Origin of the sequence: Glutamicibacter sp. NPDC087831, from assembly GCF_044742845.1 — a bacterium.
In the GTDB taxonomy this organism is placed as follows: Bacteria; Actinomycetota; Actinomycetes; order Actinomycetales; family Micrococcaceae; genus Glutamicibacter.
The window spans coordinates 55,264-112,934 of sequence record NZ_JBIUVH010000002.1; the positions used below are offsets into that span (position 1 = coordinate 55,264).

A 57,671-nucleotide genomic window follows, 5' to 3' on the forward strand; every position below is an offset into this window, starting at 1 on the left:
CGAACTGCCCGCCTACTGCCAGGAGATAATGCAATGACCGAAGTGCAAACCGCACCGGTGCCTCGGCGCAATCTCGAGCTGCTGCTGGTGCTGCTGGCCCTCTGCGTGGGCGGTGCCGCGTTCTATCTGGTGGGCAGCTCCACCGAGGATGTCGACAACACCGACTTCTACGTGCAGATGGGCATCCTGGCGGCACTATCCCTGACGGTTCATGTGCTGCTGCGCATCTTCGCCAAATATGCCGATCCAGTAATACTTCCGATTACGATTGCGTTGAACTCCCTTGGCTTAGCCATGATTCACCGCATTGACCTGGCTAAAGGAACGTCCCAGTCGGCGCGCCAGCTGCTCTGGACTGCCATTGCCATCGTCATTGCTTCGGTCGTTCTCTGGGCAATCAAGGACCACCGCCTGCTGCGTCGGTTTACCTATATCGCCCTGCTGCTATCGGTCGTATTGCTCCTGCTTCCGTTGATTCCCAAACTGGGTGTCACGATCAACGGTGCCCGCATTTGGATCCGCATGGGCATGTTCTCGCTGCAGCCAGGCGAACTCGCGAAGATCACCTTGTCGATCTTCTTCGCCGGTTATCTCTCGTCGAACCGCGACTTGATCCTGATGGCTGGCCGCAAGTTCGGACCGCTGCAGCTGCCCCGCCTGCGGGATATGGCTCCGATGGTTATCGCTTGGCTGCTCTCCATCGGCGTGCTCGTGGTGCAGCGAGACCTCGGTTCCGCGATCCTCTTCTTCGGCCTGTTCATCGTGATGATCTACGTGGCAACCGCGCGTATTTCCTGGGTGCTCATCGGTGCCTTGATGGTTGTCGCCGGAGGCATCGTCGCGGGCCTGACCATGGGCCACGTGACCCGCCGCCTGGACGTCTGGCTCAACGCCTTTGACCCTGCGATCTACCAGGCCAAGGGTGGCAGCATGCAGATCGTAGAAGGCTTATTCGGCATGGCTGACGGTGGCTTGTTCGGCACCGGCCTGGGCGCGGGTTCCCCCTACCGTGTTCCGCTGGCCAACTCCGACATGATCATTGCCTCCTTCGGCGAAGAAATTGGCCTGATCGGCGTGGCCGCGATCATCCTGCTCTACATGCTGCTGGTCTCCCGTGGCTTGCGGGCCGCCTTGGGCTCGGCCGATACCTTCGGCAAGCTACTGGCTGCAGGCCTGTCCTTCACCCTGGGCCTGCAATGCATCGTGATCATCGGAGGCGTCACCCGGCTGATCCCGCTGACCGGCCTGGCAACGCCATTTATGGCCGCCGGCGGCTCATCGCTGCTGGCGAACTGGATCATCATCGCGTTGCTGCTCCTGATCTCCCACAACTCGCGCCGCCCGAAGACTGGCGGCGTAGGACCAACCGATGAATTTGCAAGTGCCAGCACGGCCCTTACCTCCAGCACCAAGGCGGTGACGAAAAAGTGAATCATGCAATCAAGCGCGTTTGGGTTGCGCTAACAGTCCTGTTCGTCATCTGCCTGGGTGGACTGAGCTACATCCAGTTCTTCGACGCCAAGCCGCTCTCGGAGAATGCGCTGAACAAGCGCGAACTCTACCGCGAGTTCGACCTGCCCCGCGGCGCGATCCTGGTCGACGGCAAGCCGATTGCCGAATCCGTTCCGACCGATGATGGCCAGTTCGAATTCCAGCGTGTTTACCACGACGCGAAAACCTACGCCCACCTGACTGGCTACTATTCGCTCGCGAATGGCACCACCCAGCTCGAATCGCAGCTGAACGACTGGCTGACCGGCACGAGCTCGGATCTGCTCTTCGACCGCTTGTCGGCCATGTTCACCGGTACCCGTTCCGAAGGCGCCTCGGTTGAGTTGACCATTGACGGGCAGTTGCAGAAGACTGCCTTCGAAGCGATTCCTGACGACTTGAAGGCCACGATCATCGTGACCAATCCGAAGACCGGTGACATCCTGGCGATGGCTTCCAAGCCAAGCTACAACACCAACCTGCTGGCGGTGCACTCGACCTCCCAGGCGGCCCAGAACCTGAAGGACATCAGCAACACCGACGGCTTGAGCCCCTACCGGAACCCGGCCATCAGCAACCCGGTGACCCCAGGTTCCTCGTTCAAGATCCTCAGCACCGTTGCGGCCCTGGAATCAGGCAAGTTCGATATGGAAACCCCCATCGACAATCCGGTGTCGGTGAATTATCCGCATTCGACCGCTAAGATGAACAACTTCAATGAGGGCATCTGCGCGCGGGATACCCGGGCAAGGCTCGAGTTCATCTTTGCCCAGAGCTGCAACACCCCGTTCATGGAAATCAGCCAGACCGTCGGCAAGGATGCCTTCACCGAGGTTGCCGAGCGCTTCGGCTACGGGCAGCAGCTGAGCATCCCGCAGAATGTTGTTCCAAGCGAGTTCCCTTCTGCTGAGGCCAATGAAGCGCAGATGGCGCAGATGGCAATCGGCGAATGGGAAAACAAGGCTACTCCGCTGCAGATGAACATGGCCGCCATGGCCATCGCCAATGACGGCGTGATCATGAAGCCGAATTTGATCGGCAAGGTCATCGCGCCGGATCTTCGAGTTATCGAGGACCCGAAGCCGGAGAAGTTCTCCACGGCCACCACCCCGGAAGTTGCCGAACAGCTCACCGAGCTGATGGAAGGCCCGGTTGTGAGCGGTACGGCCATGAATGCCCGCGTTCCCGGCGTGGATTTCCGAGCCAAGACCGGCACCTCGCAGCGACCGTCAGAGAACGGAGTCCGCATGGTGAACTCCTGGATGACCGGTTTCGCACCGGCCGATGATCCGCAGGTTGCCATCACGGTCAATATTCAAGACGTAGATTACAACACCGGCCACAACACGGCAGGTGCACTTATGAAGACGATGTTAGAGGCGGTGTTCAACAAGTGAGGCCAGTAACCGGCACCACCTTGGGCGGTCGTTACAAGCTGACCGACCGCATTGCGATCGGTGGCATGGGCGAAGTTTGGAAGGCACGAGACCAGGTCCTAGGACGTCTGGTAGCGATCAAGATCCTCAAAGAGGAATACACCGATAATGAGAGCTTCCTGACGCGTTTCCGCGTGGAAGCACGCCACACCGCGCTGCTGAACCACCCTGGCATCGCTGGCGTCTTCGACTACGGCGAGGAACAGGGCTCCGCCTATCTGGTGATGGAACTGGTTCCCGGCCCGCCGCTGTCCACCATTATCGAGCGCGAGCGCAAGCTCGACGTGGACCGTACGCTCTCGCTGATCGCGCAGACCGCCCGCGCGCTGGCAGCAGCCCACGAGCACGGCCTGGTGCACCGCGATGTGAAGCCGGGTAACATCCTGGTGATGCCTTCGGGCGTCGTGAAGATCACCGACTTCGGCATTGCCCGGCTTGCTGACCAGGTTCCGCTGACCGCCACCGGGCAGGTAATGGGAACCGCCCAGTACTTGGCCCCGGAACAGGCCACCGGGCAGATCGCCACCGGCAGCTCTGACATCTACGCCTTGGGCGTGATCGGCTACGAGTGCCTGGCAGGACGCCGCCCGTTCACCGGCGAATCGCAGATCGCCATCGCCCTGGCACAGGTCAACGATGCTCCCCCGGCGCTGCCGGACACCATCCCGGCACCGGTACGCCAGCTGATCATGTCGATGCTGGCCAAGAACCCGTCGGATCGCCCGAAGGACGCAACGGCGCTGGCGAAGGCCGCCGATGCGCTGCGCTCCGGTGATACCAATACCGCGACCTTGGCCGTTCCCGGCATGCTGGCCACCGGTATCGCCACCGACGCAACCCAAGTGGTCAACATGGGTAACGACGCCACCCAGGTGGTGCCGCGTGCTGATTCCGCGCCGACAATGACCAATGCGATGCCAACCGTGGTGGAACCTGCCGGCGCTACCAGCGGTTTCTCCGGGTCCAGTGCCGCAGCCGGCGGATTCGATGACGAGGACGTGGATACCCAGGATCCGGCTGGCGAGGCCGGGGCCAAACGCAGCCCTTGGCTGGTCCCGCTGATCGTGATCATCGCGCTGGCCGCCGTGATTGCCTTGCTGGCGTGGCTGATCCCTGCCATGAGCAGCGACAAGGACAATCAGCCGACGGCTTCGGTCACGCAGAGCACCGATGTTTCCCAATCCCCTTCTCCGACCGAGGAATCCACCGATCCTTCGGAAGAAACCACCGAAGCATCGGAGACCTCCGAGTCCTCTTCCCCGACCCCGAGTGAAACCGTGACCTACGTAGAGGTTCCGGCCTCGCTGGTGGGCCAGGATATCGACACCGTGACGGCAGAGCTTGAGGGCAAGGGCCTCGTCGTTGACGCGACCCCGCAGGAAACCAATGAGTACGACCCACGCGAAGTCATTTCGCTGAACCCGACCGGCAGCGTCGAAAAGGGCGAAACCATTTCGATTACCTACGCCATGGCTCCCGAAACCGTTGGCGTTCCTTCGGTAACCGGCATGGGCTACGAAGCTGCGCAGAAGCGCATCCAGGACGCTGGGCTGGCCGTGGCCAAGGGCGAGGAACGCCATGACTCTTCGGTCGCTGGCACGGTGCTTGCGCAGGACGTTCCAGCCGGCAGCGAAGTAGAGCCGGGCACCACGGTGACCCTGGATATTTCCATGGGCCCAGAAGAACCCGAAGCATCCGAGTCCGCTACCCCGTCGGCATCTGAATCCCCAGAAGCTGCAGAGCCGGACCAAAGCGAAGCGCCATGAGTGAAGTCGAAGCCTTGCCCCCCGGCTTGCCACGGTTGATCAACGATCGCTACGAGATCGAATCGCTGGTAGGCCGCGGCGGCATGGCGGATGTCTATCTTGCCACCGACCATGTGCTTTCGCGCAAGGTCGCGGTCAAGGTGCTGCGCCCGGATACCGCAAGCAACCCCATGGTGGTCAATCGATTCCGCCGTGAAGCCAAGGCCGTCGCGGGCCTGAGCCATCCGAATATCGTTGCCGTCTACGACACCGGCGAGCTGCCTGCTACCGATCATAGCCGTGAGCGCTTGCCCTTCATGGTCATGGAATACGTGACCGGCCGGACTCTGAAGCAGGTGATCGCTTCGGGCGATGTCGACGCTTCCTTCGCTGTGCACGTCACCCGCGGCGTATGCAATGCCCTGGATCATTCGCACAATAACAATGTCGTCCACCGCGACATCAAGCCGGCCAACGTGATGGTGACCGATGCCGGCCACGTGAAGCTGATGGACTTCGGCATAGCCCGTGCCTTGGACACATCGGCGACAATGACGCAGACCGCCGCTGTGGTGGGAACCGCCCAGTACTTCTCTCCTGAGCAGGCACGCGGCGAACAGGTCGATTTCCGTTCGGATATCTACTCTGTTGGCTGCCTGTTCTACGAGCTGATGACCCAGCGCCCCCCGTTCACCGGTGATTCGCCGGTTTCGGTCGCGTACCAGCACGTTGGCGAGATTCCGTCAGCGCCCAGCGAGGTCAAGCACGACGTTGACCCGATCTTCGACCCGATCGTTTCCAAGGTTCTGTCCAAGGAACGCGATGACCGTTTCCAGAGCGCAGGCGCTTTCGCGGCTGCGTTGGAAGATGCACTGAACGGCATTGAATTCCATGATGACGAACCGGCACCATCAACCTACACCTTGCCGATATACGGCATGCACGGCGAGACTGAAACCGGGTTCATCGCGCAGTCAGCGCCAGGCACCAGCCAGCACCCGGTCTTCGTCGAAGATGAGGCTCCCGAGGCCCCTGCACGGCACAAGTCCAACCGCGGCCTGATCATCCTGCTGACCATCATTGCCCTGATCGCTGTGGGTATCGCCAGTTTCCTGGTGATCCGCTCGATCCAGGCCGAGGCTGAAAAGCGTGCCCCAGTTGCTGTGCCCAAGGTCCTGGAGATGTCCGAAGACGACGCACGTGAATTGCTGCGCGATTCCACCTTCCAGGTGCGTGTAGAGCGGGAATTCAGTGATGAAGTAGAGCAGGGCAAGGCGACCCGAACCGACCCGGCAGAAGGGTCCATGGTTTCCAAGGAATCCACGGTTGCGCTGTTCATTTCCGATGGTTCGGAACAGCGCACGATTCCCAAGGATCTGGCGAACCAGTCCGAGACGGCTGCCCGCGATGCCCTGCGTGAAGCTGGCCTCGAAGTGGGTGAAGTCAGCCGGGAGAACTCTGCAACCATTCCAACCGACTGGGTTATTGGCACCAGCCCGGAGCTGGGCTCCAAGGTGAAGGCCGGCAGCGAAGTCGACCTGATCCTTTCTACCGGCATGGTGACCGTTCCGGTCGTTACCGAGATGAGCCGTGAGGAAGCTGAAGAGAAGCTCTCTGCGGACGACATCGGGTTGGAAGTTCAGTTCGATGAGGTGGCAACCGACGACTACCCTGAGGGAACCTTGTTCAAGCAGTCCCCCGAGGCCTCCGAGGACGTGGCTCAGGGAAGCCTGGTGAAGATTTCTGTGGCCAAGGCTCCGCCGGCACCAGAACCAAGTGAAGAACCATCGCCCAGCGAGACCGAATCTCCAGATTCAGAAGAATCCGATGATCCGTCCGACAGTGCTTCGCCTACCAGTGACGCTCCGGCTCCTTCCAATGGGAACGGCCCGCCAGATCGGACTAACCCGCCACGGGAAAACGGGCGCGACCGATAGGCTGCTAGGCTACTCTCCGCTGAAGAGCGGGCTCAGGGTCGTGGCCTTCTTGGCTGCCCCCTGAAGTCCTACGAATTCCAGCCAATTGCCCAGCATCTGGTATCCCTGCTCGGTCAGCACCGACTCTGGGTGGTACTGCAGGCCCCATAGTGGTGCTTCCCGGTGCGCCAGCCCCATGATGACTCCCCCGGCGGTAGCAGCGATGATTTCAAGCTCAGCAGGGATGCTCTCGCGTACGGCTGCCAGGGAGTGGTAGCGCGTTGCGGTGAAGGGGTTGGCTACCTGGTTGAAGACCGGGTGGTTTTCGTGGCTCACCAGCGAGGTCTTGCCGTGCATTAGTTCTTCGGCGTGCGTGACCGTGCCGCCATAGGCTTCAGCGAGCGCCTGATGCCCAAGGCAGACACCGAGCATTGGCTTGCGCTGCTGCCCGCACCACTTGATCAGATCGATGCTGACACCCGCTCCTGCAGGCTCGCCCGGGCCCGGGGAGATCAGCACACCGTCGTATTCCGCAGCCAACTTAGTTGCTTCCCCAACGCTCAAATCGTCGTTGCGGTATACGGTGGTTTCCGCGCCCAGCTCCTGCAGGTAACCCACGAGGGTGTACACAAAGCTGTCGTAGTTATCGATCACGAGGATCCTGGTGCTGCTCACGGGGTGCTCTGGCCAATCGTTGAATCGGTGAATGGGCTGATGTACTGGTTCAGCCATGGGAAAACGTACATCATCAGTAATAGCACGATCGCGGCAATGAGAATCAATGCTTCAAAAATACGAAGCCACAAAGGGCCGGGCAGATTTCTAAATATCCAGGCGTACATCTCTTCTCCTAGCTCGTTGCGTCGATGACCATGTCACGGATTTCCTTCGGCGGACCTGCATCCAGTGGACGCCAATCGGTGAGTTCCGAATACGCGATCATGCGTTGCTGGGTCGAGTACTTCGGATGGCAGGTGGTCATGGTCAAGATGGACTTCGTTGGTTCCACTCCCCACTGGTGCGGGGTAGGCAACAGGACATCGCCATTGGATGGAGCCACAATCTCGGTGGCGTACCAGGTGTAGGTGTAATACCCCTGTGCAGTCTGCAGATAGATCTTGTCGCCGTCTTGCAGCTTGTCAATATCCCAGAAGACCTGGCCATGGGTCTGGCGGTGGGCCGCTACGGCGAAGTTGCCCAGCTCCCCCGGTTGCTGCGTGGTCGGGTAATAGCCAATGCCGAGGTTATCGATCACGTGGTCTTCCACTCCGTAGGTCACCGGGTGGTGCGATCCGCTAGCGCCAAAGCGCGGGAAATACATGATCCCGAAAGTTTCTCCGGGAGCCAATTCCGTGACCGGAGCCGGACCGTAGTCCTTCTCCTCTTCCTCCTCGTTGCCTTCCGGCACCACGACCTCGCCAAGTTCTTGCACGAGGTTTGCGGTGACTTCCTTCTGGGCCTGGGCCGAGTCGATATTCGTCCACCACAGTTCCCACACCACGTAGAGCATCAGCAAGATGCCAAGGGTGATCAGCAGTTCGCCAAAGAATCCGGCAATACGGTTTCCTGCCGACGGTCGTCGGTGCTGCATGCGACGTCCCTGCGCAGTGGCTGATCGGTTCACGGCGGTCTGGCTCCTTAAGGGAAAGAAATGCGCGAAATAGGTCAACTAAGATGGGTCGATACTGGCCAAAACCCAGAGTTCCAGCGGGTAACGGCTAGTATGGAAGCTACGTAGGAATGCACTAAGCAGTTCTCAGCATTCTTGCACCCAAGCCTACCGGGAAGACCTGAAGGTCACCCACATTTACTACATTAAGCAGATGAAGCCGAGGGAGCATTCGAGTGCCGGAGTCAAAGCCACGACGCAAGAAGAATTCACAGCCGCAGGAGACGCGCCAGAGCGCCCATGCCATCGATAAGCCGATGCCGGGCTGGTACAAGCCAGTCATGTTCGGACTGATGCTTCTGGGCTTGCTGTGGATCATCGTTTATTACGTTTCGCAGACCCTGTACCCGATTCCGAATATCGGCGGTTGGAACATCGTTGTCGGCTTCGGTATTGCGATGGTCGGCTTTTTCATGACAACGGGCTGGAAATAGCCGTATCGCCGGCCCCCTGCTGAGGGGGCCGGCGAAGTTGTTTAATGGCGGCTTTTGATATTAGTGGCTGACGGCTTTCAAGCCGATGATGCAACCAACCAATCCGAGAATGAAGACCATCTTCAGTACGCTGAAGGCTTCCTGTCCGGTGGCCATCGAGTAAATGACGGCAAGCGAGGCTCCGATGCCTACCCAGATGGCATATGCAGTGCCGACGGGAATTTCCTTCATGGCGTAGGCCAGTCCACCCATGGACACAACCAGCGCCGCGAAGAAGACGATGGTCGGAACGAGTTTGGAGAACCCCTCGCTCATGCCAAGAGCGATGGCCCATACCGCTTCGAATAGTCCGGAAACGATCAAAATTACCCAATGCATGCCAGATACTTTCTGGCCGTCTTGTCGCGCTCCGGGTACGGCTCCCTCGTCCGGGTCCAAGCAATGATTGCTGGTGACCACCTCAGGCTAGCAAATGCAGGCCTTGCTGTCTCGCGGCTGTGACCAAAATGCCACCTATCCTCGCGAGGATCTGCGAGTCCACAGCCCAGCGCTGAAAATACAGTGGCACATCGATAAACCATTGCTCGTTGAGTACCTGCAGCCCGCTGGCTTTCTGCAGCTGCGTTTCTGGAATCATCCCCCACCCCATCCCCGCTTCTATGGCCGCAACGAACTGCATGGAATCTGGAACATGGTGGACTTGGCCTTCCGGTCGCGCTTTAGCCCCGGCAACCCGCTGGAGCATCTCATGCTGCAAGGGATCCTCACGATCGAAGACCACCATCGGAGTGCGAATGAGCTCTTCCACGGCCCCAGTAGGTACATGGCGTTGGACCACCGAAGCTTGCGCGGCTGCGCGATAGCGCAGTGCACCCAGTTTGTCACTGATGCAACCCTGGATATTCTCCTCCGCATTGGTGACCACGGCGCTGACGCGACCGGTTCGAAGTAGCTCCAGTCCCCTGTTTTCATCGGTACGCACTATTTCACAGGAGAGGTCTTCGAACTTCGCGAGCTCGTAGAATACCGGACCGAACCAAGTGGAGAGCGAATCCGCGTTGACTCCAATGGCGATCGGGATCGGATTTTCGGAGGCTATCTCTTTGGAGAACTCTGCACTGAGCAGCGTCATCTGTCGCGCATAGCGCAGAACTTTCAGTCCATGCTCGGTAGGCCTAACCGGGCGACTGCGGACGAGCAGGACTGCGCCCAGGCGGTTCTCCAAGGCCTTGATGCGCTGGCTGACGGCCGAAGCGGTCACTCCCAGATCAATCGAGGCATCATCGAAGCTTCCCGCATCAACTACCGCAAGCAGGGTTTCGAGGTGTTCCACATCCATGTTCACATTAGGAACTCTAATCTAGAATCAGAAACTTAAGTTCGACGCAGATCAGCTAATCTCTTACAGTTTCTACATGCTCTCTGGATCCTTGTTCTTCGGCTTTACCACTGGCCTGTCCCTCATCGTCGCCATCGGTGCGCAAAATGCGTTTGTGCTGCGCCAGGGAATCAGGAAAGAGCATGTTTTCATCACCGCTTTGGTGTGCTCATTATCAGATGCGATCCTGATTGCCGCCGGAGCCAGCGGCATGGGAGCGCTTGTCGACCGAGCGCCCTGGATATTGGTGATTGCGCGAATAGGCGGTTTCATCTTCCTGGCAAGCTACGCGATTTTCGCTTTCCGCCGAGCACTGAAGCCCGAGGCGCTGAAAGTCTCAGGGCTCCCCGGTGCAACAACAGCCGTCTCGATCATCGGAACGACGTTGGCCCTCACCTGGCTGAATCCACATGTCTATATCGACACGGTACTGCTTCTTGGTTCAATTGCTACTTCCCAAGCCGCAGGCCCACCCTATTTCGCCACTGGTGCGATCATTGCCAGCTTCACTTGGTTCTTCGCACTTGCCTACGCCGCACGTTTCCTTGCCCCGCTCTTTGCCAACCCCAAGGCGTGGCAGGTACTTGATGTACTTATCGGAATCGTCATGCTCATCTTTGCCAGCATGCTGATCCTGCCAGTTCTCACCAAGTAATCCACAGGCAAACACGCTTATCCACAGTGACTGTGAACAACTTTTATAAACAGTTGTTCACAAAGTTATCCACAGCTGGGGAGAACTTGGGTAGAGTTCACGATTTTTCGGATAAAGTACAGGTCAACGTGGATATTGGAAACTGAAATGACATGCTTGTAAGTTATTAACACTGTGGATTCCGGCTGTGGATAAGGCGTGATTCCGCTTATTGAACCGTGATTCTCATGATTCGTTTAAACTTTCGAACCCGAAGTTATTAACAGTCGGTGGATTCGTATATGCACTATCTACAGGGGTTGTTAAAAAGTTATCCACAACTGGGGACGAGGTTGTGAGTATTGGGTACTCCAAGGCGAATATCCCTGATATCACGGGGTCTTGGGGCTGTTAATAACCACTAGGCCTCGAGAGTTACACGCTTGTAAGTTATTAACAGTGTGGATAAGCAGTGTGGATAACTGCATTGCTTCTTTTCGAACTATCCCAAGGGCCACTTCACTGCTTCCGTGGAGAGGTAAAGGGCTGCCAGCAACGCAATCGACAAGGCCGTGAGTAAAAGTATCTGGTTACGCGCACGCTGTGGATTACTTCGCGGGATCAGCACAATGCAGCAGGCTGCGAGGATACCCAATATCGCTCCGCCCAGATGCCCCTGCCACGAAATACTGGGAATAACGAAGCCGAGAACGACATTCAGCGCCAGGATGATTCCCATGGAGCGAAGTGCCTGCTTGTTGGAACGGAACACTACGAAAGTTGCGAGGAACAAGCCTGCCAGTGCGCCCGAAGCGCCGAGCGTGGCGCTGATCGGGTTGCTCAGCAGGAGAACGCCTAGTGAACCGCCAAAAGCGCTGAGCAGGTATAGCCAGGTGAAGCGCAGCCGTCCCATCCTTGGTTCGAGCATGGTGCCGAAGATGTAGACGCCGTACATGTTCATGGCAAGGTGCAAGAAGGAGCTCGTGGAGTGGGCAAAGGCGCTGGTGATCAGGCGCCATGGCTCATAGGCGGCCAGAGCCGGCGCAAGTACAAGCTGATTGGTGAATCCAGGGATGATCCACTGCAGCAGATACACCAGCACGTTCAGGCCGATGAAAGTGTAGGTGATAACAGGAGCACCGGATCGAGCCCGGCCACCGAATTGGGTCTTCTGCCGCGGCAGGTTCTTATTGGCTTGCGCGACGCAGTCTACGCATTGCACACCTACAGGCGCAGAGACCTGGCACTGCGGGCAGACCGGACGTCCGCACCGGTGGCATGAAACATAGGACACCGTCTGCGAGTGTCGATAGCACGTCGGAGTTGCTTGGCCCTCTGGGAAAACCTGTCCAAAGGACATCAGTACCTGCCTTGAGTTGGGGGAGAAGGATTAAATACTCGAGGCCCCGACAATGCCGCTAGGGAATCGTCAGAGCCTCGGGTTGGTGCGCCTGTGTTGTTACAGGGTCTCGATGTCGACCGAGTTGATAACGACGTCTTCCAGTGGCTTGTCACGGCCATCGGTAGCAACGGCGTTCAGCGCGTCAACGATCTTGCGCGAGTCAGCGTCAAGGACTTCACCGAAGATGGTGTGCTTGCCCTGCAGCCAGGTGGTAGGAACGGTGGTGATGAAGAACTGCGAACCGTTGGTTCCACGGCCCATGCGGATGCCCGCGTTGGCCATGGCCAGCTTGTAAGGCTCGTTGAAGTTCAGTTCTGGGTGGATCTCATCATCGAACTGGTAGCCTGGGCCGCCGAAGCCCTGGCCCAGTGGGTCGCCACCCTGAATCATGAAATCAGAAATGATGCGGTGGAAGATGGTTCCGCTGTACAGCGGGGTGTTGGTCTTCTTGTCACCGGATTCTGGGTGTACCCACTCCTGCTCACCGGTCGAGAGGCCAACGAAGTTCTTTACGGTCTTTGGTGCGTGGTTGCCGAAGAGATCGACAACGATATCGCCCAAAGTAGTGTGAATCGTGGCTTTATGAGTTGCGTTTGCGGTCATGCCTTCATTCTTCCATGATCTATGCTCGACCCGCTAAATACTGACGTACGCGTTGAGAGAAAATTTGGACCATTCTTAGGTTGCATGTCCGATACTGCTGGCCACTGGGCATAGAACTGCCTAGTCTTGAACTGTCGGTTAGCGTGAATTTTTTCGGATCGGGAGCAATGCATGAGCAAGAAGAGCAAAGCAGGAAAAGTACTAGCCGTTGGCTTGATTGCGGGACTTGTCGCAGTGCTGGTAGCTGTGTGGAAGGCCTCGAAACCAATTGAGGATCCATGGGAAAACGAACCACTTCCTGCACAACCGCACGAGCCTGTTGAATCGCGTGAAGCCAGCGTGGAAGAAATCCGCGAAATCCTCGAAGATGACAAATAAAGCCGTCTAGGCTGCTTTTGGTTGGGCTTGCCCTCGAATCACGAGGGCAAGCCCAACAAGTATCACGGCCAACCCGGCATAGGTAGCGATAGGAACTACCTGCCCCAAGAACATTGCCGCCAGGATTGCCGCGCCAGGAATCTCGAGCAGAATCAGCGTCGAGACCGTGAGCGGACCGAGCACGCTGAGCAAATGATTCATGGCGGTATGGCCAAAGATCTGCGCGCAAAGCGTCAGCAGAATGATCGCCATCCATCCTCGGGCGTCGAAACCCCAAATCGGCGTTCCAGTCAGGAAACACAGGATTAGCAGCACTGCGGCGGTAATGGCATAGCAGCTCGAGGCATACGTTGTAGTTCCCAAGGTCCTGCGAGCCACGGATCCGGCCAGCGTGTACACAGCGGCCAAGACGCCACCGGCTAGTGCCAAGAGGTCGCCAATGATGGCATCACGTCCCAGCCCCATGTCGAATCCCGTGATGATGATTGCACCAAGCAGCGCAATGCCCATGCCAAGGAAAACCTGCGTTCGATATTTGGTTCCGCGAAGAACCTGGTAAATCGCGATCCAGACACCTTGAATGCACACCAGTGCCGTTCCAGCAGCCACGCTGGTTAGTCGCATCGAATACATGAAGCACACGAAATGCAGTGCGAGAGCTACACCTGCTACCCCGGTGAAGAACCATTCTCGCCCGGTCATCTGCAGATAAGCTTTGGAGTTCTTTCGCAGTGCCGGTGCGCTGAGCGCGGCCGCCGCAGCTCCATTGCGCCAAAAGGCCATGGAGAGAACCGGGACACCAGGGAAGGCGGCAATAATGGGGCCGGATGCCGAAATCCCGAGAATTCCGACCAAGGCAAGCAAGATGGTCACCAACCAAGATTACAGTTTCCCAGCGCATGGGCTTCATTCGAACTCGGAACGTGCCGGATCCGGCGAATACTTGGACAGATCAAGATATTCTTATGATGGAATACTTTTATCCGTGCCCGCACTCTCGAGCTATTTAGCGTCTTTTCTCCGCCAATAAGCTGCGATCAATGCGCCGGACAAGTTATGCCAAACAGAGAATACGGCACCTGGCAGAGCGGCTTCAGGCGAGAAGTATTGCTTCGCTAGCCCACCGGCGAGGCCTGAATTCTGCATGCCGACTTCGATGGCGATTGTGCGCCGGGAAGCTTCGGGAACGCGCAACAGGACACCCATGGCATACCCCAAAGCCAGGCCCAGGGCATTATGCAAAATGACCGCAACCAGGACCAGCAGGCCAGCAGTCAAAATCGTCTGTGCACTGCCCGCGACGATGACCGTCACCACGAAGGTGATGGCTAGCACCGACAGCCATGGCAGCACACCACCGATCTTCGCCACGAACCGGTTGAACAGCATGCGCAGGACGATGCCTAGGACCACAGGGATCAGTACGATCTTGATGACGCTGACGGCCATGGATCCAGCATCGACCGGCATGTACTGGCCAGCCAGCCACAAGGCCAGCGCCGGGGTCAGCAGCGGTGCGAGCAAGGTCGACACGGACGTCATGGCAACGGACAAGGCGACATTGCCTCGAGCCAGGTAGGAAACCACATTCGATGCCGTGCCACCTGGTGCGCAGCCAACCAGGATCAGGCCGGCGGCCAAGGCAGGTTCAAGCTGCAGCAGCGTGGCGACCAGCCAGCCCATGGATGGCATCACGATGAACTGCGCTGCGACACCGCCGAGCACCGGCAACGGGTTCTTGAACACCAGGGCGAAGTCTGGCAAGGTCAGCGTCAGCCCCATGCAGAACATGATCACCATCAGCAGGGGATTTATCCATCCGGAAAACCCCACGAACGCTTGGGGAACGAGCATTCCGCACAGTCCGCCCAGCAAAATCAGCACAGGGAATAGCAACACCGCGATGCGGGAGTCTTTTTCGTTCTTATTGGCATTTACCGCCACGGCGGAAGGGCTGGACTGTTCATAGGGCACCTAGGTATTTTGCCACTAAAGAGTTGCGGCCACAACGAGACAGCTGAAGTTAATCCACTACCCTTGTCATATTCACTTGCGTGTAATTGACGAAAAGCATGCTGAAGATGTGAAGGTAGCAATCGTCGCTGAATCGTTCCTTCCCCATTTCAATGGGGTCACCAACTCAATCCTCAAGACGCTGGATCACCTCAGGCAGACTGGCCAGGAGGCCGTGGTCATTACCCCTGCAGGCTCGCTGGCAGGGGAGCTGTCGGGCCATGGCGTGCCAAAGCTCTATCAGGGCTTCAAGATCCTCACAGTTCCGTCGATGCCTTTGGCAAGCTATCCCGAGGTTCGGGTCGCTACCACCAGTGTGGCGCGCCTGCGCAAGATGCTGGCTCGAGAGCGCGTCGACGTAGTTCATCTGGCTAGCCCGTTCATCCTTGGATGGCAGGCTCTGCGCGCTGCACAGGAACTCGAATTGCCCACCGTGGCGCTGTATCAGACCGAGGTTCCCAGCTACGCGGCACGCTACAAAATGCCGTGGCTGACGCAGAGGCTCTGGGAGCACGTCAGAGCGATCCACACGGGTGCGGACCTCACTCTGGTTCCAAGCACGTTTTCCTACCACCAGCTCGAATCTCTGGGCGTTCCGCGGCTTGCCATTTCAGGCAGGGGAGTAGATACAGCGCAGTTCACGCCAAGACGGCGAAGCGAGCAGTTCAGGCAGGCGGTTGCCCCGAATGACGAGGTAGTCATTGGCTACGTCGGCCGGCTGGCAGCAGAGAAGCAGGTCGCGGACCTGCAGGCCCTGGCGAGTCTTGAGAATACTCGGCTGGTGATCGTCGGTTCCGGCCCACTCGAGGACGAACTGCGCAGCCTTTTGCCCAACGCCCACTTCACCGGTTTCCTTTCCGGGGAACGCTTGGCCGAGGTCATGGCTTCGCTGGACATCTTTGTGCATCCTGGCGCCTCAGAGACCTTTTGCCAGACCATTCAGGAAGCCATGGCCTGTGGTGTGCCTGTCGTGGCCGTAGGCCGTGGGGGACCGCTGGATCTGGTGGATTCCTCGCGCACGGGCTGGCTCTATCAGCCAGGAAACCTTAGTGAGCTGCGCAGTCGGGTCAGCGACTTGGCCTATGACGATGCGAAACGGCTGGCTTTTGCCAGCGCTGCGCTTAGCAGTGTCCAGGATCGGTCCTGGCACAGCATTGGCGAGCAGCTTATTGGACACTATGAGCATGTCCGGATGGCCCGGATCCGGCACTAGCGAAATAGAATTTTCTTCTGGATACGCAAAAGGCGGAAAGTTTTCACTTTCCGCCTTTTGGCAAATGTGGAGCCTAGGAGAATCGAACTCCTGACATTCTGCTTGCAAAGCAGACGCTCTACCAACTGAGCTAAGGCCCCGTATTCAATTTTGAAGTTTCCACTCCAAGATCAATTCATCCGAATCAATCAAAAAGAATTAGCGGAAAGTTTTCACTTTCCGCCACTTTCTTTTGTGGAGCCTAGGAGAATCGAACTCCTGACATTCTGCTTGCAAAGCAGACGCTCTACCAACTGAGCTAAGGCCCCAAAAGCTTTAGGAAACTTTATCGGCTACCTGATGCCAGGTTTCCTTCGTTTCCGACGAAGCCTTCGCTTTCTTGACCAAGACTACTGCAGCAGCCGCGATCGATGCGAGAACCAGGAACTTTTTCATTACTCCCTCTTTCTCTCCAGCAAGGTTTCCGTGGGCGTACCAAGACTTGAACTTGGGACCTCTTCGTTATCAGCGAAGCGCTCTAACCGCCTGAGCTATACGCCCTTGCTTTTGTTTTTGTTCCCTTCGGAACGAAATAAAACTTTACCGGTGTTCTCCCAAAGATACAAATCGAGCCCGGGTGTCATGCATCACAGCATGAATCCCGGGCTCGACTTGGGGTGTTCCTAGTCGTCGGTGAGGGTCACTCCGGCTCCGCCGACCAGTGAAGCAGCAATGTTGTACAGCACCGCGCCAAGCATGGAGACCACGGAAATTACCACTACGTTCACCACTGCGATGATCGTCGCGTAGGAAGCCACCTGGCCTAGCGACATGGTGTCGCGCAGGTCGAAGTTGCCGTCGGCGCCAATGGCCTCGCGCATCAGCTGGTTGAACGCATCAAAGGTTCCGGTCAGATCCAAGACAGCCCAGATGCCCACGGCGGCAACCACGGTGATCACACCGAAAGCTACCGAGAGCAGGAAGGCCAGCTTCAGAACCGAGAAAGGCTCCACCTTGGAAACCAGCAGGCGGGCCTTGCGGACCTTTGCCTTGGGCGCTGGACGAACCAGGCGATCCTGGCCATTGGCCGGACGCTGCTGGCTGGTTGGGCGCTGCGGCGCTCCTGTCGGGCGCTGGCCCGCTGGACGTGCCTGGCCTGCTGCTGGTCGTGCGCCGGCGCTAGCCGGACGGGCGCCAGTACCGGTCGGAGCTGGACGCTTTACCTGGGTAGGTCGCGGCGCTGCGCTCTTCGGGGCACCGCCGCTGGGGCGTGGCGTCGAGGGCGTGCTCATGCGTTACCTCCGTTAGTGTTGTCATCATTTTCCGCGCCGGATTCGTTTTCTGGCACAGCCGATGACTCATCGATCGTGTTTTCTGCGTCCAACGTTACGGCATCTTCCTCCAAGTTCTCTTCGAGCTCAGTCTCAGAGTTCTTGGCAACCGCAAGGATCCGGTCCTTCTTGTCCGGCTTGGCGAAGATGACGCCCATCGTGTCGCGGCCCTTGGAAGGAACCTGCGAAACGGCCGAGCGGACCACCTTGCCCGAGCCCATCACCACCAAGACCTCATCGGTCTCGTCGACGATCAGCGCGCCAACCAGCTCACCGCGTTCCTCGTTGAGCTTGGCCACCTTAATGCCCAAACCACCGCGGGATTGCACACGGTATTCCTCGACGGTGGTGCGCTTGGCGTAGCCCTCGTTGGTCACGGTGAAGACATAGGAGCCTTCGCGGACCACATCGGCTGCCAGCAGTTCATCGTCTTCGCGGAACTTCATACCGGTCACGCCCGAGGTTGCACGGCCCATGGGGCGCAGCGCGGTATCGGTGGCGGTGAAGCGGACCGACTGGCCCTTGCGTGAGACGAGCATCACGTCATCGGATTCGCTGACCAGCTGCGCGGAGACCAGTTCATCGTCCTCGCGCAGGTTGATCGCGATCACGCCGGCGGTGCGGTTGGTGTCGTAATCCTCCAGGCGGGTCTTCTTGACCAAGCCGTTGCGGGTAGCCAGCATCAGGTAGGCCGCATCCTGGTAGGTGCGCAGGTCCAGCACCTGGGCAATGTGCTCGTCCGGCTGGAAGGCCATCACGTTGGCTACGTGCTGGCCCTTGGCATCGCGGCCGGCCTCGGCCAGCTCGTAGCACTTGGTGCGGTAAACCCGGCCGTGGTTGGTGAAGAACAGCAGCCAGTTGTGGGTCGAGGTGACGAAGAATTGCTCCACCACGTCGTCCCCGCGCAGGTTCGCGCCCTTGATGCCCTTGCCGCCACGTGCCTGCGAACGGTAGTTGTCGATGCGGGTGCGCTTGACGTAGCCGCCGCGGGTGATGGTGACGACCATTTCCTCTTCGGGAATCAGGTCTTCGACGCTCATGTCGCCGTCGTAGCCCATCAGCACCTTGGTACGGCGCTCGTCCCCGTGCTTGTCGACGATTTCCTGCAGTTCTTCGGAGACGATCTGGCGCTGGCGTGCCGGATCGGCGATGATCGCCTGGAATTCGGCGATCATGCGCTCGAGCTCGGCATGGCGATCCTGGATCTTCTGGCGCTCGAGGGCGGCCAGGCGGCGCAGCTGCATGTCGAGGATGGCGCGGGACTGCGCCTCGTCGATGTCCAGCAGCTCCATCAGCCCGTCGCGCGCCGCCTCGGTGGTAGCCGAGCGGCGAATCAGGGCGATGACCTCGTCCAGGGCATCCAGGGCCTTGAGCAGGCCGCGCAGGATGTGGGCTTCTTCCTCGGCCTTCTTCAGGCGGTATTCAGTACGGCGGACGATCACTTCGATCTGGTGGGTGACCCAGTGGCGGATGAATCCATCCAGCGGCAGGGTGCGCGGCACCCCGTCGACGATCGCGAGCATGTTGGCCGAGAAGTTGGACTGCAGCTCGGTGTGCTTGTACAGGTTGTTCAGCACTACCTTGGCCACGGCATCGCGCTTGAGCACGATGACCAGGCGCTGGCCGGTGCGGCCCGAGGTCTCGTCGCGCATGTCGGCGATGCCGGCGATCTTGCCGTCGCGGACCAGTTCGGCGATCTTCACCGCGAGGTTATCCGGGTTGGCCATGTACGGCAGTTCGGTGACCACCAGGCAGGTGCGTCCCTGGATTTCCTCCACGTTGACCACTGCGCGCATGGTGATCGAGCCGCGGCCGGTGCGGTAGGCATCGGCGATGCCCTTGGTGCCCAGGATCATGGCGCCGGATGGGAAGTCCGGGCCCTTCACGCGCAGCATCAGCTCGGCGAGCAGCTCCTCGCGCGAAACTTCCGGGTTCTTCAAGTACCACTGCACGCCCTCGGCGACTTCGCGCAGGTTGTGCGGCGGGATGTTGGTGGCCATGCCCACGGCGATGCCGGAGGAGCCGTTGACCAAAAGGTTGGGGAAACGCGCCGGAAGAACCGTTGGTTCCTGGTTCTTGCCGTCGTAGTTGTCCTGGAAATCAACGGTGTTCTCGTTGATGTCGCGGACCATTTCCATGGCCAGCGGGGCCATCTTGGTTTCGGTGTAACGCTGGGCGGCGGCGCCGTCGTTGCCCGGGGAGCCGAAGTTGCCCTGGCCCAGGGCCAGCGGGTAGCGCATGACCCAGTCCTGGATCAGGCGGACCAGCGCATCGTAGATCGCGGTGTCGCCGTGCGGGTGGTACTGGCCCATGACTTCGCCGACCACGCGGGCGCACTTGTTGTACGAGCGCTCAGGGCGGTAGCCGCCGTCGTACATTGCGTACAGCACGCGGCGGTGCACCGGCTTCAGGCCATCGCGCACATCCGGCAGCGCGCGGCCGACAATAACGGCCATGGCGTAGTCGAGGTACGAACGCTGCATTTCGGTCTGCAGGTCGATCTGGTCGATGCGACCGCCTTCTGGGACCGGCTCGATGATCTCGCCGTCCATTGGTGCGTTCTCAGGGGTTTGCTCGTCGCTCAATTTCTTCCCTTACAAGTCAAAAAAGTCTTCGGTGGATATCTGTGGTGGCGGCGGCCGGCTAGATATCCAGGAAGCGCACGTCCTTGGCGTTCTGCTGGATGAAGTTACGGCGGGACTCGACGTCCTCGCCCATCAGCACGGAGAACACCTCGTCCGCGGCGGCCGCGTCATCCATGGTGACCTGGCGCAGCGTACGGTGCTCCGGATCCATGGTGGTGTCCCACAGTTCCGAGTAGTCCATCTCGCCCAGGCCCTTGTAGCGCTGGATGCCGTTGTCCTTGGGCAGGCGCTTGTTGGCGGCCTGGCCGGCAAGCAGCTCCTGGTCGCGTTCCTTGTCGGTGAACACGTAGTCATGCGGCGCATTGGACCACTTGATGCGGTACAGCGGCGGGGCTGCCAGGTAGACGTAGCCGTGCTCGATCAGCGGGCGCATGAAGCGGAAGATCAAGGTCAGCAGCAGCGTGGTGATGTGCTGGCCGTCCACGTCGGCATCGGCCATCAGCACGATCTTGTGGTAGCGCAGCTTGGCCATGTCGAACTCTTCGCCGATGCCGGTGCCGAAGGCGGTGATCATCGCCTGCACTTCGGCATTGCCCAGCGCGCGGTCCAGGCGGGCACGTTCCACGTTCAGGATCTTGCCGCGCAGCGGCAGGATGGCCTGGGTGTGCGGGTCGCGTCCGCGCTTGGCGGAGCCGCCTGCGGAGTCGCCCTCCACGATGAACACTTCGCACTCGGCAGGGTTCTTCGAGGAGCAGTCCGAGAGCTTGCCCGGCATGCCGAAGGATTCCATCGGCGACTTGCGGCGGGCGTTGTCGCGGGCCTTGCGGGCGGCCATGCGGGCCTGCGAAGCCAGTTGGGCCTTGCGGATGATGTCGCGGGCCACGTTCGGGTTGCGCTCGAACCAGTCGCCCAGTTCCTCGTTGACCACGCCCTGGACGAAGCCTCGGGCCATCGAGTTGCCCAGCTTGGTCTTGGTCTGGCCCTCGAACTGGGGCTCGGAGAGCTTGACCGAAATCACGGCGGTCAACCCTTCGCGGGCGTCCTCGCCGGTGAGGTTGTCGTCCTTTTCGCGCAGGATCTTGTTATCGCGTGCGTAGCGGTTGAGCAGGCCGGTCAGGGCCGCGCGGAAGCCCTCTTCGTGGGTGCCGCCTTCATGGGTGTTGATGGTGTTCGCGTAGGTGTGCACGGATTCGGCGTAGGCGCTGGTCCACTGCATCGCGATTTCCAGGCTGATGCCGCGGGTAGCATCTTCGGATTCGAAGGCGATGACCTCGTCGTGGACCAGTTCGATCTTCTTGGCGGCGTTCAGGTGCTTGACGTAGTCCAGCAGGCCGTCCTTGTACAGGTAGTCCACCGTGCGCGGCTTGACTACCTGGTTCTCGATTTCCTCCTCGACCTCGGCCTCGGGCTCTTCGTTGTCCTGCACTCGCTCATCGGTGAGGGTGATGCGCAGGCCCTTGTTCAGGAAGGCCATCTGCTGGAAACGGGCGCGAAGCGTCTCGAAATCGAATTCGGTGGTCTCGAAGATTTCCGGATCCGGGTAGAAGGTCTGGCTGGTGCCGGTCAGCTCGGTTTCTTCGCCCTTGGTCAGCTCCTGGACGGTGTGGCCGCCGTTGCCGAAGCCGATGCGCCACGCATGGCCCTGGCGGCGCACGATGGTGTCGACCTTCTCGGACAGGGCGTTCACCACGGAGATGCCCACACCGTGCAGGCCGCCGGAGACCGCGTAGCCGCCGCCGCCGAACTTGCCGCCTGCGTGCAGGATGGTCATGACAACCTCTACGGTTGGCTTGCCCTCGGTTGGGTGGATGTCTACTGGGATGCCGCGGCCGTTATCTTCACAGCGCACGCCGCCATCGGCCTGCAGCGTGACGTTGATGGTGTCGCAGTAGCCAGCCAGCGCCTCATCGACGGAGTTGTCGACGACTTCGTAGACCAAGTGGTGCAGGCCTCGAGGGCCGGTGGAACCGATGTACATGCCCGGGCGTTTGCGTACCGCTTCGAGTCCTTCGAGGACGGTAATATCCTGGGCGCCGTAAGTGTGTTCGACTTTGGAAGTCATCGATTCCGCGGGGGCTTGGCTTTCAGCCGGTTCCTGCGGTGAAGCATTTTCGGTAGACACGGGTGCTACGAACTCCTCGGATTTGGCGCGCGATTGCCCGCTGCGATGGATTCAGCGCGTCAGGCAATCATGGTCTGGAGGGACACCGCCCCGGGCAAGCCCGCAGCGGAGTCATTTCACTACCTCTAATTCTACCGCGTAGACCAAAATAAACGGTGACTTTGAGGCCTAAATCGCCCACCAAAAGCTGCTAATTGACGTTCTGAGGCAGTTGGGGCGATCAAGTGTGGGGGGATCCACCCTCCGGGTCCGTGAGTGCGCCATATGCCGTGCCAGCAATTTCTACCCGTATGTGTCGCGTGGACCCCGGCCGGCCACCGAACGCATGCCATGGCGCCAGGAGGGAGCATTAGGCCCGAGCACCTTGATCACGGTGACGATCCCGGGACCCAACTCGGCATCGAATTTCTTCAGAATATCGTGGCTGAGCAGGCGCATTTGCGCAGCTCTCGCTGTTGTATCGCAGCGCATCACCACCACCGTGTCTTCAAAGGATTCCGGCTTGCAGTGCTTCGCGTTCTCCACGCCAATGATGTCGGGCCAGCGGCCGAGTACCGATCCGACCGCGACCTGGGTGTTCCAGCCGCGGGACTTGGACAAGCGGGAGACTACTTCGCCGATGGCGCGCGGATCGCGGATCGCCCCCTCGGCGGATTCCGGCTTTTCAGCGGCGAATCCGCGGCGGGCGGCTTTTCGCTTGCGCACTTTGTCTATGCGCGCCGCATCTATGCGCTTCTCGCCACGTTCTTCGGCGAGCTTCCGCATGCGGTTGAGCAGTGCTTTGGCCGCATCGATCTCTGGATCGAAGCGGTGTTCATCCCGTTCTGATGGCTCATGCATCGACAACCTGGCCAGGGGAGACCTGGAAGAAATGTCCCTTCAGTGCTTCTGGAACATCTTCGACAACGGCGGCGGTCACCAGAACCTGCTCGGCTCCGGCAACGATATGCGCCAAACGATCACGACGGGTGGTGTCCAGTTCGGCAAAGACATCATCAAGGATCAGGATGGGTCCGGAACCTGGGCGCGGATCGTCATCGCCGAAAACACGGTAGGCGGCAAGGCGCAGGGCCAGGGCAAAGGACCAGGTTTCCCCGTGCGAGGCATAGCCCTTGGCAGGGGTCGGTCCCAGGATCAGGGTCAGATCGTCCCGGTGCGGTCCAAAGAGCGAAATTCCGCGGTCGACTTCCCGACTGCGATTAACTTCAATGGCGTTCAGCAGCAGTTCCTGGATTTCTTCTTGGTCCAAGGATTCAAGGTCCTCTGCCGGAAGGCTGTATTCATCGAGTTCGCCCTCGAGCGAGGACCGGTAGACGGCGCGCGCTTCCTTCGCGCCATCGGCCAAATCCGCGTAGGCGGCCTGCATGTACGGGCGAATCAAGGCCAGGACGTCAAGGCGTCCGCGGATCAATCGAGCGCCCGTCAAGGCCAACTGCAGATCCCAGGCCTTGAGGGTGTTTTCCTGCGAGGTGCTCAGCTTGGACTTGCCGCGGATGGATTTGAGCAGGGCATTGCGTTGCTTCACGATGCGGTCGTAGTCGTTCTTGGTGCCGGCTTCTACCGGGCGCAGGGCTACCAGGAGCTCGTCCAAGAACTTGCGGCGGTTGGACGGGTCGCCCTTGATCAGCGCCATGTCCTCCGGGGCGAAGAGCACGGTGCGCACCATGCCCAGGATCTCCCGAGCGCGAACCGGGTTGGCCCGGTTGATGCGGGCACGATTGATCTTGCCACTGGTGATTTCGACCTCGATCACTGTGGTTTGCGGGCCGCGATGCACGGTGCCGCGGATCAGCGCGCGCTCAGAACCGAAATGCAGCAAAGGGGCGTCATTGCTCACGCGATGCGAAGAGAGATTGGCCAAATAGCCAACGGACTCAACGATATTGGTTTTGCCGACGCCGTTGGGGCCGATCAGAACGTTGATCCCAGGGGCCAGGTGCACGTCGGCCTGCGCATACGAGCGGAAGCCCGTGAGTGAAAGCTGCGAGATATACACCGAGGTCCTGACAGAAAGAAGGTGGTGGATGGCTTTAGCCATCCACCACGAAATTGGCTTAGTTCGAGTTGGGCAACCGAACCGGCATCACGAGGTAGCGATACTGGTCCTGGTCATCCTCATCCAGCTTCTTCTGGCCGGTCAGCATGGCCGGCTTGGGCGCACTGGTGAAGGAGAAGCGCACGAAATCGGTATTGAAGGAGTTCAGGCCTTCGGACAAGAAGGTCGGGTTGAAGGCAACGACGATGTCTTCGCCGCGAAGAGACGCAACAATAGCTTCTTCAGCCTGCGCGTCTTCGCCGGTGCCAGCATCCAAGGTCAGCTGGCCATCGGTAAAAGCCATGCGAACTGGGGTATTGCGTTCGGCAACCACCGATACACGACGAACAGCTTCCATCAGCTCGCTGGTGCGAACGGTGGCATGGATTGGGGTGTCGCTTGGGAACAGCGAGCGGATCTTCGGGTATTCGCCATTGATCAGCAGCGAAGTGGTCCGGCGGTTGGAGCTTTCGAAGCCAACCATTTCTCCGTTCTCGCTCATTGCAAGCTTCAGCTCGCCAGAGCTCGAGAGAGTCTTGGCAACTTCGTTGAGGGTCTTGGCTTTGATCAGGAAGGAGGTCGAGATTTCTGCCTGGTTCGGAGTCCAATTGAGTTCACGCAGAGCCAGACGGTAGCGGTCCGTGGCCAAGAATGTGATCAGGTCATTTTCAATTTCAACCTTGATGCCGGTGAGAACTGGCAAGGTGTCGTCCTTGGACGCCGCAACGATAACCTGCGATACAGCTTCGGAGAATGCTTGGCCATCGATAGTGCCGGCGATAGCTGGAAGTTCAGGCAGGGTTGGGTATTCATCAACTGGCATGGTGGCCAGGTGGAATCGTGAACGGCCACAGGTCAGCGAGATCTTCGAGCCTTCGGTCTCCAAGGTGACCGTCGAGTTAGGCAGCGATCGGGTGATCTCAGCCAAGAGCTTGCCGGAAACCAAGATCGAACCCTGCTCAGAAATGTCCGCGGGAATCTCAATATGCGAGGAAATCTCATAGTCGAATCCCTCGAGCCGAACCAGGCCTTCATGGGTGGTGATGAGAATGCCAGCCAAAACAGGTGATGGTGGTCGCTGTGCCAGGGACCGGGCAGTCCAGGATACGGCGTCTGCCAATACATCCTTTTCAACGCTGAACTTCACGAAAAATCCGCCTTTCGGAACCCATAAGTCTTAAGTCAGGCCAAGAAGGTTGTTCCCTCGCCAAGTTCTTAAGCATAGAGCAGGTAATTGCACGTTTTATCCATCTAATCTTGCCACGCCCTGATAGCGCAACGTCTGCTCAATGAACGAAGTGTGGACGATGCAACAAAAAATTGTTCTGCACAGGATTTGGCTCGAGGGTGTGGAGTGGACTCGTTATTTGGATGATTAAGGGTTTAAAGGAGAAGTGTTAATAACCCTTGTGGATACTGTGGATAAGGCCTGTAACCCCAGACCCGCCCACGATTGTGCATGTGAACAATCTGTGGTTGAACATGAGACTCAGTTCCATCATCCTGTTGATACTCAGTTCCATGATTTTTAACGTCCACATGGTTTGCGCACTTATCCGCAGGTCGTCACCAAATCATCCACAGTCTTATCCACACCTGTGATTTCTCGCCGCTAGTGCTCCCGCTGGCTCTGCTTAATCCGGTTGGTTAGCTCGGTGACCTGATTAAAGATCGCTCGACGCTCGGCCATGAGCTCACGGATCTTACGATCCGCGTGAATCACGGTGGTGTGGTCGCGGCCGCCAAGTTCTGCACCAATCTTCGGCAGCGACATGTCGGTAAGCTCACGCAGCAAGTACATGGCGATCTGGCGCGCGGTGACCAAAGTACGAGTTCGCGACTTGCTGTTCAGCTCATCAATACTCAGTCCGAAGTACTCTGCGGTCTGCTTGATGATGGTCGACGGCGTGATTTCCTGGGCCCCGTCTTCGCTGATCAAGTCCTTGAGCACGGTTTCGGCCAATGCAAGGTCCACGGGCTGGTTATTCAGCGACGCGAAAGCGGTGACACGGATCAAAGCACCTTCGAGTTCCCGGATATTCGTGGAAATACGCGAAGCAATGTACTCCATGACATCACTTGGAGCTGAAAGATTTTCGGCGTCGGCCTTCTTACGCAAAATCGCAATACGCGTCTCCAGCTCTGGTGGCTGAATATCGGTCAGCAGGCCCCACTCGAAGCGCGAACGCATCCGGTCTTCGAATCCCTGCAGCTGCTTGGGAGGCAGATCAGAGGTGATGACAACCTGCTTGTTGTGGTTGTGCAGCGCATTGAAGGTATGGAAGAACTCTTCCTGGGTAGCGTCCTTGTTGGCCAAGAACTGAATGTCGTCAATGAGCAGAATGTCGACGTTGCGGTAAGTCTGCTTGAAACTTGCGCCCTCGTCGTCGCGGATCGAGTTGATGAAATCATTGGTGAACTCTTCGGAGTTCACGTAGCGCACGCGGATGCCCTTGTAGAGATGGCGTGCGTAGTGGCCAATGGCATGCAGCAAGTGAGTCTTGCCCAGACCTGAATCACCATAGATGAACAGCGGGTTGTAGGCCTTGGCCGGCGCTTCGGCAACAGCAACGGCTGCGGCGTGGGCAAAGCGGTTCGATGAGCCGATCACGAAGGTGTCGAAAATGTACTTCGGGTTCAGCCGGCCGAACTCCTGCGAATTCGATGGGGGAGTTGGCTGCGGTGCTGGCTGGGGGCGCGGACCAGGAGTCTCAACGACTGCTGGAGCTGACGGCGCGGCGGCTTTGGCTTCAGGCTCATCTTCTTCGAGCTCATCCGAGAGCGAGAGATCAACGCTGACGGCGCAACGGATCTCGTCCTGGAAGACTTCTCGCAGTGCTTCATCCAGCGGCTCGCGCAGCTGAGTCTGCAGAATATCGCGGGTGAGGTCATTGGGTACCGCAACTAAGAGCGTCGTACCGATTAGTCCCTGAGGTTTAGCCAGCGATACGAAGGCACGGTAACGCGCCTTGACGCGATCATCATCCTCGATCTTCCGGATGACTTGGCGCCAAGAGCTACCAATGCTATTGGTTTCGTCGCTGCTCACTAAGGGCGCCCCGCTTCCGTTTAAATGCAATCTTGGTCACAAGAATCCTGTTTCCAGGCTTCTAAAACGTCGTTTTCTGGACCACGTCTGCATTGATTCTATCCATCATCCACACAGTTATGCACAGCTCCGTGGAAAAACCGGGTGTTATTACTGTGGAAAACGGGTTTTCGCTTGAAATCAAGCGTTTTTCGCTGCGAGATGACTAGCTGCTTTGCGGAAAACTGTGAATTTTCTTTCGTTATGCACAGCCTTAATCCACAAGTTTGGGGTAGATTATTCACAGGCCGACTCTCGAAGCGGGGAGCATGGGCAGAACTCGTGCGCCAATTTGACCTTGCGCGCATAGTTTTCTATTGTTATTCAGTCCTATGCGCATCTTTTTGCGACTTGCTCATTTTTGGAAGAGCCCGCGAAAAAAGCGCATTTTATAAAAAGCACGAGCGTCATCCTGTTGTTATCCAGCTAGCTAGTAACGGGTAGTACGCATCATCTAAAACGTTTTGGAGTGTCACCGTGAGCAAGCGGACTTTTCAGCCTAACAACCGTCGTCGTTCGAAGAAGCATGGCTTCCGCCTTCGTATGCGTACCCGTGCAGGTCGTGCCATCCTTTCGGCACGTCGCGGCAAGGGTCGCACCGAGCTGTCCGCATAAATTTGCGAAACAGCTCTTGGCAGCATGACTTCAACGAGCTCAGCTAAAGAGCAACCCGAAGCCGATGTTGCCTAAGAATCAGCGACTGCGCCTAGCGCAAGACCTTACAGCCACTGTACGTTCCGGCGTCCGAAGCGGACGCCGGAACGTCGTGCTATATGCACGGCACCGAGAAACCGAAGAGTTCCTTGGTGACAGGTTTGGATTCATTGTTTCCAAGGCTGTAGGTATTGCCGTTAAAAGGAATCTCACCAAACGACGAATGCGGGAAATCGCCCACGAGCTGCGGCGCGTGGACGGCGACGTCGATTTCGTCTTCCGTGCACTTCCTGGCGCCGCCGAACTCTCTTGGGAAGAACTCAACTCCCAGGTCAATTCAGCCTTCTCCGCTGTTTTGCGCAAGATTGAGGCGCGCTGATGCGTAAGGACTTAGCTCCGCGTACCGGTTTGCTGTGGTTCATCATCGATATCCCACGCAACATCGTTATCGGGCTGCTCAAGACTTACCGAAAACTCATCTCGCCACTATATGGCGATGTATGCCGATACTTTCCTAGCTGTTCTGCCTATGGGCTCGAAGCAGTGACTCAGCACGGCGTTGTCAAAGGCGCCGGATTGACCACTTGGCGGATTCTCCGATGCAATCCGTGGTCCCACGGAGGCGTCGACCACGTTCCTGAGGGACCGAGGATTTGGCCAGAAGGCAAACTGCCGAGGATCATAGTTCTGAATCATCCTGTGATTCCCGACGATGAAGACGCCGCGGAAAGCGGCCGCAAGGAGCTCGACCACTGATGAACAACTTCCTAGACACGATACTGACTCCGTTTACGTACGTAGTCTCGTGGGTTCTGTGGGCATTCCACGAACTGTTCACCGCGATTGGAATGAACGGGGATTCGGGTGTTACCTGGACCTTGTCGATCATCTTCCTCGTGCTGCTGATCCGTACTTTGCTGATCCCAGTGTTCGTCAAGCAGATCAAGTCCCAGCGCGCGATGCAGGCACTGCAGCCTGATCTGCGCAAGCTGCAGGCCAAGTACAAGGGCAAGACCGACCAGATGTCGCGCCAGGCTATGGTTCAGGAGCAGCAGGCGCTGTTCAAGAAGCATAAGACCAACCCGCTGTCTTCCTGCTTGCCCCTGCTCGTGCAGATGCCGTTCTTCTTCGCGCTGTTCCGCGTTCTGAACGAAGCCTCCCGCGCCAGCGATGATGGACGTTCGATCGGCGCTCTGTCCGCTGAGCACATCCGCAGCTTCGACAATTCCTCGATCCTGGGCGCTCCGCTGTCCGAGACCTTCTTGGGCACCATCAATTCCGGTGCCATCAACTGGGCAGTGATCATCGTTGCGGTGGTCATGATCCTTGCAATGACCGCATCGCAGTTCTTCACCCAGCGACAGCTGATGACCAAGAACATGAGCAAGGAGGCCCTCGAGGGCCCGTTCATGCAGCAGCAGAAGATGATGCTGTACATCCTGCCCCTGGTCTTCGGTATCGGTGGTATCAACTTCCCAATCGGTGTGCTGATTTACTGGACCGCTTCGAACCTGTGGACCCTGGGCCAGCAGTTCTGGGTTATCCGCAACAACCCGACCCCTGGTTCGGAAGCAGAGCGCGAACTTAACGCTCGCCGCGCCGCCAAGGGCCTGCCTCCAGTAGGCGTGAAGAAGGAAGACGCTGATGCCGCTGCCGCCGCCGCGGCAGAGCAGCAGGCCAAGGGCCAGCGTGAACAGCCGCAGCGCAAGAACCGTCGAAAGAAGAAGTAGCCATGACTGCAACTGAGAACATCGACGCACCAGAACTGGAAAACCAGATCGAAGACGACCAGGAAGTTCTGGACGAGGGCGACGTCGCCGCCGACTACCTCGAAGAGCTTCTGGACATTGCAGATCTGGACGGCGATATCGACATCGAGATCCGCGGTGGCCGCACCTACATCTCGATCCTTGCTGAGGACGCAGACGCCTCGTTGGAGAGCCTCGTAGGCAAGGATGGAGAAGTCCTCGATGCCCTCCAGGAACTCACCCGGCTGGCAGTGCTCACTGCTACCGGTGAGCGTTCGCGCTTGATCCTGGATATTGCCGGCTACCGCGCAGAGCGCGCAGAACTGCTCCGCAAGATCGCTGAAGATGCTATTGCGTCGGTACGCGAAACCGGCGAGAAGACCCACTTGGATCCAATGAGCGCCTACGAGCGCAAGCTCGTGCACGACGTGATCGCCGATGCAGGACTGCACTCGGAATCCGAGGGTGAATCGACCCGACGCCATATCGTTATTTCGGTACTGGACAGCTAAGAACCATCACGCGAGAGCGTGCTGATCGACCTAAGGACCAACGACCATGACTGAGGACCTCAGCCTTACTGCAGAAGAGACCCTGGCTGCCGAGAAGATCTTCGGTGACCGCCTGGATCTTGCCAAGCGCTATGTGGAGCATCTGGCAACCTCGGGCATTGAGCGCGGGCTTCTTGGCCCACGGGAAGTACCCCGTCTGTGGTCCCGTCACGTGCTCAACTGCGCCGTGATCGAAGAGGTCATGGAGAAGGACGCCGAGGTAGCCGACGTAGGCTCCGGTGCTGGCCTTCCAGGGCTCTGCTTGGCAATTGCCCGCGCGGACCTCAAATTGACGCTTATTGAGCCTCTGGAGCGCCGTTGCATCTGGCTCTCCGAGGTTATCGATGATCTGGGTCTGGACAACGTCACCGTGATGCGTGGCCGTGCAGAGCAGATGGTCGACGTCGTCAACGCACGCTATGTCACGGCCCGTGCCGTATCTGCTCTGACCAACTTGGCTGGACTGACTATTCCATTGCTACACGGACAGGGCGAGCTCATCGCCATCAAGGGCCGCTCCGCTGTCGAAGAGATCGCTAAGGCTACCAAGGCGATCCGCAAGCTTGGCGGCAGGGAAACCGAAGTGCTCACTGTGGGCGAAAGCATCCTTGCAGAGCCAACCACGGTGGTTCGCATCAAGGTTGGCTAAGGTTGACGCGATAGTCTGTTAAATAGTTATAGAAGCGAAATGGCTTTCATCCTCATAGTTTTCGAGGATGAAGCCATTTCGCAATCTGCATGACTTGTTTTGAATGTTTCACGTGAAACATTATCGGTGCACGCCATGAGCATTAGGTGCATCAATTCACGAGGAGGAGTTTTACCTTTGTCTAAGACTAAGGATTCATCGGATAGCGCGTTTGATTTCAACGACTCGTCCTCGCCTTTGGCTACTCAGATAGCTAGTGAACATCGTCGTCGCGAAGCTTTGGAGGCCCGCAAGGTGCCAATGCCTGAGAAGACCCGCTATTTCACCATTTCCAACCAGAAGGGTGGCGTAGGCAAGACGACGACCACGGTCAACCTTGCCGCCGCCCTAGCCAAGGGCGGGCTAAACGTCCTGGTCATTGATATCGACCCGCAGGGCAACGCTTCTACCGCGCTGGGCATTGAACACCACGCTGAAGTAGACAGCATTTATGACGTGTTAATCAATGATCTTCCATTGGCTGACGTAGTAGCTACATGCCCAGACTTGCCAACCCTGCAGGTCGCTCCTGCAACCATTCACCTGGCAGGCGCTGAAATCGAGTTGGTTTCATTAGTAGCCCGCGAACAGCGCCTGCAGCGCGCCCTGGATGACTACGCGCGTACCCGCCAGCGCAAGGGGCTGCCTCGCTTGGACTACGTCTTCATCGACTGCCCGCCAAGCCTAGGCCTGCTGACCGTTAACGCCTTCGTTGCCGCTCGTGAAGTTCTCATCCCAATCCAGTGCGAGTACTATGCGCTCGAGGGCCTGAGCCAGCTACTGAAGAACATTGAAATGATCCAGAAGCATTTGAACTCCAAGCTGACGGTTTCGACGATACTGCTGACCATGTACGACGGTCGCACGAATTTGGCCGCGCAGGTCGCCAACGAAGTCCGTGAGCACTTCCCAGAGCAGGTGCTCAAGGCCGTCATCCCTCGTTCGGTACGAATCTCTGAAGCGCCGAGCTACCAGCAGACCGTCATTACTTATGATCCAAATTCGACTGGTGCATTGTCGTACTCCGAAGCAGCCGTAGAGATGGCTGAACGAGGCGCGTAAGACCTTATGAATACGTTTCACGCTGGAAAAGATCATCCCCTTAGATTTTCGTTTGTTTTTCCAGATCTATCTGATGCGGATGCGAGATTCGTACGGTGAGAGCCACGGCTGACGCACTGTGCGCATCCCCGGTTCAAAGCCAAAAAACAGTAGACTAGTCTCGGGCTGAAATTTCGGATGAAAGGGCGTGCGAAGAACATGGCAGATAAGAAGCGGGGATTGGGCAGGGGACTGGGTGCCCTTATTTCCAGCTCACCGGCGACGGCGGCTCCTGAGGAAAACCAGAATGTTTCACGTGAAACAGCTCCTGTAGATCCGGCCGCGGAAGCGTCGAAGTCGCGCGCTACACGTCCTGTCGATATGTTCTTCGAACCGGGACGCAAGTCCTCGGCACCTAAGGCGCCAACCACTCCCGCAAAGCCGGCAAAGCGCGCTCGCGCAACTATGCCTGGCTTGAATACAACTCTTGGGGGAAAGAATTCCTCTGCACCTCAGGAAGACGCATCAGCTGAGAAACCAGCACCTAAGAAGACCGAGCCGCAACCTGTAAAATCAGACTCTCCCGATCTTGTCGAAGTTCCTGGCGCACAGTTCGCTGAACTCGACGTCCAGCTGATTCACCCAAATCGCAAGCAGCCGCGTACCAACTTCGATCAGGAGCACATGGATGAACTCATCCATTCGATCCGCGAAATTGGATTGCTTCAACCTATCGTGGTCCGCCCTTCCCGCGAGAAAGATGACGCTCCGTATGAGCTGGTCATGGGTGAACGCCGTTGGCGCGCGACACAGGCGGCTGGCCTAGCGACTATCCCGGCCATTATCCGCGACACGCATGACACCGATCTGTTGCGCGACGCCTTGCTCGAGAACCTGCATCGCTCACAACTGAATCCACTGGAAGAGGCCGCTGCTTATCAGCAGCTTCTAGAAGAGTTCAATTGTACCCAGGAAGTGCTTTCAGAACGAATCGGACGATCCCGTTCGCAGATTTCCAATACGATTCGCTTGATGAAACTACCTCCACTCGTTCAGCGTCGTGTTGCGGCTGGCGTTCTTTCTGCCGGTCATGCGCGCGCGTTGCTAGGACTGTCGAACAACGAAGTCATCGAGCAGCTGGCTCAGCGAATCATCAATGAGGGCTTGTCCGTGCGCGCGACCGAAGAAGCAGTGGCACTGAGTGACGACAAGCCACGAAAGCCAGCAAAGAAGGCGCGAGAGACCCAGCGCAATGAACGCCTGGACTTCCTGGCAACTTCGCTCGCGGACCGCTTGGACACTAACGTCAAGATTCAGCTTGGCAGCCGCAAGGGCAAAGTCAGCATCGAGTTCGCTTCGGTGGATGATCTGAACCGCATCATGCAGGTTATTGATCCGACTATGAACTCGTAATTTCATGAACTGGCGCATGTTTCACGTGAAACATGCGCCTTTCTTGTATCTAGAGCCTGTGTTTCACGTGAAACAAATACTCCATGCGAGGTTACTGCCAACCAAGTATGAGGGCGGCACATGGAGACGAATCGTTGGTGGGTAGGAAACCGCTGCTGTCCATAAACGGATACTTAGGTGTGCCCGCATAGCTTTCGCATCAAATGGATCATGAACCACAGCAAGCATAAAACTGATTGTTGGCATCCGCCGTTGGCTTATCAAAGAGGGAACGTACATGCCGATGGCATGAGCACGAAGTAGCCACGACGCTGTCCAGAAATGTAGAGAAAGCAGGACACACCGTACCAGGTTCGGGATTGGCACCGCATCGCTGAGCCGAGCCCTTCACCTCGCTTCGTAACCATTCTCCGATGCCTGCTCCTGAGGATCAGCGAGCCATTCAGTTTAGGTCACCGAAATGCCTCCACTTAATGAATTCTACGGAGAACGGGAAGAGGATAGAACGCATGATTCGACCCGCCTGGCTGCGGGAACTACCCCAGCGGATACGGATTTGGGCCGCCAGTATTCTGCTTGGTAGGACATCCGGGGCGATAGGTGCCGCATTTGGTGCACAGTATTCCGGCTACCTTCCAGTGCGAAGGAGAACACAAGGTGCGATCAGTAGAGACACTGATGGTTTTCGCGGTCTATCCCTGCCTGGCTCTACTCCATCTAATGCGCAGTGGCATGTGTCAGCCATGCTTCTTAGATTGTTCGAGGACTGATGTGCAAGGGAGCCAGGATGCTGTCCGCAACTGAGCACAACTCCGAAAACCTTGGACCGAGAAGCCGTATCGGGCGATTCCAAGGGTACGTTTCATCGTTCTTGCTTAGGGCAGATATGCAACGGCGTTGAGTAAGGACTGCATACAGCATGTTCTGGAACAGCAAGATCAGATAGTCAGGCATACCGTGATGACTCTCTGAGCAGCAAGGTGGGCGTATAGCGACGCCACGAGAGCCGGGAGTCGGGTAGGGGAGAGGAAGGCTCGCACGAAGGCCGTGAAGGGCCAAGAAAGGCCGCTATGGACTTATGGCAGGACCAACCGGGGGCAAGTTCGGAGGGGTGCCAACGCTAACTGAATGCTAACCATTGAACGACTTTTGAATTTTCACCCCACCTGATCCATTCAACAGACATTCTGAGGGAAGGATCAATGTGGAACAGTACGCAGAGATCCGTCGACTGCATTGAGCAGAAGGCGTGCCAATAACGGCGATCTCGCGGCGACTTGGCATCGCACGTAACACCGTATGTTCAGCATTGGCAGTCACCGAGTCTGCAAATGACCTGCAGACGAAGCGTGGTTCCATCGCTGACGCTTTCGAACCAGAAACCCGCAGGCTGGTCTGCGAGTATCCGCGCATGCCGGCGACGGCCATCGACGAACGAATCGAATGAACGAATTCCATCTCCACGTTGAAGAACCGGGTCGCACTGATATGTCCGGAATACACGAACGTGGGCCCTGCGGACCGGATGGTCCACGAATCAGGGCAAGCCGCGCAAGTGGATCTGTGGTTCCCCAAGCCACGGACATCTGTCGGATCCGACCAGGCTCTGATGCTGCCGGAGCTGATGATGAGGCTGTCGCATTTGAGGCTGTTCAAAGCGCTGATGATTCCTAGTTGGCAATGCCCGGATCTGAGCGTTGGGATGTGGAGCTAGAACGACGATGATGACGCGGTCCTCAAGAGCAGAATCTGGGACCGTGAATCCGCGATTCGGAAGCAAAAGGAAAGGCACGGAAGCCAATTCAGTGCTTGCCGAGCCGCTGGCTAGCAGGAGCATTCTGGCTCCACCGAGAGATTCTGAGTTCAAAGAGCAAACCGAATGCAACCAGTTGCTTGAATCCTCTTTCCTTCAGAATCTCAGCAAACAGCTCGACGGGTGTCTACCGAAAGCCAATGTACACCGTTCAGCCCGATCCAGGTCCGGAGCATCGACCGGTCGCCGTAGGCTCTAGGCACAATGATCATCTCGCCTTCGATGCCATCAGTACCGGGCTCAGCCATCGGGCACGATGGAGAAGGACCTATAGCATGAGTCTGGGCCGCAATAATTAATTGGTGCATCCTTCAGACATTGGCCGGATTGTTGATTCCACGGTGACCATGGATAGAGGGTCTGCGGCCAGCCGGTGGTGGCTGATCCTCCGCGGTGCTGGACAAGCTGAATATTGGACTTTTCGAGAGCCGCCAATATTGCGGTTCTGAGCCACCCAGTATTCTGTCCGCGCGCCGGTGGTTGCGTCTTGCTGATGGATGAGTGGCTTTTGGATCCTCCAGCCGGCGGGTTGCTGAGAATCATCTTCGAGCTCATAGGGCGGCGGTATGACGCTGCATCCACCATTTTCTGTACGCAGTACAAGCAATCGGATTGGCGTGCCCGGCTGGACGCTGGTGCGTTGGCCGACGCGATCATGAATCATGTCGTGCACGATACGATTTGGGTTGAGACCGGTGGGCGCAACATGTGTGAGGTGTACTCTCGGCCGGAGCATTAGCCACGGGGCGTTGATTCGATGGAATCCTCGTTCAGGACTGCCTGCCGGACTGATGATCCGGCAGGTGGTTCTAAGGGAGACTATTGGGTGGATCTGAACCACAATAACGACTGGCCCAGAGGCGCAATATTGGGTGGCTCTCAAACCACCGAATATTCACAAGCACCAGATGATTACCGATCCGGCACATGTGCAGATTACTGCGTTGTGCGTTGAGCAAGATTCGACGCACAACCGTTATTTGGCCACGACCACGGCTGCGTGGTCGCGTCACGCTAGGTATCGGCCGGCAATAGAATCCCTTGCCTGGACATCCACGACTTTCATGATGACCAGTAATGCGTACTTCGGAAGAAACGATTGAGCAGTTGGCGAGAGCCATGAAAATGTCATCAATCTGTCGGACGTGCAAGTAGCATGTTGATCCAGCACATGATGAGGGATGGACTCGTGAAGCCTGCCGGGCCAGGACGGCGATCATCCCGACAGCTATGCTCGTGACCTGTAGAGGACCGCCATGGGCGGTGAATACTAACTCGCGTATTGCGCTGGGTGTCAAAGCCTGCCGGCAGTGGTATCCAATGCTCTTCGATGAACAGCTCTGGCTGCGCGTAAAGGTTGGTGGCGGCGCATCACGGAGGGAAATCGACTCATGAGTTGCTGCGTCTTATGCAATACAAACTGTTGATCATCGTCAAGGTGGATTACATTCCATTCGGTACTGCGGCCGTTGATGCAGCTGATCGTTATTAACAGGAGTCGGTGCTAACCAGGTCCAATCCGCCGATTGTCCGCTGGGGTGAGGCCAATGGTGACGAGGTTGATGCCTCGGCGAATACTGATTGCTTGGTTCACCCTGAGGAGAGGCTGTCTTCGCCTAACCATCCATATCGGGCGAAGAACCGTCCGGTTTGCTGACCAATGCCGAGCTGGCGTAGGGAGAATTGGACGGTACAGGTCCGATTCCGTTTGACGATAAGAAGGCGATCTTCAGTTGGTGTTGCGGGCATGACCGGAACTTCTTATGTCGAATGCGCCATGCCGTGCGATGGGGGAGTGGTACTAGCCCTTCCCGAAGCCATTACGCGCACCCTGAGCCAGGGCACGCTGATGAGAAGCAACGACTCCATTTAGATTCCTGACGCAGGTGTGGGATTAACATTGGTGCGCACCCTTGCCGAACCGACATCCAGATCTCTAGAAATCCGAGTTCGAGCTGTCATGAAATCGTGTCACCGTCTCTCGAATTTCTTGAATCGGCGACTGCGACTGGTGGGGGGCGGAACCGCAACATGAACACTGAGAGCAGCTGCCTTGAAGCAACGTTTCACGTGAAACATGATCCAGACCGCCCTTCGAACCTGCTGACGTCTGCGAAGCGAAACGTGTTTCACGTGAAACATTAACCTGACCGCCCTTTGATTGTCCTGAATTCAACGATGCGCTTGGTGTTTCACGTGAAACAACCAGAACGACCTGAAAGCACATACAGGGTTGACGTTGCACAGAATGGAGCGGCCACGCACGACCTGGGCACCCCGCCCCCGAGATGAATAGCTAATGATGCTATACCCACTACCCGCAGGCTGACAGCCTTTGCTGAGATGAGGCATAAGAAGCTTGCTGAATACATGCGTAGGCCTGTACGAGCGCCGGAGAGGACCTGTCTGGCCGGTGCCTACGTGAGAGGACAGTGATCAGCCTGCGGCTTGCGGCGCGGACATGAGGAAGTTCGTTCCAGCGCCAAAAACCCGGCGAGCACGCACGGCGTGCAGGAAAGTAAGAGCGTCGCGAGATGCCGAGGGATAACTTGACCCTTGGTCCCATACGCGCGGAAGGTGAAGCCTGGATACGATCGTCCAACCACTTCAACGCCAGCAGCTGACAGGAGGAAATGACGCCAAGGCCCTAGGGAGGGGTCAAGGCAACAGATGGCCAGAAAGCCTTAGAAGTGACTTATGAGGCTGCAGAAGCGCGTCCTAGGCGGATGTATGGGTCTCCGGGAGCCCTGTCGGGCATGAGCGGCCCGGCAGCGCTCCAGATCCCGCTCATGAGCAAGGTGAGCGAAGGGAAATCCAGAAGGATCACAACCTTCAATCCAAGAGAGTAGGAGGATTAGCGGTGAAATAGGTTCACTAGAGTCTCCGCAAACCCGGCTCAACCCGCTCCTGCTTTTGTCCCGGTTCGAAGGAACTATTCACTAGAAAAAAGCCCCAAGGTAAATAGCGCGGGAATTCGGACCAGCTGTCCATGCACCAGCCGCGCAATAGGTAGGCATGATGCCGTGGAGTGCGAAGCCCCAGGTGCCGAAGCCCGTAGTAGTGATCAACCTAAATTTCTCAGGGTTGGAGAACTGGGCGAAGACCTCCATTAATTGAAAGGCAAGAGAACCTGAAGGAGGGAAGCGTGTGAATGAAAGAACTTATATGTGGGGTTAGTACTGGCCCTCGGGGAAACCGACTTCCCGAAAGATAGGTAGCGCGCTGTTCAGAGTTAGTTGATTGAACTAGGACCTAGTGCAGAATTGCGATGACCTGATCAGAGAGAAACCCCTCCGATCACTAGCAGATTGGAGATTCAGGCCTTCTCTTCGCGAGTCGACAGTAGGGCAACGAGCATGAGTCTAAGGCCTTTGTCCCTGATGCAGGTTCTACCGGCAAGCTTCGCCCCGATGGGTATGAACAGCTATCCAGCGATGATGTGGCTCGTTCGCTCCACGGCAATCGACCTCAGATTCATTCAATCTTCGACAGGTCGCACCTCATCATTACCCAGCGGCCCATGTGACAGTTGCGCAGTGGGTGATGACGTATCGGCACGAAACATGGTTTGGGCCGCAGCAACTGACTTACGGCAACAACTCACAAGCCGAAAGATTCTGTTCTGCTTACTGCGTGCCAGTTTAGCCAGAGAACGTCCTCAGGAACTCGTTGCTGAACCGTTCGGACTTTGGAAGAGATAGCATCATGGATTCTGACGATTGACGGCGAAACAGTAGGCTCAGTGAGCAACCAGTGGATACGCGGAAGGGGAGTGCTCCGCTAATTCCCTGGAACTCCGTTAGCCCTGGCAGTTCTCACTGCGCGTTGAACCCTCCCCAATAATCAAGACCAAGAGATGCTGTTCCAGCTAAAGACGCCCATGAAAACCGAGTGTCGCCGCGACACGGGGATGCGGCAGTCGGCATGGCCTGGATTATCCATGGACAGAATTTGACGCAATTTCGACCGGAAGCGGATAGTCCCATGAGGAATTGGTTTTGGCTGTCTCTCAGAAAGCACATCCAATCAGCTAGCATGTGCGGCGTATCCGGATGCGTTTCCGCGGCCCTTCACAGTGCAGTCTGGAATTGTGGGCCGAAGTTGAAGGGCTAGAAATACGGCGATTGCGGATCGCTGAATTTTGCATAGGACATCAAGATTCAGAATTCGGGAACCTGTCTAGGTGGCCAGAGAAACGATCAAATGCGAACCCGAACTTGCCGGGTCCATTGCTGAGCATGAAATGCGCATCTTGGCTGACGGGTGCCAAAGTACGGTGCAAAGCTTCATAGAACAGAGCAAGAATAATAAAAACAAATATTTTGCCTTGGATATTCGCAACAGCATGTCAAAAGGGCCTTCAGATGAAGAACCGGCTCCACCTGAGCTGGGGTAAGGCTCGGAAACGGCCAGAAAACGAAAGCAAGTGAACTTCTCGCGGCGCCACGGTTAAATAAGAAGTGGGGACCAACCTTGCGGTTGATCCCCACTTCAATCATGTTCTTGGCTTACAGGTATTCTGCGAAGTCCTTTTCGATGACAGCCTTCGGCTTGGCGCCGATGGAAGTAGCGACATGCTCGCCGCCCTTGAAGACGTATACGGCTGGGATGCTGGTGATGCCGTACTTCGCGGCAATTGCCTGGTTCTCATCGACGTTGACCTTCACGACGTCGACCTTCGCAGCATGCTCTTCTGCGATCTGATCCAGGATTGGACCGAGCTGGCGGCAAGGGCCGCACCATTCAGCCCAGAAATCGACGATCACTGGCTTGTCGGCATCCAGGACATCGGCCTGGAAGGTTGCTTCAGTTACTGCTTTTGCGTTGCTCATGAGAGACAACCCCTTTCTGAGAAAACTATTAGGCGGTAGCGAGGGTTTCGGAAACGTTGGCCAGGTAGTGCTCCACGTCCTGGGCCGCGGCGCAGCCCGAGCCGGCCGCGGTAATGGCCTGGCGGTAGGTGGAATCGATGACGTCGCCGGCGGCGAAGACACCTGGCAGCGAGGTCTTGGATGTGCGGCCTTCAACGGCGATGGTGCCTTCGGAAGTCAGCTGCAGCTGGTCCTTGACCAGATCCACGCGTGGGTCGTTGCCGATGGCCACGAAGATACCGGTGACATCCACGGTGGATTCTTCGCCGCTGGTGCGGTTCTTCACGACCAAGCCTTCGACCTTATCGGCACCGTTGATGCCGATGACTTCGGAGTCCCAGATGAATTCGATCTTCTCGTGGGCCAGGGCGCGGTCGGCCATGATCTTCGAAGCGCGCAGCTCGTTGCGGCGGTGCACGACGATGACCTTGGAGGCGAACTTGGTCAGGAACAGCGCTTCTTCCATGGCGGAGTCGCCACCGCCGATCACGGCGATTCTCTGGTCGCGGAAGAAGAACCCGTCGCAAGTGGCGCACCAGGAGACGCCATGGCCAGAGAGGCGCTTTTCATCCTGGAGGCCCAGCTCGCGGTAGGCGGAGCCGGTGGAGACGATGACAGCACGAGCACGGTAGATGGTGCCGTCAGCCAGGGACAGCGTCTTGATTTCGCCTTCGAGGTTCATTTCGGTGACGTCATCGAAGAGGATCTCGGCGCCGAAGCGTTCGGCTTGCTTCTGCATGTTGTCCATCAGGTCTGGGCCCATGATGCCCTCGGGGAAGCCTGGGAAGTTCTCCACGTCGGTGGTGTTCATCAGTTCGCCGCCGGCAGTGACTGAGCCGGCGATGACTAGTGGGTTCAGATTCGCACGGGCGGTGTAAACCGCGGCGGTGTAACCGGCCGGACCGGAGCCGACAATGATGACGTCGCGGATTTCGTCGTTCTGTGCTGAAGTCACGGGGGTAGAACCCTTTCGTTCTAATAATGCGAGGTGGATAGCAAGGTCTAACCTCACTATCCACCTCAACGCATTGCTTTCGTAAAAAATTCCGCTTCTATTACTTGGCGGAGAATTCACCGATCTGGAGACCGAATGGACGTGAATCATTGCCGCCGGATGCCTTGCGAGGCAGGTCGGTGATGTCCAGGAACACGTGGGTTCCTTCCATGTAGTCCTTGTCGTCGTCCTTGGCAGTTACCGATACCGAAGGACCGGAGAATGAACCCTTGGCTACCGACTTGGCATCGCCCAGGTCTTCGGATTCGCCGACGAGGATTTCGTAGTTGCCGCCGGTGCCGTTCAGGCCCTCGAGATTGACCTCGGAGATCTTGGACTTCTCGTCCAGTTCCAGGATGAAGACCATGTTGGAAGCGAAGCCGCCAAAATCAGCGGTGGTGTACGAGTACGTTGAGTAGGTGCTCGAGGCGTTGCCGTCGATCATCTGGCCCAGCTTGCCATCGGTTTCGGAGTTCAGCTGCTGATTGCCGGGAACCAGGCGGGATACGTCGTCGATCTTCGGAGCAGGCAAGGCGTCCTCGGTTGAGTCCTTTTCCTTCTCCGTCTCGGATGGCTTTTCCGGGGACTCCACGGCAGTTGGCTGCTCGCCATCGGCGGTGGTGTTCTTGTCCCCACCAAGGAAGTTGAAAGCGAACACGACTGCAACAATCAGCACGATGAGCAAGACGGCGCCAACCAGCAGGCGAGTTCCCTTGGAACCGCCTTCTTCCTCTTCCTCTTCGCCGACCTGGGGGTCCTGGGCAGGAGCATTCTTGGCAGCTGCGGGGAAGGTCGAGGCTTTCGGGGCAGCGGCAGCGGCGGCACCCGCAGCGGCGCCTGCGCCGGCTACGGCTCCAGCTGCTGCAGCCTTCTTCTTTGCCGGCTTCTCATCTTCCTCGGCAGGCTTCTGGGTAGGCTTGGCCGGCGTCTTGCCCTTGGACTGCGCAGCGGCAGCCAGGGCCGCAGTTGCGGTGACATTAGGCTCGTCTTCGTCTTCCAGGCGGGACACCTTCGGCTTGTCTTCGGCCGCTGGCTTTGCAGCTGGCGCAACCGGGGTAGCCATGGTGTCGGGAACCTGCTCATTAGGCGCAGTCTGGTCGAACTGTTCTTCTTCAGGCTGTTCCTGGTTCTTTTTGCCGAACCGGTTCTTCAGTCCCGCGAAGCCACCAGCCAAGGCGGAACCGATCTTGCCCTGCTGCTCTGGTTCGTCTTCGTACTGCAGCTGGTCGTAGTACTCGTTGTCGTCCTCATAGGTCTCTGGGACGGCCTGGCGGGACTCGCCGAAGATCTCGGTGCCCAGGGTGTCGGTGAAGAACGGCTCAACATATGGAGCGTCGTCGGTTTCCAAAACCAGGTCCAGCAGGTCCGAGGAACGCGCGGTGTTGGCGACGAGGTAGGTCTGGTTGGCATCGGTGATGCCCAGATCCAGCACCTGAACGTTCGAAGCGCGCTCGCCCATGGCGATTTCGCGTGCGCTCGTTGCCAGCTGCGATGAATTCTCCACGGAAGCCACCATGATGCTGACCGAGCGGTTCAGTACCTGGTCTACGCCACCGAGTACCAAGTCTCCTTCAGCTGATGAAAGGACACTCTCGGTTACTTGGTAGCGACCGCTGAGGACAGAGCCGACATCGATTGGCTGCGACACGTGCATCTCCAAGGGGTTGATTTTGGTTCGGTGGCGGTCCACGGACCACCACCTGCCATGTTACCGGTCAGATCAAGCTATTTGGTGCCTATTTGCCCAGAATCACTAGCAAGTTTCAGCGGACCATCAGCGATTGAGTCCCGGGATTCTGCGAAGGATCGGACCCAGGAACGACTGGAGCTCCGGGACCTTGGTTTTGTACAGCAAGCCAATGAAGACGATGCCCATCACCAGCGCGACAATAGCCACCGAAACCAGGGCGCTGAATACGGAGTCGTAGGCGAATCCGAAGTTGAATCCACCCAGCAGCCAGAGCGCGATGCATCCAATGATGGAGGAGAGCGTAGCCATCCAACCGACTCGAATGTAGGTGTCGATGACAGAGGAAACACCGTAGTTGCCGTAGCGGCGCTTGATCAGATAGTGGGTGCCGACGCAGGTCAGCACGTTGGTCAAGCCGTAGATGAAGGCAATGGCGGCGGCGATATGCAGCGGATCGACCACGGCGGCAGCGGCGAACGCCAAGATCAATCCGAGCCCGGCGGTGGCCGACTGGATCAGCATCGGGGTGCGGGTATCCTCCTCTGCGTAGAAGACACGCAGCATGAAGAACTGCAAGGACTTGAACGGCAGCCCAAGCGCGGTGAGCACCAGCAGCTGCCCGAGAGCGCCCGCGGCCTGCGCAGCATTCTCGGAGTTGCCGGCAAAGAGCCTGCCTAGCGGTCCGGCCAGCACGATGAAGACCAGCGTGCAGAACACGATAGGGATTGCGGTGGAGCGCATGCCCTGATTGAGCAGCTTGCCAACATCCTTGCGGCGGTTCTCGGTGAAAGCCCGGGCGAAGTCGTTGAACAGCACGGTGGCGACGGTCAGCGCGAACAGGGAGTGCGGCAGCACGGTGATCAACTGCGAGGTGTTCAACGCGTACTCGCCGGCTACCGAGGCGGCCTGTTCGGGAGGCAGCTGCGCTCGAGCCGCGGTAGCTCCGGACACGATCTTGGAGTACACCAGCGAGGAGAGATTGCCGATCACCATGGCCGCCAGGGTCCAGATCGCCAGCTTGCCCACGTGGCGCAGTCCCATGCCGCGCCATTGGAAGTCCAGTGTCAGTTTCAGCCCGGTCTTCTTCAGTGGCCAGAACAGCGCCACCGACTGCAATACGATACCCAAGGTGGCACCGCCAGCCAGCCACATGGTCTTGACGCCGCTCCAATCCTGCATCGGGTCGCCCGAAGAGTAGGCGCCGAAAGTCAGGATGAAAGCGCCAATGACGATCAGCTGGATGATGTTGTTGACCGCAGGAGCCCACATGAATGCGGCAAAGCGGCCATTCGCGTTCAGCACCTGGCCCAGCACTGCGTAGAGCCCATAGAAGAAGATCTGCGGCAGCGACCAGTAGGCAAAGGCCGTTCCCAACGCGATCATGGGCTCGGTCCAGTTATTGGTGAGCACTGTGATCAATGGCCTGGCGCAGAGCGTGAGGATCAGAGTCAGGATACCCATGCCCACGACGGTCAGCGTCACCAATTTCGACGTGTACGCGGCGCCGCGGTCCTTCGCCTTGGAGGCCTTGATCAGCTGCGGGATCAGCACGACGTTGAAAATGCCGCCGGCCAGCAGCATGTAGATGATAGTCGGGATGATATTGGCTTTTTCAAAGATGTCAGCCACCGAGGTGACCGAACCAATGGCCATCGCCAGCAAGGCCGTGCGCACGAAGCCCAGCAAGCGGGAGACCATCGTGCCGGAGGCCATCAGGGCATAGATCCTGGAGCGCGAGCCAATAGGCTGAGCTGCCTGCTGCGGGGGAGGTCCGGCGACTACGTCCATGGCTCCGGTGTGTAGCTGATCGGAGCCCGCAGATGGATTAGGAACCTGAGACATGCTTTGTAAGGACCTCGCGTGCCAGATCAGCGATCCGGCGCTCATTAGGGAAGGACAGGTGCTTGCCCAGGGAACCGATGGGGACCCAGGCAACATCGACGGCTTCATGATCGGGATCATTCTCGATCGTTAGATGCCCGCCGGTAGCTTCCAGCAGGAAATGGTGCACGGTCTTGTGCACACGGTAATTCGTCACGGTGAACCAGTAGTCGACCGAACCCAGCGGGGCGAGGATGCGTCCGGCAATGCCGGTCTCTTCCTCGATTTCGCGGATAGCCGCTTCCTCATTGGTTTCCACGCCCTCCGGGTGGCCCTTGGGCAGGCACCATTCCAGCCGTCCGCCACGGTTGTACCGGGCAATGATGGCCACTGGGAAGGTGGGGTCGTTGAAGTCGATCACGATGCCGCCGGAAGAGACTTCTTCCACGGTCGGCAGGCTCGTGTGACCGCCAGTTGCCTGCGCGCGAGCCATTGACGCAGTCAATGGGGTGCGCTTTGGGGCAGACGGGATCGGTCGGTTCATGGAACCACTCTATCGAGAAAGTACCGTTCGCCGCCTGATCGACGTGGACAAGTAAGTTATCTCGCAGGCAAATCCGTCGGAATTTCAAGCATTCTTCCGGGATTTCTGGCACGCTTAAGTAACTATGCATGCACTTCCCTCGCCTGACGCACTGCGTCAAATCCTGCCCTCGGTTATTTTCGACTTGGCCGACCGTTTTGTTCGGGCGGGCCATGAATTGTCGCTGGTAGGTGGGCCGGTTCGGGATCTGTACTTGGGACGCGTATCCCCGGACCTCGATTTCACCACCAGCGCTCGCCCGGAAGAAACCATCAAGGTGATTTCCGGCTGGGCCGATAACGTTTGGGATGTGGGACGCGAGTTTGGAACTATTGCCTTCAAGAAGGGCGAACACACGCTAGAGGTCACGACCTACCGCGCTGATGCCTATGACAAGGAGTCGCGCAAGCCGATCGTTGCCTTCGGTGATAACCTGCACGACGATCTCTTCCGTCGGGACTTCACCATGAACTCGATGGCTCTGCGCTTGCCGCAGCTCGAGCTGGTGGATCCTTTCGACGGCGTAAGCTCGCTGGAAGACGGGTCCATCCGCACCCCTGGTGCACCTGATATCTCCTTCTCTGACGATCCGCTGCGCATGATGCGTGCTGCCCGTTTTGCTTCGCAGCTGAAGATCGAAGTCAGTCCAGAGGTGCGCGAAGCCATGAGCGGAATGACCGATCGGATCGACATCATTTCCTCCGAGCGGGTTCGCGATGAACTGGTCAAGCTGATCAACGGTGCAGACCCGCGCGCGGGAATCGACCTTCTGGTGGAAACTGGCCTGGCCGATAAGGTGCTGCCCGAAGTCTCGGCACTGCGTCTGGAAACTGACGAGCACCACCGGCACAAGGATGTCTACCAGCATTCGCTGACCGTGCTGGAACAAGCCATGGCGTTGGAAACCGACGAAGAGGGACCTGTTCCCGGCCCGAACTTCGTGTTGCGCTTCGCGGCGCTGATGCACGATATCGGTAAGCCGGCGACCCGCAAATTTGAACCAAGCGGCGCGGTATCCTTCCGCCACCATGACATGGTGGGTTCGAAGCTCGTCAAGGCGCGTATGCGCGCCCTGCGTTTCGACAAGGACACCACCAAGTCCGTAGCCCGACTGGTCGAGTTGCACATGCGCTTCTATGGCTACGGCGAGGCCGGCTGGACCGACTCGGCGGTGCGCCGTTACGTCACCGATGCTGGAGACCTGCTCGAGCACCTGCACCGCCTGACCCGTTCGGATGTCACCACCCGCAATCGCAAGAAGGCCGACCGCCTAGCTTTTGCCTACGACGACCTCGAGGCGCGCATCGCGCAGATCGCCGAGCAAGAAGAGCTCCAATCAATCCGCCCGGATCTTGACGGCGAGCAGATCATGCACCTGTTGGGAATCAAGCCGAGCAAGGTCGTTGGCCGCGCATACAAGTTCCTCTTGGAACTGCGTTTGGACGAAGGCCCGCTGGGCGCGGAAATCGCCACTGAGCGCTTGCGCGCCTGGTGGAAAGAACAGCCTGAAGCCCAGGAATCGGCTACCGAGGGGTAACCTCTGACCTGAGCACCAAGGGAAAAGCACCTGAAATCCGCATGGATTCGGGTGCTTTTGCCGTCCCCGGGAAAGTGCTTAAAGTTTCTGCGCAAATTTGTAGCGCATCGGGGATAATCCATGTATGCTGAATACTGTGATTGGGAAGTCTCAATGAGACTTGCGGATCGAGAAAACTTTTCAAAGAGGCCCCATGGCATCCATGGCCGGCCGAGAGCAGATTTTAGGAGGTGGCGAAATGATTAATACCAATTGGTACACAGAGACTCATCGCGGAGCGCGATTTATTGGCGGCTCTCCCATGTCTCGTCTGTGCAAGCTCATTTCCCCAACCTCCGGACAAGCGGATTCCTAACTCACGGTAAATCCCGCATAAGTTCCTGAGGTTGCAGGTCAGTAATCGACTCTCACCCTTAGGAACTTTTTTCATGCCTAGTCCACTGTTCTCCTCATCCGCTCAACGGGCAGTTCGCACCTCGGAATTAATCTTCGCAGGACCAGAAAGCCTGAAAGCTCGCGCCATTTCAACTACGCGCCAAGATCTTCCCTCCCCTTCTACTTTGACCGAAGGGAGGGACAGCAAATGAAAAAGCGTCAAGACAAGCGCAAGTTCACCAACCTTGATAGCACCGAGTTCAACCGCCGCATGCGTCAGCGTGAGCTGAAGAACCACGTGCCACCAGAAATGTACCTTCGAATTCGCTAAGGCCGGCAACGCCATTACCGTTGCCCGCTAACAAGAATCCGAGGTATCCATGATGAACTCGCAAGGCATCGCCAAGAGGCCCGCCGGCCTGCAAGCCGGCGGGCTTCTCCGCATCCAGAGCACTGTCGAATACAGCAATGGCCAGGACCGAACGGTCCTGGCCATTGCCTTTCCGCTAACGCGGAGGGCTAGCGCTCGATGTCGCCGCGAATGAAGGCTTCCACCTTGTTGCGCGCGGTCTCATCGTCGTACTGCTCTGGTGGCGACTTCATGAAGTAGCTCGAAGCCGACAGGATCGGACCGCCGATGCCGCGGTCCAGGGCGATCTTCGCTGCGCGTACGGCATCGATGATCACGCCGGCCGAGTTTGGCGAGTCCCAAACTTCCAGCTTGTATTCCAGGTTGACCGGAGCATCGCCGAAGTTGCGGCCCTCGAGGCGGACGAAAGCCCACTTGCGGTCATCAAGCCATGCAACGTAGTCGCTTGGGCCGATGTGCACGTCGTCTTCGCCCAGGGTGGCGGAGGTGTTCGAGGTGACTGCCTGGGTCTTGGAGATCTTCTTGGATTCCAGGCGATCGCGCTCGAGCATGTTCTTGAAGTCCATGTTGCCGCCAACGTTCAGCTGGTAGGTGCGGTCCAGGACAACGCCGCGGTCTTCGAACAACTTGGCCATCACGCGGTGGGTGATGGTTGCGCCGATCTGGCTCTTGATGTCGTCGCCAACGATTGGCACACCGGCGTCAGTGAACTTCTGCGCCCACTCTGGGGTGCCGGCGATGAATACAGGCAGGGCATTGACGAATGCAACGCCTGCGTCGATGGCGCACTGTGCGTAGAACTTGGCGGCCTGCTCGGAACCAACTGGCAGGTAGCAAACCAGGACATCGACTTCGTTGTCCTTCAGGGACTGGACGATGTCAACTGGCTCGGCTGCAGACTCTTCGATGGTCTCGCGGTAGTACTTGCCCAGGCCATCCAAGGTGTGGCCGCGCTGAACGGTCACTCCGGTGGTTGGAACGTCGGCAATCTTGATGGTGTTGTTCTCGCTGGCCAAGATGGCTTCCGAGAGGTCGAGCCCGACTTTCTTGGCGTCGACATCGAAGGCGGCAACGAACTGAACGTCGCCCACGTGGTACTGGCCGAACTGCACATGCATGAGACCTGGAACCGTGGAATCAGCATCGGCGTTTCGGTAGTACTCAACACCTTGGATAAGGGAAGTGGCGCAGTTGCCTACGCCTACGATGGCAACGCGAATCGGGTTCGCCGACACATGAACTCCTTATTGAAATGTATAAAACCTTTGGGCAATAGGGCGCGCAAAAGCGCATTGCGCAAATTGACCCATAATGATCTTAAGTCTTAATGGAGTGCAAACATTCCCAATCGTGCCCGGTATCACCGAATAACTATCGGGGCGGCCTCTCTGGGCTAGCGAAACCGAGGTGATTACTGCACTGTCTCAGCGCAGCTGCACCAATAGCAGGTAAAGCACCTAAGGATTGGATACTACTGACAGTGGCGATCAATTCAGGCATTAAAGTGACTTCATGGGCTAAGACCTAGTTGGTCATGACCATGAGTTGGCGCCATTTTTGCGTGCTAGCCCGAACTGGTGCCGCAACTTCACCAAAACCCTGACTAGCGGTGCAGGCAACGTGGTTCTGAGGCGGTGGCGCAAAGGCTGGCGGCGAATATGCGCCAGCATTTCCGGATCAGTGTGCAGCTTTCCAGCTCGAGCTCGCTGCGCGAGAATCTCGAGGGACTGAACGAAACTGTGGTCCACCCTGTGGAAGTAGTTTTCCCGCAACCAGGCTTTGGTAGGTTCACCGAAGCTCAAGCCGGCGACGTCATCCAAGGTGCCGATGACGCCGGAGGCAACAAAGACCGTATTGATCATCTGCGCGCTGACGCCGAAGTCGGAAAGGACCAGCGTTGGCAACCCGCGATCAATGGATTCCAAGGCAGCAGTCGAAGACACTGTTACCAAGGCGCTGCCATCGGCCAATGCTTCACTCATCGATCCGGTATCGAAGCGAAGCCGCGACTCGGGCCCGATCCGCCGTTCGGACTGCAACTTCTCGAACAGCGAATCGTACGGGAACGCCTCGAGATGCGTTTGGGGCTCACCGGCCTTGGCGCGGAGCTTGACGATCACCTCAAGTTCGGGATTCATCTTGCTAGCCTGCTCGAGAGCCAGCAGGATCGACTCGCGTTCGCTCTCTTGGGCAGGTACCTTCGCTTGCGGCGCGAACACCAAGCGTTCGACCACCTGCTTTTGCGCTGGCGGGAATCCTGCCGAGTGCAAGAACGGGAGCTTGCTGACCATGATGGTCGGCTGGTGCCCTACCTGGCCTTCGATCATGAATGAGAAATCACGGGCTTCGGCATGCGAATGGCAAATGAACGCATCGCCGGCTCGACGATAGTTCCACCCCTTCTGCGTGGCGGGGAATGCCACGCCAGGCAGGGCGGAAATCAGTGCGGTGCACCGGCCATCAGTCGGCTCGGTGCGAAGCATGCGAGAGTAGATCTCGGCAACTACCGGCCCGGTGGCCGAAGCGAAAACAATGTCTTCATCTACGGTGTCGGCTTCTAATTGGGATACGGAAATCACCTGCAGGATATCCGGATCCAGATCCGTGCCTTCTAAGGCGGCTGCGATCTGGTCGGCGGTCGGCATCACCGGGGTCCGCGCCAAATACACCTTGCGATCCCATGCGGGACCTAGGCGGTTCAGGAAGCTCGTTGCCAGCTTCAGATAGGAATCCGAGTCGGCGATGGCAAGTATTGATGGCTTCATCGGCTGATTCACACCTTCAATGAACTGGATAGGTGCTCGCGCAACTCGGATGGGGTACCAGGGGTCCACCAGCTGTCAATCACGGCTTGCGGATAGAGGCAGCGGGCATCAGGACCCAGCAGCAGGCGCAGGGATGGAATCACCGTGGAAGGCAAGGCGCGGATCTCCTGGCCTGGTCGCAGGACACGCAAACGCATTTCAATGGGAACGGTGTGCTCCTTGAGCACCACCTGATCAATCCCCGAGATCTTCTCCAGCAATTCGGGAGTTTCACGGCGATGCGGGAAGTACGCAACCGGGCCTTCGGAAGCGATCTGCTCAATCCAGCGCAGATACGGCTGCTCAAAAATCAGCTCATCAGCCACCATCGCCGAACCGATCAGCAAGGTAGATTCGGTGAACTGCTCGGCTACCGGCTGGGTAGCGAGCCATTCAAACTTGTGCTGCGCGAATTTGATCCCCAGATCAGCCATCTTCTGACGGGATGCCGGGTCGACATACAACGCTGAAACGATCAGCAGGCGATCTTCACGGGCCAGCTGGCGCAAACGATGCCAGGTCGCCAATCCCATGGCCACGCGTGCTGCGGAATTCCTGGTCCGGGCGCGCACCAACGGGGTGGGCTCATCGGAAATGAGCTGCTTGATCAGGGCCAGCGTAGCCATGCCGTCATCGATGATCACGATTTCCTTGGCCCGTACGCCTGCCAGCAGCGTGCGCTGGATCTTGCCCGAGTAGGCGTCGCCGGTGACATACCGATCGGCAGGGCCCTTGGGCTGCGGAGGCTTACGCGCGGCCGGTTCAAAATGAACCCCTGCAGGGGCATGGTTCAGCATTGCCTGCGTCGTGGCTTCCAGGGGCATTCCCTGACGGGGGATGATCCGGATGTCCGTGCCCAGCAGCCCCGCTGCATGCGTTTCTACCGCCGAAAGCAGCTGCAGTGGCGACTCCACCCAAACGTGCGCGGTGCCGAAACGCGGGCGTGGCACCTCGTGGGTGTCATGTTGAGTCAGTTTCATCATGGTGAGGGTCATTTTGCCAGTCGGCTCAGGGATTTGGAAAGCGTGTCCAGCTGCTTGGAACCATTGCGCAGCACACGGCGCGAGGCCCCGCGGACTCTGGAAGGCAGCGAGCGGCGCGAGCTGATGTGCGCCCAGCGTGGAGGCAGCTCCAGCCTGGTGATGCGCCGGCGCTTGAAATGAGCCGAGAACTCCGGGTAGTGCGCGGACAAGAAGGACTCGGCCTGCTCGCGCAGGTGAGGCAGCTGCGCGGCCTGCATGCAGTAGGCCACGGCAGCCAGCAGTTCGGTGAGGCGGTCGCCGCCGCCATCGTGCGCCGGAACCGCCACGTCCTGGACGAACAAGGCATGAATGATGGACAACGGGATGCGGTTGGAATTCTCGTATGGAGCCAGCGCCTGGAGCAGTCTGCCGGTGCCCACTGCGTAGACCTCGGTATCCAGGATGTACTTGGCGGTGGCCAAGCCTGTGGAGAAGCAGGAGATCACCACGGCTGGACGTACCGCCGCGATGACGGTTTCCGCCAGATGATCGGTGCCGACCAACCGGAAATCCAGCCCCATGTCCCTGGCGGCTGCAGACAAGCGTGCCGCTGAGGTGGCGCTGGCCGATGGGTGCGCCTTGAACAGGACGGTGGAAATTTCCCGGCGGGCCACCTCGTTGAGCATTTCCAGATGCAGCTCGAATTCTTCCTCGGCATCCATCAGGCCCAAGGAACCCAGGTACTGGCCGAGGATCAGCGCACTGCCGGTTGGCAGATCGAATTCTGCCCCCTGGGCCAGTTCGCCGAAGATTGCAGCCAGGCCGCCGGTGGCCAAGACCTCGCGCCGCGGCTCGAGCTCTGCGAGCAGGTGAGGCTGCAGTCCTGGAACCAAGTCCACATGGATGGTGCCCATGACGCGCTGGCGAAGCGGCATTGGCAATCGATTACGGGTTGGGCCATAGGACATCAAGCCGTCGGAGTGGATCCACAGCTGGGCATCAAAGAAAATACGCGCCAGCGCACGCGCCGGATTGACCTGGATGGATTCCAGAACCAAGGTCAAGGGTTCATTGCCCAGATCCCAAGCGCTGCGCAGGAGGCGTTCGAAAATATGCAGCTCGTCCTCACGCGGGTTGAACTGTGCCGGGCGACGCGGGGAGGTCAGCGCAGCGAAATCCACCACGCGGTCAAAGCGGGCGGCAAGCTTCTCGAAGCCCGGGACTTCATCCAACGCAGTAGTCAGTTCCGGAACCTGCGAGCCGTTAGCCAAGACGAGAATTCGTTCATCTGCCTCGGGGAGCAGTCCTGCATCGGCCATCGCGGCCAGAGAAGCAAGCTGGAAATAGCTGCTGGCTTCAATCAGTGCGATCACTTGGCGGCCCCGATCTGACCTGGCTGGAGGAAGGAGAGAATATGGCGGCGACGGGCAACGTCCATCTCGAGGGCAACCTGGCGGGCCATCGGCGCATCAATAGTGGTGAATACCTGGCGCAGTTTCTGCTTCATCTCCAAGCGGACTTCCGGCGGGTAGTTCTTCGCGCGCTTCTCGTGGTGGCACACGATGGCGAAGAACTGCCGCATCGCCTTGGGCAGGTGGCGATCCGCGTCCGGGTGCAAGCGCACCTCGGTGAGGATCTGCGAGTAGGCCGGAATGAAGCCGAGCTGACGGTGGTCGAAGACCTGGGTCAGCGAGCCGGGCAGGCCGCGGCGGTAGAACACCCCGGGGGAGGAAACGACGGAATAGCGCTCGGTGTTCAGATGCAGCTTCCATAGCCAGAGGCGGTCTTCGGCGCTGTGCAACTGCGCGTCGAAGTACATCAGTTCGCGGGCGCGCATCAGGTCGGTGCGGTACATGCCCGCCCACACGAAGGCGTAGTCCACCATGGACGGCGAATCGATAGGTTCAATGTCATCGGCCGGGTTCAGCGGCATGCCGCGCAACGCCTGCGGGGCGCGGTGGATGACGCGATTGGTGCCGGTGACACGCACATGATCGCAACGCACGAAGTCCACGTGCAGTTCGGTCAAGGATTCCGCCAGGGCTTCCAAATGCTCGGGGGAGTACCAGTCGTCGGGGTCGAGGAAGGTGAAGTATTCGCCGGTGACCTGTTCCAACCCGGCATTGCGGGCGGCAGAAACTCCGGCATTCTCAGGCAGCGAGATCAGGTTCAGGCCAGGCAATTGGTCTTGGTAGCTGCGAACCAGGGCAGCAGTCTGGTCATCGGAAGCGTCATCAACCACGAGCACTTCCAGCTCCCAGCGTCCCAGCTTCTGCCGGACCAGCGATGACAAGGCATCGCAAATATATGCTTCTTGGTTATAGGCGGGGATAACCACGGAAATGCGCCCGGGGATCAAACTCATCTGTGCTTCAAGGCCTTCCTCATGCAGACAAAAATAAACGGCGGTTGGACCCGTCGGTGAGTCCAACCGCCGGATACGTTGGCGTGCTTAGGCGTCGACGCGGCGCAGGCGCGAGAGCGGTGCCAGCTCGCCTGGGAAGACCTTCTTCACGCCGTCACCCATGGCCTGCTCCAGGATGCGGATGTCGCGGATCAGCGACTCGAAGCCCTTTGGCTCCAGCGACGAGGCCTGGTCCGAACCCCACATGGTGCGGTCCAGGGTGATGTGGCGCTCGACGGTCACTGCGCCCAGGGCAACAGCAGCCAGCGAGATCTGCAGGCCGCGCTCGTGGCCCGAGTAGCCCACTGGGACCTGGTAGCGGTCGCGCAGGGTCTCGATCATGCGCAGGTTGGCCTCTTCAGGAGGCAGCGGGTAGGTGGAGGTAGCGTGCATCATGACCAGGTTCGAGGTACCCAGGGTCTCGACGGCCTTGTCGATCTGCTCGATGGTGGACATGCCGGTGGACAGGATGATCGGCTTGCCGGTCTGCGCCAGGGCCTTGAGCAGCTCGATGTCGGTGACCGATGCGGAGGCGACCTTGTGGGTGACTGCACCCTGCTCTTCCATGAATTCGACCGATGGAACATCCCATGGCGAGGCGAAGGCGTGCAGGCCCTTGGAGGCTGCGTAGGAGATGAGTTCCTTGTACTGCGCCTGGTCGAACTCGACGCGGTAGCGGTAGTCCAGGTAGGTCATGTCGCCCCATGGGGTGGAGCGGATCTTGTCGCGCATGTCCATCGGGGTGGAAATGTCCGGGGTGCGCTTCTGGAACTTCACTGCGTTGGCACCGGCTTCAGCAGAGATATCGATCAGCTGCTTGGCGATCTCGATGTCGCCGTTGTGGTTGATGCCGATCTCGCCGATGACGTAGACCTGCTGGCCTGCGCCAACCTGGACGTCGCCGATAGCAACAGGCTTGATGTCAGTAGTCATGGAAGTCATGGGTATTGCCTTTCAGTGGGTGAAACTTGGAGAACTCTTGGTAGCGGTGCGTGCGGCGAGAACCAGTTCGGCTAGTTCCCGTACCGCTCCGTGCCCGCCCTTGCGGGTCAGTTTGTACCGTGCTGCCCGGTGCACATCTTCCTGGGCATCGGCCACGGTGATCGGCCAGCCGACCAATGCCATCGCGCCCAGATCGTTGATGTCGTTGCCCACGTAGGCAACACGAGCCGGATTGATGGATTCGTCAGCCAGCCAGCGGGCCAGGTATTCGGCCTTGTTGTCGATTCCGTGGGCCACTTCGACGTTCAGCTTGGCGGCGCGGGCGGCGACAACAGGGTTGATTTCCTTGGAGAGAATAAGGAACTTCACTCCGGCAGCCCGCAACCGGGCCACTCCCATTCCATCGGAGCGGGAGACGCGCACGGTTTCGGTTCCGTGCTCATCGACATACGCGGTGTCCGGGGTATGCACCCCGTCGAAATCCGTGATGACCGCGTCGACTTCGATCGGTTCCCGGGTGGCCGGAACGGCCAGCCCAGCGAGCAGCAGGTCTGCCTCGGTATCGATGTCGATGCCGTGCTCTGCTGGAACTTCGTGAACCCGGACCTTTCCGAAGAAACGGTGCCCTGCCTCGCGGAATCCCCGGGTATCCATCACGTAGAAGGCCCCGGTTTCGCGGAAGCGCGGTTCGCGATCCTGGCGACGCGGACGGTGCAGCTTGTCGTGGCCTACGGCGACCGCTTCGCCCTGCGGATCCAGGCCCCAATGGAAACCGTGGTCCGCTACAGCTGCGAAGCTGACGTCGGCGCGTTTCGAAGAAACCGCCGCAATGGCTGCGTCCAGATCCTCCGGATCGATGAACGGGCTGGTGCACTGGATGAACACGGTGATCTCTGGCTGAGATTCCGCATTCGCTAGCGCGTGGAGCAGAACTGACTCGCTGCTGGCCGTGTCGCCGGCGATATCTGCCGGTCGATCGATGACTCGCGCCCCGTAGCGAAGCGCTTCGGCCTTGATCTGCTCATGGTCGGTACTGACCACGACGTCGCTGACTGCCGCCGCGGATCTGGCTGATTCGATTGCGCGGCCCAGCAGCGATTTGCCGCCGATCTCACGCAGGTTCTTAAGCCGGATGCCCTTGGATCCTCCCCTGGCGGGGATGATCGCCATGGCATTTGGCTGGTTGGTTTTGCTCACGAGTAAGACGCTATGGGCATAAGTTAACTAAGAGGGGGCATCTGGGTTAACGCACGGTGAAGTGCCGGTGTAATCACCTGTTTGTTTGCTGAATGCGAGGTCAGCAAGCGTTTTACGTACCAGTAGGCGAATCCGGAAGAGGGATTTCGAGCCCTCGGAACCGCATAAAAGATCAAAGCGACTAATGAAACATGAGTGTGCAAGGCGGAGCTTAGGCACAGAACATTTAGGCTGGAGGGTATGCACGAGCCAAACCAGTCACAGCCCACGCGTGGCCCCCTGCGGATTACCGTGCCATCACGCGCTGACGGGTTCCTTCGACAGTTCACCGCAATGATCGGTGGCCGCCTGGGACGACACAGCGATCCAGGCCGAGTCGATCCAGGATTCTTCAGCGTGGAACGAGTCATTATCCTGATGACCACCGTGGGCGCCTTGCTGATGCTCCTTGCCAAGAACCCCTGCCGGGTCAACGGGTGGACTGGCAACAACCCGTACGCCTATGCGTGCTACAGCGACTGGGTTCCGCTGTTCTCCGCCCGCGGCTTCGCCGAGAACCCCTGGGCGCCATTCAGCGCGACCGCCCAGTTCGAGTACCCGGTACTGATGAGCACGGTGGCCTCGGCCGTTGCCTCGATCATCCCCACGGGGATCGAAAACCGTTCGCTGCTGTACTTCGACATCAACCTGCTGCTCGTTGCGATCCTGTGGATGGTCACCGTGATCGCCACCCTGCGGATGACCGGGCGCCGCCCGTGGGATGCCGCAATGGTGGCTATTGCCCCGGGCATCATCCTGGCCGGCAGCATCAACTGGGACATGTGGGCTGTGGCCTTGCTGGCCCTGGGCATGCTGGCATTCGCACGAAAGCACACCGTCCTTGCCGGGGTGCTGATCGGCTTAGGTGCCGCGATGAAGATCTATCCGTTCTTCATCCTAGGCGCGGTGCTGGTATTGGCCATTCGCACCGGCAGGCTCAAGACCTTCTGGGTGACTGGCGGAACCGCCGCGGCGACATGGGCACTGGTGAACCTTCCCTATGCGCTGGCGTTCCCCGACTCGTTCATGCACTTCTTCAACTTCTCTTCTGAACGCGGGGCAGGCTTCTCCAGCTTCTGGCACGCATGGAATGTCATCGCCGATAACAGGGGAGGGGTCCCGCTCTTTGAAGCCGAACAGATTTCCCGTTACGGCCTGGTCCTCTTCTTCCTGTGCTGCGTGGGCGTCGCAGTGCTGGGCTTGACTGCCAAGCGCACCCCGCGCCTGGCCTCCATGGCCTTCTTGATCATTGCTTCCTTTGTCATGGTCAATAAGGTGTATTCACCACAGTTCATCGTCTGGCTGATTCCGCTGTTCGCCCTCGCCTTGCCGCGCTGGCGCGAATTCGTTGTCTGGATGCTCGTGGAAATCGCGCACTTCTACGCTGTTTGGTTCTACCTTGATTCCCTCTCTGCGGAAGAAGCGCAGAAGGCCTTCCCTGAGACCGGTTATGCGGTGCTGGTGCTGGCGCATATGGTGATGCTGGGATACCTGATGTTCTTGGTGGCACGTTCAATTCTTGATCCACGCCACGACCCGATTCGTGCCGTGGGCCAGGATGATCCTTTGGCCGGCCCATTCGCCGGACTGGAGGACCGCTGGACCCTGCGCGGACTGCTGCCTCAATCCAAGAAAACGAATGAAGTGGCGGGAAATAAATCATGAGCGATGTTGCCGTTGTCGGTGCGGGACCCAATGGGCTAGCAGCCGCAGCAGTTGCTG

54 protein-coding genes, 3 tRNA genes and 1 riboswitch (2 of these 58 only partly in view) are annotated in these 57,671 nt (G+C 58.4%); of the genes, 25 read left to right on the top strand and 32 right to left on the bottom strand.

Annotation, left to right across the window (positions count from 1 at the left end):
* The 5 genes in view from ACIOJF_RS06720 to pknB are tightly spaced (each overlapping or abutting the next) and all read left to right on the top strand, a layout consistent with a single transcriptional unit that may run on beyond the window.
* A protein-coding gene (locus tag ACIOJF_RS06720) for a PP2C family serine/threonine-protein phosphatase (RefSeq protein ID WP_105658671.1) crosses the window boundary here: on the top strand, window positions 1–37 show its 3' portion. The gene continues 1,358 nt to the left of window position 1, outside the view; only the last 37 of its 1,395 coding nucleotides appear in the window; its start codon lies beyond the left edge, outside the window; it ends in the stop codon at window positions 35–37.
* Window positions 34–1,431, top strand: coding sequence for an FtsW/RodA/SpoVE family cell cycle protein (locus tag ACIOJF_RS06725; RefSeq protein WP_105658672.1), 1,398 nt, complete (start codon window positions 34–36; stop codon window positions 1,429–1,431). Before ACIOJF_RS06720 ends, ACIOJF_RS06725 begins: the two co-directional genes overlap by 4 nt.
* Entirely contained in the window at window positions 1,428–2,888 is a 1,461-nt protein-coding gene (locus ACIOJF_RS06730; protein ID WP_105662196.1) for a penicillin-binding protein 2, read from the top strand. The genes ACIOJF_RS06725 and ACIOJF_RS06730 overlap by 4 nt, the downstream gene beginning before the upstream one ends.
* Entirely contained in the window at window positions 2,885–4,693 is a 1,809-nt protein-coding gene (locus ACIOJF_RS06735; RefSeq protein ID WP_105662197.1) for a protein kinase domain-containing protein, read from the top strand. Before ACIOJF_RS06730 ends, ACIOJF_RS06735 begins: the two co-directional genes overlap by 4 nt.
* Window positions 4,690–6,609 (top strand): Stk1 family PASTA domain-containing Ser/Thr kinase, encoded by a 1,920-nt coding sequence (gene pknB / locus ACIOJF_RS06740; RefSeq protein WP_105662198.1) that lies wholly within the window; start codon window positions 4,690–4,692, stop codon window positions 6,607–6,609. The genes ACIOJF_RS06735 and pknB overlap by 4 nt, the downstream gene beginning before the upstream one ends.
* A gap of 9 nt (window positions 6,610–6,618) precedes the next feature.
* Here pknB and ACIOJF_RS06745 read toward each other — a convergent pair whose 3' ends face one another.
* The 3 genes from ACIOJF_RS06745 to ACIOJF_RS06755 are packed head-to-tail and all read right to left on the bottom strand — an operon-like array spanning window position 6,619 to window position 8,212.
* Complete coding sequence (locus tag ACIOJF_RS06745; protein ID WP_105658676.1) at window positions 6,619–7,263, bottom strand: aminodeoxychorismate/anthranilate synthase component II; 645 nt, start codon at window positions 7,261–7,263, stop codon at window positions 6,619–6,621.
* The gene (locus ACIOJF_RS06750; protein ID WP_013347422.1) at window positions 7,260–7,430 is read right to left on the bottom strand and encodes a hypothetical protein; all 171 of its coding nucleotides are present in this window, start codon (window positions 7,428–7,430) and stop codon (window positions 7,260–7,262) included. Before ACIOJF_RS06750 ends, ACIOJF_RS06745 begins: the two co-directional genes overlap by 4 nt.
* Before the next feature lie 8 nt (window positions 7,431–7,438).
* Window positions 7,439–8,212: a class E sortase gene (locus ACIOJF_RS06755; RefSeq protein WP_105658677.1), complete on the bottom strand. Its 774-nt coding sequence runs from the start codon at window positions 8,210–8,212 to the stop codon at window positions 7,439–7,441.
* Window positions 8,213–8,433: 221 nt separating this feature from the next.
* On the opposite strand from ACIOJF_RS06755, the gene ACIOJF_RS06760 reads away from it, so the two are divergent.
* Window positions 8,434–8,691 carry a cell division protein CrgA gene (locus ACIOJF_RS06760; protein ID WP_105658678.1) on the top strand — a complete coding sequence of 86 codons (258 nt, stop codon included), beginning with the start codon at window positions 8,434–8,436 and terminating at the stop codon, window positions 8,689–8,691.
* A gap of 60 nt (window positions 8,692–8,751) precedes the next feature.
* Here the strand turns inward: ACIOJF_RS06760 and ACIOJF_RS06765 are convergent, their stop codons facing one another.
* Window positions 8,752–9,069, bottom strand: a complete 318-nt coding sequence (locus ACIOJF_RS06765; RefSeq protein WP_105658679.1) for a multidrug efflux SMR transporter — start codon at window positions 9,067–9,069, stop codon at window positions 8,752–8,754.
* A gap of 11 nt (window positions 9,070–9,080) precedes the next feature.
* Window positions 9,081–9,146, bottom strand: a riboswitch (guanidine-III (ykkC-III) riboswitch).
* Between the two features lie 5 nt (window positions 9,147–9,151).
* Window positions 9,152–10,030 (bottom strand): ArgP/LysG family DNA-binding transcriptional regulator, encoded by an 879-nt coding sequence (locus tag ACIOJF_RS06770; RefSeq protein ID WP_105658680.1) that lies wholly within the window; start codon window positions 10,028–10,030, stop codon window positions 9,152–9,154.
* A 76-nt stretch (window positions 10,031–10,106) separates the two neighbouring features.
* Here ACIOJF_RS06770 and ACIOJF_RS06775 point away from each other — a divergent pair, with 76 nt between their 5' ends.
* Window positions 10,107–10,724: a LysE/ArgO family amino acid transporter gene (locus ACIOJF_RS06775; RefSeq protein ID WP_402741387.1), complete on the top strand. Its 618-nt coding sequence runs from the start codon at window positions 10,107–10,109 to the stop codon at window positions 10,722–10,724.
* A 481-nt stretch (window positions 10,725–11,205) separates the two neighbouring features.
* Here the strand turns inward: ACIOJF_RS06775 and ACIOJF_RS06780 are convergent, their stop codons facing one another.
* Window positions 11,206–11,925 carry a rhomboid family intramembrane serine protease gene (locus ACIOJF_RS06780; protein WP_166650743.1) on the bottom strand — a complete coding sequence of 240 codons (720 nt, stop codon included), beginning with the start codon at window positions 11,923–11,925 and terminating at the stop codon, window positions 11,206–11,208.
* A 237-nt stretch (window positions 11,926–12,162) separates the two neighbouring features.
* On the bottom strand, window positions 12,163–12,708 hold the full coding sequence (locus ACIOJF_RS06785; protein ID WP_105658683.1) for a peptidylprolyl isomerase: 546 nt from the start codon (window positions 12,706–12,708) through the stop codon (window positions 12,163–12,165).
* 171 nt (window positions 12,709–12,879) lie between these two features.
* On the opposite strand from ACIOJF_RS06785, the gene ACIOJF_RS06790 reads away from it, so the two are divergent.
* On the top strand, window positions 12,880–13,086 hold the full coding sequence (locus tag ACIOJF_RS06790) for a hypothetical protein (RefSeq protein ID WP_105658684.1): 207 nt from the start codon (window positions 12,880–12,882) through the stop codon (window positions 13,084–13,086).
* Between the two features lie 6 nt (window positions 13,087–13,092).
* On the opposite strand, the gene ACIOJF_RS06795 is transcribed toward ACIOJF_RS06790, so the two are convergent.
* Both ACIOJF_RS06795 and ACIOJF_RS06800 read right to left on the bottom strand, forming a co-directional pair.
* Window positions 13,093–13,959, bottom strand: coding sequence for a DMT family transporter (locus tag ACIOJF_RS06795; protein ID WP_105658702.1), 867 nt, complete (start codon window positions 13,957–13,959; stop codon window positions 13,093–13,095).
* A 129-nt stretch (window positions 13,960–14,088) separates the two neighbouring features.
* Window positions 14,089–15,060, bottom strand: coding sequence for a bile acid:sodium symporter family protein (locus ACIOJF_RS06800; RefSeq protein ID WP_332594769.1), 972 nt, complete (start codon window positions 15,058–15,060; stop codon window positions 14,089–14,091).
* Window positions 15,061–15,169: 109 nt separating this feature from the next.
* On the opposite strand from ACIOJF_RS06800, the gene ACIOJF_RS06805 reads away from it, so the two are divergent.
* Window positions 15,170–16,312: a glycosyltransferase family 4 protein gene (locus ACIOJF_RS06805; protein WP_402741388.1), complete on the top strand. Its 1,143-nt coding sequence runs from the start codon at window positions 15,170–15,172 to the stop codon at window positions 16,310–16,312.
* 67 nt (window positions 16,313–16,379) lie between these two features.
* On the opposite strand, the gene ACIOJF_RS06810 is transcribed toward ACIOJF_RS06805, so the two are convergent.
* The 11 genes from ACIOJF_RS06810 to dnaA form a co-directional block, all read right to left on the bottom strand.
* A tRNA-Ala gene (locus tag ACIOJF_RS06810) sits at window positions 16,380–16,452 on the bottom strand.
* Window positions 16,453–16,547: 95 nt separating this feature from the next.
* Window positions 16,548–16,620 (bottom strand) — tRNA-Ala (locus ACIOJF_RS06815).
* 7 nt (window positions 16,621–16,627) lie between these two features.
* Complete coding sequence (locus ACIOJF_RS06820; RefSeq protein WP_219844366.1) at window positions 16,628–16,747, bottom strand: DLW-39 family protein; 120 nt, start codon at window positions 16,745–16,747, stop codon at window positions 16,628–16,630.
* A 31-nt stretch (window positions 16,748–16,778) separates the two neighbouring features.
* A tRNA-Ile gene (locus tag ACIOJF_RS06825) sits at window positions 16,779–16,852 on the bottom strand.
* Between the two features lie 122 nt (window positions 16,853–16,974).
* Window positions 16,975–17,583 (bottom strand): DUF3566 domain-containing protein, encoded by a 609-nt coding sequence (locus ACIOJF_RS06830; RefSeq protein ID WP_105658687.1) that lies wholly within the window; start codon window positions 17,581–17,583, stop codon window positions 16,975–16,977.
* Window positions 17,580–20,207 (bottom strand): DNA gyrase subunit A, encoded by a 2,628-nt coding sequence (gene gyrA / locus ACIOJF_RS06835; RefSeq protein WP_402741389.1) that lies wholly within the window; start codon window positions 20,205–20,207, stop codon window positions 17,580–17,582. Before gyrA ends, ACIOJF_RS06830 begins: the two co-directional genes overlap by 4 nt.
* A gap of 58 nt (window positions 20,208–20,265) precedes the next feature.
* Entirely contained in the window at window positions 20,266–22,269 is a 2,004-nt protein-coding gene (gyrB, locus tag ACIOJF_RS06840; RefSeq protein ID WP_402741640.1) for a DNA topoisomerase (ATP-hydrolyzing) subunit B, read from the bottom strand.
* Between the two features lie 342 nt (window positions 22,270–22,611).
* Complete coding sequence (locus tag ACIOJF_RS06845; protein ID WP_402741390.1) at window positions 22,612–23,169, bottom strand: DciA family protein; 558 nt, start codon at window positions 23,167–23,169, stop codon at window positions 22,612–22,614.
* Window positions 23,162–24,325: a DNA replication/repair protein RecF gene (gene recF, locus ACIOJF_RS06850; RefSeq protein ID WP_402741391.1), complete on the bottom strand. Its 1,164-nt coding sequence runs from the start codon at window positions 24,323–24,325 to the stop codon at window positions 23,162–23,164. The genes ACIOJF_RS06845 and recF overlap by 8 nt, the downstream gene beginning before the upstream one ends.
* Before the next feature lie 58 nt (window positions 24,326–24,383).
* Window positions 24,384–25,511, bottom strand: coding sequence for a DNA polymerase III subunit beta (dnaN, locus tag ACIOJF_RS06855; RefSeq protein WP_105658692.1), 1,128 nt, complete (start codon window positions 25,509–25,511; stop codon window positions 24,384–24,386).
* A gap of 465 nt (window positions 25,512–25,976) precedes the next feature.
* Window positions 25,977–27,413 (bottom strand): chromosomal replication initiator protein DnaA, encoded by a 1,437-nt coding sequence (dnaA, locus tag ACIOJF_RS06860; RefSeq protein WP_105658693.1) that lies wholly within the window; start codon window positions 27,411–27,413, stop codon window positions 25,977–25,979.
* A 516-nt stretch (window positions 27,414–27,929) separates the two neighbouring features.
* Here dnaA and rpmH point away from each other — a divergent pair.
* The 12 genes from rpmH (at window position 27,930) to ACIOJF_RS06920 (ending at window position 39,756) form a co-directional block, all read left to right on the top strand.
* Window positions 27,930–28,067 (top strand): 50S ribosomal protein L34, encoded by a 138-nt coding sequence (rpmH, locus tag ACIOJF_RS06865; RefSeq protein WP_075972541.1) that lies wholly within the window; start codon window positions 27,930–27,932, stop codon window positions 28,065–28,067.
* A gap of 64 nt (window positions 28,068–28,131) precedes the next feature.
* Window positions 28,132–28,485: a ribonuclease P protein component gene (rnpA, locus tag ACIOJF_RS06870; RefSeq protein ID WP_105658694.1), complete on the top strand. Its 354-nt coding sequence runs from the start codon at window positions 28,132–28,134 to the stop codon at window positions 28,483–28,485.
* Entirely contained in the window at window positions 28,485–28,862 is a 378-nt protein-coding gene (gene yidD, locus ACIOJF_RS06875) for a membrane protein insertion efficiency factor YidD (RefSeq protein WP_105662201.1), read from the top strand. The genes rnpA and yidD overlap by 1 nt, the downstream gene beginning before the upstream one ends.
* Window positions 28,862–29,836 (top strand): membrane protein insertase YidC, encoded by a 975-nt coding sequence (yidC, locus tag ACIOJF_RS06880; RefSeq protein WP_105658696.1) that lies wholly within the window; start codon window positions 28,862–28,864, stop codon window positions 29,834–29,836. Before yidD ends, yidC begins: the two co-directional genes overlap by 1 nt.
* Before the next feature lie 2 nt (window positions 29,837–29,838).
* Complete coding sequence (locus tag ACIOJF_RS06885) at window positions 29,839–30,366, top strand: R3H domain-containing nucleic acid-binding protein (protein WP_133833763.1); 528 nt, start codon at window positions 29,839–29,841, stop codon at window positions 30,364–30,366.
* 46 nt (window positions 30,367–30,412) lie between these two features.
* Window positions 30,413–31,054, top strand: coding sequence for a 16S rRNA (guanine(527)-N(7))-methyltransferase RsmG (gene rsmG, locus ACIOJF_RS06890; RefSeq protein WP_105662203.1), 642 nt, complete (start codon window positions 30,413–30,415; stop codon window positions 31,052–31,054).
* Between the two features lie 177 nt (window positions 31,055–31,231).
* A complete protein-coding gene (locus tag ACIOJF_RS06895; protein ID WP_105658699.1) occupies window positions 31,232–32,155 on the top strand; it encodes a ParA family protein in 924 nt (307 codons plus the stop codon).
* 198 nt (window positions 32,156–32,353) lie between these two features.
* Window positions 32,354–33,547, top strand: a complete 1,194-nt coding sequence (locus ACIOJF_RS06900; RefSeq protein ID WP_402741392.1) for a ParB/RepB/Spo0J family partition protein — start codon at window positions 32,354–32,356, stop codon at window positions 33,545–33,547.
* 1,309 nt (window positions 33,548–34,856) lie between these two features.
* Window positions 34,857–34,994, top strand: a complete 138-nt coding sequence (locus ACIOJF_RS06905) for a hypothetical protein (protein WP_402735400.1) — start codon at window positions 34,857–34,859, stop codon at window positions 34,992–34,994.
* Window positions 34,995–35,853: 859 nt separating this feature from the next.
* Complete coding sequence (locus ACIOJF_RS06910; RefSeq protein WP_402741393.1) at window positions 35,854–36,099, top strand: ATP-binding protein; 246 nt, start codon at window positions 35,854–35,856, stop codon at window positions 36,097–36,099.
* 1,008 nt (window positions 36,100–37,107) lie between these two features.
* A complete protein-coding gene (locus ACIOJF_RS06915) occupies window positions 37,108–37,233 on the top strand; it encodes a hypothetical protein (RefSeq protein WP_402741394.1) in 126 nt (41 codons plus the stop codon).
* A 2,310-nt stretch (window positions 37,234–39,543) separates the two neighbouring features.
* Entirely contained in the window at window positions 39,544–39,756 is a 213-nt protein-coding gene (locus ACIOJF_RS06920) for a hypothetical protein (protein ID WP_402741395.1), read from the top strand.
* Between the two features lie 112 nt (window positions 39,757–39,868).
* On the opposite strand, the gene trxA is transcribed toward ACIOJF_RS06920, so the two are convergent.
* The 5 genes from trxA to ACIOJF_RS06945 form a co-directional block, all read right to left on the bottom strand.
* Window positions 39,869–40,192: a thioredoxin gene (gene trxA, locus ACIOJF_RS06925; RefSeq protein ID WP_105656613.1), complete on the bottom strand. Its 324-nt coding sequence runs from the start codon at window positions 40,190–40,192 to the stop codon at window positions 39,869–39,871.
* A 28-nt stretch (window positions 40,193–40,220) separates the two neighbouring features.
* On the bottom strand, window positions 40,221–41,186 hold the full coding sequence (gene trxB / locus ACIOJF_RS06930) for a thioredoxin-disulfide reductase (protein WP_105656612.1): 966 nt from the start codon (window positions 41,184–41,186) through the stop codon (window positions 40,221–40,223).
* Window positions 41,187–41,286: 100 nt separating this feature from the next.
* On the bottom strand, window positions 41,287–42,873 hold the full coding sequence (locus ACIOJF_RS06935) for a hypothetical protein (protein WP_402741396.1): 1,587 nt from the start codon (window positions 42,871–42,873) through the stop codon (window positions 41,287–41,289).
* 126 nt (window positions 42,874–42,999) lie between these two features.
* The gene (gene murJ, locus ACIOJF_RS06940) at window positions 43,000–44,703 is read right to left on the bottom strand and encodes a murein biosynthesis integral membrane protein MurJ (protein ID WP_402741397.1); all 1,704 of its coding nucleotides are present in this window, start codon (window positions 44,701–44,703) and stop codon (window positions 43,000–43,002) included.
* 37 nt (window positions 44,704–44,740) lie between these two features.
* Window positions 44,741–45,280 carry an NUDIX domain-containing protein gene (locus ACIOJF_RS06945; RefSeq protein ID WP_402741398.1) on the bottom strand — a complete coding sequence of 180 codons (540 nt, stop codon included), beginning with the start codon at window positions 45,278–45,280 and terminating at the stop codon, window positions 44,741–44,743.
* 124 nt (window positions 45,281–45,404) lie between these two features.
* Between ACIOJF_RS06945 and ACIOJF_RS06950 the strand changes: the two genes are divergently transcribed.
* Both ACIOJF_RS06950 and ACIOJF_RS06955 read left to right on the top strand, forming a co-directional pair.
* Window positions 45,405–46,856 carry a CCA tRNA nucleotidyltransferase gene (locus ACIOJF_RS06950; protein WP_402741399.1) on the top strand — a complete coding sequence of 484 codons (1,452 nt, stop codon included), beginning with the start codon at window positions 45,405–45,407 and terminating at the stop codon, window positions 46,854–46,856.
* Between the two features lie 583 nt (window positions 46,857–47,439).
* Window positions 47,440–47,562, top strand: a complete 123-nt coding sequence (locus ACIOJF_RS06955; protein WP_255209577.1) for a hypothetical protein — start codon at window positions 47,440–47,442, stop codon at window positions 47,560–47,562.
* A 188-nt stretch (window positions 47,563–47,750) separates the two neighbouring features.
* Here ACIOJF_RS06955 and ACIOJF_RS06960 read toward each other — a convergent pair whose 3' ends face one another.
* The 7 genes from ACIOJF_RS06960 to ACIOJF_RS06990 all read right to left on the bottom strand — a co-directional run bounded on the left by ACIOJF_RS06960 (window position 47,751) and on the right by ACIOJF_RS06990 (window position 55,910).
* On the bottom strand, window positions 47,751–48,836 hold the full coding sequence (locus ACIOJF_RS06960; RefSeq protein ID WP_402741400.1) for an inositol-3-phosphate synthase: 1,086 nt from the start codon (window positions 48,834–48,836) through the stop codon (window positions 47,751–47,753).
* Window positions 48,837–49,133: 297 nt separating this feature from the next.
* Window positions 49,134–50,366, bottom strand: coding sequence for a DUF6716 putative glycosyltransferase (locus ACIOJF_RS06965; protein WP_402741401.1), 1,233 nt, complete (start codon window positions 50,364–50,366; stop codon window positions 49,134–49,136).
* Between the two features lie 8 nt (window positions 50,367–50,374).
* Window positions 50,375–51,400, bottom strand: coding sequence for a hypothetical protein (locus ACIOJF_RS06970; protein WP_402741402.1), 1,026 nt, complete (start codon window positions 51,398–51,400; stop codon window positions 50,375–50,377).
* On the bottom strand, window positions 51,397–52,740 hold the full coding sequence (locus ACIOJF_RS06975) for a polysialyltransferase family glycosyltransferase (RefSeq protein WP_402741403.1): 1,344 nt from the start codon (window positions 52,738–52,740) through the stop codon (window positions 51,397–51,399). Before ACIOJF_RS06975 ends, ACIOJF_RS06970 begins: the two co-directional genes overlap by 4 nt.
* Window positions 52,737–53,732, bottom strand: a complete 996-nt coding sequence (locus tag ACIOJF_RS06980; RefSeq protein ID WP_105656603.1) for a glycosyltransferase family 2 protein — start codon at window positions 53,730–53,732, stop codon at window positions 52,737–52,739. The genes ACIOJF_RS06975 and ACIOJF_RS06980 overlap by 4 nt, the downstream gene beginning before the upstream one ends.
* An 87-nt stretch (window positions 53,733–53,819) precedes the next feature.
* Window positions 53,820–54,713: an N-acetylneuraminate synthase family protein gene (locus ACIOJF_RS06985; protein ID WP_105656602.1), complete on the bottom strand. Its 894-nt coding sequence runs from the start codon at window positions 54,711–54,713 to the stop codon at window positions 53,820–53,822.
* Window positions 54,714–54,725: 12 nt separating this feature from the next.
* Window positions 54,726–55,910 (bottom strand): acylneuraminate cytidylyltransferase, encoded by a 1,185-nt coding sequence (locus ACIOJF_RS06990; protein WP_105656601.1) that lies wholly within the window; start codon window positions 55,908–55,910, stop codon window positions 54,726–54,728.
* A 396-nt stretch (window positions 55,911–56,306) separates the two neighbouring features.
* Here ACIOJF_RS06990 and ACIOJF_RS06995 point away from each other — a divergent pair, with 396 nt between their 5' ends.
* Both ACIOJF_RS06995 and ACIOJF_RS07000 read left to right on the top strand, forming a co-directional pair.
* Window positions 56,307–57,614, top strand: coding sequence for a glycosyltransferase family 87 protein (locus ACIOJF_RS06995; RefSeq protein WP_332595063.1), 1,308 nt, complete (start codon window positions 56,307–56,309; stop codon window positions 57,612–57,614).
* Window positions 57,611–57,671: the 5' portion of an NAD(P)/FAD-dependent oxidoreductase gene (locus ACIOJF_RS07000; protein WP_105656599.1), read on the top strand. The gene runs 1,373 nt beyond the window's last position; 61 of the gene's 1,434 nt are visible here — the first part of the coding sequence; its start codon is at window positions 57,611–57,613; its stop codon lies beyond the right edge, outside the window. The genes ACIOJF_RS06995 and ACIOJF_RS07000 overlap by 4 nt, the downstream gene beginning before the upstream one ends.

Coding starts and splice junctions, on each gene's coding strand:
- rnpA (WP_105658694.1), top strand. CDS start 28,132: ATGTTGCCTAAGAATCAGCGACTGCGCCTAGCGCAAGACCTTACAGCC.
- ACIOJF_RS06790 (WP_105658684.1), top strand. CDS start 12,880: ATGAGCAAGAAGAGCAAAGCAGGAAAAGTACTAGCCGTTGGCTTGATT.
- ACIOJF_RS06820 (WP_219844366.1), bottom strand. CDS start 16,747: ATGAAAAAGTTCCTGGTTCTCGCATCGATCGCGGCTGCTGCAGTAGTC.
- ACIOJF_RS06785 (WP_105658683.1), bottom strand. CDS start 12,708: ATGACCGCAAACGCAACTCATAAAGCCACGATTCACACTACTTTGGGC.
- trxA (WP_105656613.1), bottom strand. CDS start 40,192: ATGAGCAACGCAAAAGCAGTAACTGAAGCAACCTTCCAGGCCGATGTC.
- ACIOJF_RS06915 (WP_402741394.1), top strand. CDS start 37,108: ATGACCGGAACTTCTTATGTCGAATGCGCCATGCCGTGCGATGGGGGA.
- ACIOJF_RS06725 (WP_105658672.1), top strand. CDS start 34: ATGACCGAAGTGCAAACCGCACCGGTGCCTCGGCGCAATCTCGAGCTG.
- murJ (WP_402741397.1), bottom strand. CDS start 44,703: ATGGACGTAGTCGCCGGACCTCCCCCGCAGCAGGCAGCTCAGCCTATT.
- ACIOJF_RS06945 (WP_402741398.1), bottom strand. CDS start 45,280: ATGAACCGACCGATCCCGTCTGCCCCAAAGCGCACCCCATTGACTGCG.
- yidC (WP_105658696.1), top strand. CDS start 28,862: ATGAACAACTTCCTAGACACGATACTGACTCCGTTTACGTACGTAGTC.
- ACIOJF_RS06770 (WP_105658680.1), bottom strand. CDS start 10,030: ATGGATGTGGAACACCTCGAAACCCTGCTTGCGGTAGTTGATGCGGGA.
- ACIOJF_RS06985 (WP_105656602.1), bottom strand. CDS start 54,713: ATGACTTCCATGACTACTGACATCAAGCCTGTTGCTATCGGCGACGTC.
- gyrB (WP_402741640.1), bottom strand. CDS start 22,269: ATGACTTCCAAAGTCGAACACACTTACGGCGCCCAGGATATTACCGTC.
- ACIOJF_RS06980 (WP_105656603.1), bottom strand. CDS start 53,732: ATGAGTTTGATCCCCGGGCGCATTTCCGTGGTTATCCCCGCCTATAAC.
- ACIOJF_RS06900 (WP_402741392.1), top strand. CDS start 32,354: ATGGCAGATAAGAAGCGGGGATTGGGCAGGGGACTGGGTGCCCTTATT.
- ACIOJF_RS06830 (WP_105658687.1), bottom strand. CDS start 17,583: ATGAGCACGCCCTCGACGCCACGCCCCAGCGGCGGTGCCCCGAAGAGC.
- pknB (WP_105662198.1), top strand. CDS start 4,690: ATGAGTGAAGTCGAAGCCTTGCCCCCCGGCTTGCCACGGTTGATCAAC.
- ACIOJF_RS06910 (WP_402741393.1), top strand. CDS start 35,854: ATGGATGAGTGGCTTTTGGATCCTCCAGCCGGCGGGTTGCTGAGAATC.
- ACIOJF_RS06775 (WP_402741387.1), top strand. CDS start 10,107: ATGCTCTCTGGATCCTTGTTCTTCGGCTTTACCACTGGCCTGTCCCTC.
- ACIOJF_RS06765 (WP_105658679.1), bottom strand. CDS start 9,069: ATGCATTGGGTAATTTTGATCGTTTCCGGACTATTCGAAGCGGTATGG.
- ACIOJF_RS06965 (WP_402741401.1), bottom strand. CDS start 50,366: ATGAAGCCATCAATACTTGCCATCGCCGACTCGGATTCCTATCTGAAG.
- ACIOJF_RS06950 (WP_402741399.1), top strand. CDS start 45,405: ATGCATGCACTTCCCTCGCCTGACGCACTGCGTCAAATCCTGCCCTCG.
- ACIOJF_RS06845 (WP_402741390.1), bottom strand. CDS start 23,169: ATGCATGAGCCATCAGAACGGGATGAACACCGCTTCGATCCAGAGATC.
- ACIOJF_RS06970 (WP_402741402.1), bottom strand. CDS start 51,400: ATGACCCTCACCATGATGAAACTGACTCAACATGACACCCACGAGGTG.
- rsmG (WP_105662203.1), top strand. CDS start 30,413: ATGACTGAGGACCTCAGCCTTACTGCAGAAGAGACCCTGGCTGCCGAG.
- ACIOJF_RS06750 (WP_013347422.1), bottom strand. CDS start 7,430: ATGTACGCCTGGATATTTAGAAATCTGCCCGGCCCTTTGTGGCTTCGT.
- ACIOJF_RS06955 (WP_255209577.1), top strand. CDS start 47,440: ATGAAAAAGCGTCAAGACAAGCGCAAGTTCACCAACCTTGATAGCACC.
- yidD (WP_105662201.1), top strand. CDS start 28,485: ATGCGTAAGGACTTAGCTCCGCGTACCGGTTTGCTGTGGTTCATCATC.
- ACIOJF_RS06885 (WP_133833763.1), top strand. CDS start 29,839: ATGACTGCAACTGAGAACATCGACGCACCAGAACTGGAAAACCAGATC.